Raw genomic sequence first — 55,180 nt, forward strand, 5'->3', positions numbered from 1 at the left:
ACCCACGCCCCCCGCCCGCCGGTTCCAGGATCATCCCTCGTCCGAGGGCTTCCTGGTCTCCTTCTTCGTCTCCTTGGCCTGCCTGCTCGTCTTGATGGCCTGTCGCTTCGACTTGCCCGACTTGGCGGCGGGTTTCTTCTTCGTGTCTGCCATGGGAATTCCCCCCTGTACGGACGAGGTGCCCAATTGGTACACCAAGCTCGTTAATACCCACCTAACGTCGAAAATCGACCGTCTAGCGGCGAAAAGCGACATACCGCCTATCTGGTGGGCCGGTCGCCGGCCGGCTCGGACCACCACACGCCCTCGCCGTGCGACAGGCCCGGCAGCCGCTGCTCGAACGCGTGCACCACGGCCGCCGGGATCGCACCCGTGACCAGCCAGGTGTCCTCGCGTCGCGCCGTCCCGTCGAGCTCGCCGCCGAGCGCCGCCAGCGCGCCCGTCACCGCGCTGAACGCCTCCAGCGGGATCTCGGCCTCGAAGCGATGGCACGGCTCGTACACCGTGGTGCCCGACCGGCGCAGCGCCCGCATGAGCACGAGCGGGGTGCGGCCGCGGAAGTCGGCCGCGACGGTGGTCGGCGCGTCGTAGCCGGTCCTGGTCAGCGTGACCATGACGTCGGTGACCGGCCAGCCGTGCGGGCCGGCGCGCAGCGTCAGGCGTACGCTCTCCTCGATCGCCCGGTGGAAGGCCTGCGGCAGCGACCCGAGATCGACCTCCAGCCGGTAGCCGACGCCCGAGCCCGGCGCGGCCGGCTCCACCCGCAGGCCGACGGTCGCCATGAACGGGTTCGCGCCGTGCCGCTGGATCTCCTCGACGGCCTCACCCGTGCCCGACGGGCGCTCGAAGTAGACGGGCCGGCTCGGCTCGAACACCGCCTCGACGCCGAACTCCCTGGCCAGGGTCTCGCCGATGACCTCCTTCTGCACCTCCCCGTACAGCAGGACCGACGTCTCGCCACCCGCCAGCGTGCGCGTGCTGATCAACGGGTCCTGCTCGGCGAGGGTCACCAGGGCGGCGTGCAGGCGGGGCTCGTGGCCGGGCACGCGCGGGCGCACGACCGTCTCCAGGCTGGGCGGGCTGAAGTGCCTCGTCCCGCCGGTGCGGGGTGGCTCACCGACGTGGTCGCCGACGCGGATCTCCGGCACGCCCCACACCTTGACGATGTCGCCCGCCCTCGCCTGGCGCTGCTCCGGAGCCCCGGCGACGGTCAGCGCGGTCAGGCGGCCCTCGTAGGCGTCGCCCCGCTGCCGGGCGCGGTGGAAGGTGAGGTGCTCGCGCGGCCGCAGCACCCCGGCGCGTACCCGCAGGTAGGCGGCCTTCTCGCCGGATGGGGCGCGCTCGATCGCGAACACGGTCGCCGTCCCTGGACGGTCGTCGTCGCCGTCCGGCCGGCGGACGGGCGGCAGCAGGCCGGCGATGGCGTCCAGGAGGTCGCCGACGCCCTGGCCCGTGATCGCCGATCCGTACACGACCGGATGCGCCACCCCGTCGGCGCACTGCCGGGCCAGCGCCGCGCGTAGCTGCGCCAGGTCGGGGGTTTTGCCGTCGACGAGCGACTCCAGCAGCCCGTCGTCCCGCTCGGCCAGGACCTCCGCCGCCTCCTCCACCCGCTCGGCCGGCAGGGCGTGCGTGGTGGCGGCCGTGCGGCCGATGTCGCGCACGGTGTTCAGCGCGACGCTGTACGGCGAGAGCCGCCGGCGGATGTCGGCGAGCACCTCCCGCTCCCTGGCGCCCATCCGGTCGATCTTGTTCACGAAGATCAACGTGGGCAGGCGCATCTTGCGCAGGGTCGTCATCAGGACCCGGGTGTGCGGCTGGACGCCCTCGACGGCCGACAGCATCAGCACGGCGCCGTCGAGCACGCCGAGCGCCCGCTCCACCTCGGCCACGAAGTCGGCGTGGCCGGGCGTGTCCACCAGGTTGACCCGCAGGTCACCGAGGCGAAAAGAGGCGACGGCGGTGCGGATCGTGATGCCGCGCCGGCGTTCGATCTCGCCGGTGTCGGTCTGCGTGCTGCCGTCGTCGACGCTGCCGAGCCGGGGGATGACGCCGGTCTCGAACAGCAGCCGCTCAGTGAGACTGGTCTTGCCCGCGTCTACATGCGCGAGGATGCCGATGTTGAGGATGTGCATGGGTGCTGGAGCCCTCGAGAACTCTCGTGCCAATGGGGCGCTGGGAGAATCCGGGGCGGCCTCGCATCACATGCTCCTGGTCGTCGGGCCTGCAGGTCCCGGCCATCGTGCCACCGGTGGGCTCGCGGATGCGAGCGATTTAAGCCCGGCGCGCGTGTCGGCCGTCGGCCCGCACGGGGGACCGCCCGACCGGCCCGGGTGCCGGCCGGGCGGACGGCGTCACAGCAGGCGGAGCTGCTCTGGGGCCGGCGCGGCCGCGGCGGGGCGGGGTGGGAGGCGGCGGGCCATGGCCGGGGTGGCGCGGCCGACGCCGAAGCGCTCGGCCAGCTCCTTGACCTGCGACGTGATCCGCTGCTGGTAGGCCTTCGGCGCGTAGGCGCCCCGCCCGTAGAGCTCCAGGTAACGCGGCACCAGACGGGGGTGCTCCCGCGACAGCCAGGTCAGCCACCACTCCCGCGCCCCCGGCCGCAGGTGCAGCACGATCGGGGCGATGTGGGTGGCGCCCGCGTCGGCGATCTCCTTCACCGTACGTTCGAGCTGGGCGGGGGAGTCGGTGAGGTAGGGCAGGATCGGCGCCATCAGAACCCCGCACGCGATGCCGTTGTCGTTGAGCGTGGCGCAGACCTCCAGCCGCCGGCGCGGGTTGGGCGTGCCGGGCTCCACCGCCCGCCACATCTCCGGATCGACGAACCCGGCCGACAGGTTGGCGCTCACCTCCGTCACGCCGGCCGCCTCGGTGAGCAGGTCGAGGTCGCGCAGGATCAGCGTGCCCTTCGTGAGGATCGAGAACGGGTTGGCGGCGTCGCGCAGCGCGGCCAGGATGCCGCGCATCAGCCGGTAGCGGCCCTCGGCACGCTGGTAACAGTCGACATTGGTGCCCATGGCGATGTGGTGGCCGCCCCAACGGGGCGAGGCGAGCTCCTTGCGGGCCAGCTCGACGGCGTTGACCTTGACGACGATCTTGGAGTCGAAGTCCGCTCCGGCATCCAAATCCAGATACTCGTGCGTTTTTCGGGCAAAACAGTAAATGCAGCTATGGCTGCATCCGCGGTACGGGTTGATCGTGTACTCGAACGGCACCCGGCTTGCCGCCGGGACGCGGTTGACGATGGACCTGGCGCGGATCTCGTAGAAGGTCATGCCCGTGAACTCGGGCGTGTCGAAGGTGCGGGTGGCCGCGCCGCGGGCGAAGAGCGGCGCGGCAGGATCGTCCTCGGCAGGCCCTGTCAGGCGCAGGTTGTCCCAGCGCATGACATGATTAGAACAAAGGTTCGAGCTTGATCGCAAATGGAAAAGAGGGTGCAATTACCTAGTCAGGCTGGGGCTAATGATCTTCATGGTTGGGCAGAAAGACGCCACAGAGCTTGCGTTCCGGAGGTGCACCCATGGCCTGGTCGCAGGACGAGGAGCGGATGCTGGCCCAGATCGAGCAGCACCTCGTCGAGGACGATCCGCGACTCGTCGCACGGCTGGAGTCGTTCAACGAGCGGGTCCGTCGCAGCGAGGCGAGGTCGACAGGGCAGTCCGAAGGCCGGCGACGGCCGCGCCGCTCGACGGTCATCATCCTGATCAGCTGGTTGCTCATCGCCACGCTGGTCGCCACTCTTCTGATCATGGTTCTCCGTCACGACGCCGCCGCGCTCGCCTTCGCGCTCTGAGCATCACCCCGTCGTCCACGCGCGCTGGACGACGTCGTAGCCGATCACGGTGATCCCTTCTCGCCGCAGCAGCTCGTGCGCCTGGGGTGAGGTGAGGAACGCGTAGTCGCTGCCGCGGACCCGCCATCCGTGCGGATCGACCGTGCGCGACTCCTCGCCGCCCAGGGCGGGATGCACGGCCCACTCGCTCAGGCCCGGCGGCAGGTCGCGCAGCAGCCGGGCGTACGCGGCCGCCTTGCCGTCCAGGTCCAGAGAGAAGCTGTCGACGAAATCGTGGTCGACGACCGGCAGGCCGCGGGCGCGCAGCAGCGCGCGGGCGGGGTCCAGCCAGGCCCGCACCGCCAGACCGTACTCGCCGGCCAGGGCCGCGGTCAGCTCGAACACGTCCTCGCGCCCGCCGTCGGCCAGGCAGTGCCAATCCAGATGGGAAGGCGCCAGGCCCGCGTCCAGCACGGCGTGGATCTGGGCGCGGAACTCGGCCTCGAGCTCCTCGATCCGGGCGCGGTCGAGCAGCTCGGGGATGCGGTCAGGGGTGAAGAACCCGCCCGTCTCGTCGAGCAGCGACGGCACCTTTCCTCGGTCGGTGAGCGGTCCCCACGAATGGCCGGGCAGGTCGCACACCAGGGTCAGGTGGATGCCGAACGGCAGCTCCGGCCGGTCGCGCAGCAGGGCCATGGCGTGACCCGCGGCCGGGCACGGCGTCATCAGGCTGCACGAGGCGGCGATCCCGTCCTCGATCGAGCGGACGGCGGCCTCGTTGACGTCCCGGTACATGCCGAAGTCGTCGTTGTTGACGATCAGCAGGCGTGCATCCGGCGGGAATCCCAGCAACGCGCTGGAGGATTGTGCAGGCATCTCCTCAGCGTGATCTCCGTGAAGGCCCTGCACAAACGATTTTCAGTGCAGCCCGCGTTTCCCCGGCGCCCAGAACGGCTTGACCTTGATCGACGTACGTGGCCAGTTGCGCTCGCGTACGAGAAAGTCCCTGATCATCTGGCACGTCCTGGCCTCGCCGGCGAGGTAGGCGGCGCCGGCGTTGCCCGGCAGGGCCAGGCCGGCGACCGCGGCGAGTAACGTGCCCGAGGAGGCGGCGGGCCCGCCCGCTCGATGCACCCGGCGCAGCTCGTGCGGTCCCGGCATGGGCGGATCGTGCTCGGCCGAGTCGCTCTCCAGCACGCCGTGCACCTGCGCTCGCGGTCCCAAGGCGCGGATCATCGGGCCGAACGCCGCGCTCGCCGTCTCGTCGCCGGCGAATAGGTGGAACGGCGCCTCGTCGCGGGTGAAGAAATCGCCGCGCGGCCACCAGAAGGTCACCGGATCGCCGGGCGCCACCTCGCGCGCCCAGCGCAGCCCGATGCCGTCCCCGCCGTACAGGTGCGCCCGCAGCTCCAGGCCCCGCCGGTCGGGATCCAGCTCCCAGATCGTGTACGTGCGCAGCGTGTCGGCGGGGCGCAGGATCCCCTGCACCGACAGCGGGTCGTTGAGCTGCACCCTGATGTGCTGGCCCGGCCGGTAGGGGAAGGCGATCGGCACGCCGGTCGCCAGGCGGATGCGGCGCATCGTGGGCGTGACGAGCTCGGCCTCGGTGACCGTCGCCGTCATGACGTACTTGGCGAAGGCGCCCGCGAGCGGATTGCGCGTCCTGCTCATCCCGAGATCTCCTTTATGCCAGTAGATTTACTTAGAGGCATTAAGGAAACATAGATGCCCTAGGATGTCAACGGACGGGTCGGGAAGGGAGAACGATGGTCGCGCAGGGCAGGCGTGCGAGAGTCCGGCAGGCGACGCTGGCGGAGATCCGCGCGACCGCGCGCAGGCTGCTGATCGAGCAGGGGTCGGCCGCCGTGACGATCAACGCTGTGGCCAGGGAGATGGGGATGAGCGGGCCGGCGCTCTACCACTACTTCGCCGGTCACGAGGAGCTGGTCGGGGCGGTCACCGTGGACTTCATCCGCGAGCTGACCGAGGCCATGGAGACGGCGCGGGAGGCGTGCCCGCCGGGGGATCATGGCCGGCGGCTGCTGGCGACCTGCCGGGCGATGCGGACGTGGGCGATCACGCACCGGGCGGAGTTCGGCTGGGTGTTCGCCAGCCCGATCACCGGCGAGCGGCGGCCGGACTCCCCGCGCGAGCTGGCCGGCCACGACTTCGGGCAGGTCTTCCTGGAGGAGGTCGCGGCGTTGTGGAAGAGCCGGCCGTTCCCCGTGCCCGCCGAGCTGGAACCGTCCATCAGGGAGCAGCTCCGGGCGTACACGGCCTCGCCCGGGCACGAGCTGCCCGTGGAGGCCGTGCACGTTGTCCTGTCGTGCTGGATCAGGCTGTACGGCCTGCTCTGCATGGAGGTGCTCAACCAGCTCGACTTCGCCTACACGGACCTGGAGCCGGTCTTCGAGGAGTGCCTGCGGGAGATCGCCCCCAGGCTCGGGCTGGACTACGAGGCCCCGGCGTCCTGAACGCGCACGACCGGCTCGTGGCGCACCGGGAAGTTGACCGAGGAGGCGATGAAGCAGGCCTTGTGGGCGTCGGCGTGCAGGCGGGTGGCGGTCTCGGCCATCTCCGGCGCGGCCACGGTGACCTCCGGGCGCAGGACGACCTCGGTGAAGTGGCCGCCGTCCGCGGTCTCGGCCATGGTGCCGACGGCGCGGTCGACGTACGCGGTGACCACGACGCCCGCCGCCGAGCACCGGTGCAGATACGACAACATGTGGCACTGCGACAGCGAGCCGACCAGCAACTGCTCCGGGTTCCAGCGCGCCGGGTCGCCGCGGAAGGCGGGGTCGGAGCTGCCCGGGAGGGTCGGCGGGCCGTCGGCCGACAGCTCGTGGTCGCGGCCGTAGTCGCGGTAGCCGCTGGTGCCGGTGCCCTTGTTGCCGGTCCAGGTCACGACCGTCGGGTACGTGTGCAGGCGTGTCATGCGTGATCTTCCTTGTCGCGTCGGGTGGTGGTGCGGGTGTCGAGGACGTGGGCGCGGGCGATGGCACCGGCGTCCTCGGGGCGCCCGCCGGCGATCGCGGTCACCAGCCGCTCGTGCTGAGCCGACACGTGCGCCGGCCGGGACGGCGGGACGAGCGAGTGCAGGGTGGACACCTGGATCTGGTCCCAGATCCGCTCCAGCGCCCGCAGGGCCATCGCGTTGCCCGCCAACTCCGCGATCGTGCGATGGAAGCGCCGGTTGAGCCGCACGGCGTCGGCGAGGCGCCCTTCGGCCGTGGCGGTCGCGGTCAGCGTCGCGACCTCGCGCAGCGCCCGCAGGTCCGCGGGGGCGATGCGGCCCTCGCGCTGGCGGGCGGCGGCCAGCTCGGCGGTGAGCGCCTCCAGCGCGGCCCGCACCTGGTAGGCCTCGTCCAGGTCGTCCGCTTCCAGCGCCACGACCACCACGCCGCGGCCGGCCGGGCGGACGAGGCCGTCGGCGGCCAGCATGCGCAGGGCCTCCCGCACCGGGGTGCGGCTCATCTCCAGGGTCGCCGCGGCCTCCATCTCGGTGAGCCGCGCGCCGGGCGGGTAGGAGCCGTCGAGGATGAGCTCCCGCAGGCGGCTGCATGCGACGTCGGTCTGCATGCGTGAAAGCTTTGCATACATTGCATGCAAAGTCGACTCGCTTGACCTCAAGCTTGGTTGAGTTCCTACGGTCGGGACCATGACGGAAAACGTGGTTATCCGAGCGGGACGCCGGGAGTGGGCCGGTCTTGCCGTGCTCATCCTGCCGACCCTGCTGCTGTCCATTGACGTGACCGTGCTGCATCTGGCCGTGCCGATGCTCAGCGCCGACCTGCGGCCCAGCGCGTCCCAGCTGTTGTGGATCAACGATGTGTACGGGTTCCTCATCGCGGGGTTCCTCATCACCATGGGCGCGATCGGTGACCGGATCGGGCGCAAGCGGTTGCTCTTGATCGGCGCGACCGCGTTCGCCGTGGCGTCGGCCCTGGCCGCGTACGCGCCGAGCGCCGGCCTGCTCATCGTCGCCCGCGGCCTGCTCGGCATCGCCGGCGCGACGCTCATGCCGTCCACGTTGTCGCTGATCCGCACCATGTTCCGCGACCCCGCCCAGCGGACGGTGGCCATCAGCCTCTGGATGACGGGCTTCACCGGCGGCATGGTGATCGGCCCGCTGGTGGGCGGAGCCTTGCTGGAGAGCTTCTGGTGGGGGTCGGTGTTCCTGCTGGGCGTGCCGGTGATGGCCGTGTTGCTGGCGGCGGGGCCCTGGCTGCTGCCGGAGTACCGGGACCCGGCCCCGGGGCGGCTGGACCTGGTCAGTGTGGCGCTCTCGCTGGCCGCCGTCATCTCGGCCATCTACGGGATCAAGGAGATCGCCGCGTACGGGCCCGGCGCGGGGCCCGCGGCGGCCGTTGTGGCCGGTGTCGTCCTGGGCGCGGTGTTCGTCCGGCGGCAGCGGCTGCTGGCGGACCCGCTGCTGGACCTGAAGTTGTTCGCCGAGCGCCGGTTCAGCGCCTCGCTGGGCGCTCTGATGCTGGTCATCCTGGTCGGGCCGGGGATCATGCTGCTGACGGCGCAGTACATGCAGCTGGTGGCCGGCCTGACGCCGTTGCAGGCGGGGCTGTGGTCGCTGCCGCAGGCCGCGTCGCTCGTTCTGGGATTCACGGCCGCGCCGGCGCTGGCCCGGCGGATCAGGCCCGCGTCGGTCATGGCCGGGGGTCTGGTGGTGTCCGCGGCCGGAATGGGCCTGCTGGCGGCCGCGAGCGGGACGTCGGGTCTGGCGTTCGTCGTGACCGCGCAGGTGCTGTTCTTCTTCGGCGCGGCGCCTCTCATGGTGCTGGGCACCGACATGGTCGTCGGCTCCGCCCCGCCCGAGCACGCGGGGGCGGCCTCCGCCCTGTCGGAGACGGTGCAGGAGTTCGGGGGTGCTCTGGGGCTGGCGGTGTTCGGCTCGATCGCGGCGGCCGTGTACCGGGCGCGGATGACCGTGCCCGAGGGGGTGCCGGCCGGGATCGGTGAGGAGGCCCGCGACACACTCGGGGCCGCGGCCGCGCGGCTGTCCGATCCGGCCGCCACCGCGCTGCTCGACTCCGCGCGGGCCGCCTTCACCGGCTCCCTGCAGGTCACGGCCGTCGTGGGGGCGATTCTCGTGGCCTTCACGGCGGCTCTGACAGCCGTCGTCATGCGCCCGCTGTCTGCCACGGCTCCGTCGGCCCAGCAGGAGCAGAAGGTGGACCAGACGGTCTGATCCGGACTCTTGCGTCCTCGTGCTCGCATACGTATATTCGTAGACGAGTATTCGTGAGCGGAAGTGATGAGTGATGGCGAAGCGGCGGCCGGTTGCGAACCTGCTGGCTCTGGCCGTGCTGACCGTGGTCGTCCAGCGCCCCATGCACCCGTACGAGATGGCCTCGGTCCTGCGAGCACGCGGCAAGGACCAGGACATGCCGATCAAATGGGGATCCCTCTACACCGTCGTCCGCAACCTGGAGAAACACGGCCTGCTGGAGGCGGTGGAGAGCACCCGGCAGGGCGCCCGCCCCGAGCGGACCGTCTACGGCATCACCGACGCCGGGCGGCAGGAGGCCGAGGACTGGACCCGCGAGCTGCTGTCCACCCCGCGGCCCGAGCCCTCGTCCTTCGAGGCCGGCCTGTCGGTGATGGGCGGTCTCGGCCCCGACGAGGTGGCGCCGCTGCTGCGGCAGCGGCTGGAGCTGCTGGAGCGGCGGATCGAGGCCGACCGGGCGGACCTGGAGCGGGAGCGGCGCGAGATGCCGAGGCTGTTCCTGCTCGAATCCGAGTACGCCCTGGCGATGCGGGAGGCGGAGGCCGGTTGGGTGCGTTCGCTGCTGGCCGAGCTGGAGGCAGGCACGTTTCCCGGCCAGGACGCCTGGCGCGCCTATCGCGAGAGCGGCCGGCTGCCCGCCGACGTGGAGCACCTCGCGGAAAGGGGCCGGCCGAGCGAATGAAAGACCCGGCGGCGGGTGCTGGCACACCGGCCGCCGGGTGGACCTCGTAGCGACAGACCCGCGGAGCGGACCCCGGCCACGAGATGGCACTGGCAACGATAGCCGGGCTCCCTCCACGGACCGAACCCAAGGGAGCCATCATGATCACTCTCGACACCGTGACGTCGTCGAAGGACGGCACCACGATCACCTACCACCGGCTGGGCACCGGCCCGGGGCTCGTGCTCCTGCACGGGGCCATGCAGACCGGCCACAGCAACATCGAGCTGGCCCAGGCCCTGTCGACCGACTTCACCTGCTACGTCCCCGACCGCCGGGGCAGGGGTCGCAGCGGCCCGGCGGGCCCGGACTACGGCCTCCAGCGGGAGGTCGAGGACCTCGACGCGCTGCTCACGAGCACCGGCGCGCACCACGTCGCCGGCGTCAGCTCGGGCGCGATCATCGCGCTGCGCACCGCGCTCGCCCGGCCTGACCTGCGCAAGGTCGTCGCCTTCGAGCCGCCGCTGGACATCGACGGCTCCAACCCGACCGGGTGGCTGGACCGCTTCGACCGGGAAATCGCCGCGGGCCGCATCCCGGCGGCGCTGGTCACCGGCATGTGCGCCACGCGGATGGGGCCACCGATCTTCAACGTCATGCCGCGGGCGTTACTGGAGCTGCTCACGGCCATGATGGTGAAAAATCAGGACAAAGCCGCCAACGGTGGGGAGCCGACGTTCCGTGACCTGGCGCCGACGCTGCACAACGACGCCCAGATCGTGGCGGAGACCTCCGGCGACCTCGAGGTCTACGGCGCGGTGAGTGCCGAGGTGCTGCTGCTCGGCGGCACGAAGAGCCCGGCGTACCTGAGGTCGGCGCTCACCGCGCTGCAGAGGGTGCTGCCGCGGGCCCGGCGCGTGGACCTGGCCGGGCTCGGCCACAGCGCCACCTCGAACGCCGCGATGCGGGGCAACCCGGAGCGGGTGGCGGAGGAGATCCGCCGTTTCCTCACAACCCCTTGAGGAACGCCGCCGCCACGGGGGCGGCCACCTTGCCGCCCCCGCCGCCGCCCTCCACGACCACCGCGAACGCCACATCCCCCTTGAACCCCACGAACCAGGCGTGGCTGTCGAGCTTCTCCCCGGTGCCGTATTCGGCCGTGCCGGTCTTGCCGTGCGTGCCGGCCGGCAGCCCCGCTGACTTGGCGGTGCCCTTGGTGACGACGGCCGCCATCATGGCGTGCAGCTGCTCCTTCACCCCGCCGGGCAGCTCCCGCTCGGTGGCCTTCTGCTTCAGCGAGGGCACCAGCGTCGGCGGCCGCCAGGTGCCGTCGGCGATGGCGGCGGCTACCGAGGCCATCGACAGTGGGCTGGCGGTGATCCTGGCCTGCCCGAACGCCTCCGCCGCCAGCTCGGCGTCCGACTCCGCCCTGGGGAAGCTCGCCTTGGTGGCCGGCACCCCGATGTTGAGCGGCTGGTTGAATCCCACGCCCTCGGCCACGTCGAGCAGCTTGTCCGCGCCCAGCTTCGACTGGGCCAGCGGCGCGAACGTGGTGTTGCACGAGTGGGCGAAGGAATCCAGGAACGACAGCGATCCGAACTCCTCCTTGTCCGAGTTGCGGATCTTCAGGCCGCCGATGGTGGCGTACATGGGGCACGTGACCGTGTCCTGCGGCGACACCCCGGCCGCGAGCAGCCCGATCGCGGTGACGGCCTTGAACGTCGAGCCCGGCGGATAGCGGCCGTCCAGCGCCCGGTTGAACCCGCCCTGGTTGTTGACCACGGCCAGGATCTCGCCGCTCGACGGCCTGATCGCCACCATCGACGTCGGCTTGTCCATGTCCTTGACCGCGCCCACCGCGGCCGCCTGCACGTGCGGGTCAAGCGTGGTCTGCAGCGGCTCGCCGTCTGCGCCCTCGATGGTCTTCAGCGTCTTGCCGCCGAGCTGGATGTCGGTCGCGGGCGTGCCGGCCAGCCGCTTCTGGAACGTCTCCTGCAGCCCGCCCCGGCCGACCGCCTGCCCCACCTTGTAGGCGGAGCCCAGCTTGGCCACATCCTTCTTGGTGGCCTTGTCCAGGTAGCCGACGAGCTGCTGCACCGACCCGCCCACCGTGCCGTCGTCGATGCGGCCGCCGTCGGCGTCGGTGATCTCGGCCCGCTGCGGCCAGCGCGTCTTGATGCCGAACGTCGCCCCGGCCGCCATCGACGGGTGCAGGGCCGCCGGATTCCAGTCGACCTTCCAGGTGCGGTCGGCCACGACCAGGTCGATGTGGCCGTCGTAGGACCAGTCGCCGATGTTCTTCAACGTCAGGGTCGCGGTGTAGGGGACGCGCGCCATGTCGTCGCCTTCGGTGACCTTGCCCAGCCGGATCGAGGTCCGCTCCACCGACAGCGCCGTGCGCTGCTGGTCATAGCCGCCCAGCTGCTGCGCCGTGGCCAGCTCCTTGCCCATGGCGGGCCAGTCGCCGGCCTGCCATGCGGCGGCGAAGCGCTGCGCGGTCTCCGCCGGGGTGCCCCGGGTGTGCAACACGTAGTAGGCGCCACCGGCCGCGGCGCCCACCGCGAGCACGGTGGCGCCGGACACGATCGCGATCGTACGGCCCCGCGCCACTGATCAGCCCCCTGATTGTCTAGCTCGACCCGTTGGATGCCTTGACGCTGGCAGCATAAACCGGGACGTACTCCTGCCCGGACAGCTTCTGGATCGCGGCCATGATCTCGTCGGTGACCCGGCGCCGGTCCTGGGCCTTGGCGTGGTCGCCGGTGAAACGCAGCGGCTCGCCGATGGTGATGCCGATCTTCGCCGGCCGTGGCACCGACGCGCCGACCGGCAGCACCTTCTCGGTGCCGCTGAGCGCCACCGGCAACACCGGCGCGCCCGTCTTGAGCGCCAGCCACGCCACCCCGACCTTGCCCCGGTAGAGCCGGCCGTCGGGGGAGCGGGTGCCCTCGGGGTGGATGCCGAACAGCTCGCCGCGCTCCAGCAGCGCGGCGGCCTCGTCGAGCATGGTCTGTGCGGCGTGGGCGCTCTCGCGGTCGATCGGCAGGCTGCCGCCGAGCTTCATGAAGAACCCGGAGACAGGGTTGCCGGAGAAGTATTCGTTCTTCGCGGTGAACGTCACGTGCCGCGGCAGCAGCGCGGGCAGCAGGAACGAATCCAGCATCGACAGGTGGTTGGCGGCCAGGATCGCGGGCCCGCTCCTCGGCACGTGCGCCGCACCGGAGATATGCGGCCGGCACATCGCGTGGGCGAGTGGTGCAGCGGCGAACTTGACCACTTGGTACAGCAACAGGCTCTCCTGGTTGATCGGGCGGTCGGCCACCCCACCATAAGGCAGGCGCCCCGCCGGTGAGCGGAGCGCCTGGCAAAGCCGTTAGGCCGATGTGGCGGTCGCCTCCTCGGCGAGATGCACAACACGGCTCCAGCCGAACGGTATTCCGTGAAGGCGGTAATTTGCGGCCCGGGGGACACTAACCACATCGGCCACTCGATGCTAACGGACATCCGGGGGGTGCTATTCCATCCGCCCCCAAGAATTCGGTCAGGTTCTGGTCCAGTGCGGCTGGGGCACGTCGAAGACCCGCTGCTCGCGGCCCCGCAGCGCCACCTCTGCGAACTGCCACAGGATTGCCCCCGTCGGCGCGTGGATCACGATCGACGGCCCCAGCGGCATCTGCAGCTGCTCGCCCTTCCAGCGCGGCACTCCGGGCGCCAGGAACCGCTCCAGCGGCACCGCGTGCACCGAGGCCACCTCCCGCGGGTCGGCCACCGGCTCCTGCCGGCCACCGAACGCCACCACCGGCGTGATCACGAAGCCCGAGTCGGTGACGAAGTCGTCGAGCAGCCCGGCCACGTCCACCCCGGTGACGCCGGTCTCCTCGGCCAGCTCCCGCAGCGCCGCCTCGACCGGCAGCTCACCGTCGTCCAGCCGGCCGCCGGGCAGTGCCCACTGCCCGGCGTTGCGCCCCCTCGGCGCGCGCTTGATCAGCACCGTGTAGGGGACGCTCTCGGCGTCCTCCAGCACGCACACGGTGACGGCGGCCCGGCGTATCCCTCCGGCCGGCGGCACCTCGCGGCGGTCGAAGGCGGCCAGCCGGGCGGTGATCTGCGCACGCAGCGCTTCCATGGGCGACGACAGCACGTTCTCAGGATCTCACGGTGTTCGAGCCGGCCTGGCCGGGGCTCCCGGCACGCTTCGGGGGTCACCGGCCGAGTGCCTCCTGGGCCGTGGCGCGCCGCGAGCGCAGGAACTCGCGCTCCGGCGTGGTCCCCACCAGGTCCAGCGCCCGGCCGTACTCCGTCACCGCCTCCTCCATGCGGCCCAGGCGGGTCAGCAGGTCGGCGCGGGTCGCAGGCAGGAGGTGGTGCCGGGGCAACGCGTCGTCCAGGCCGGCGAGCAGGTCGAGGCCGCGCTCGGGGCCGTACGCCTCTGCCACGGCAACGGCCCGGTTCAGCCGCACCACGGCCGAGCCCGTCAGCAGCTCCAGCAACTCGTACAGCTCGGCGATCTCGGTCCAGTCCGTGTCCTGCGGGCGGGCGGCCCCGGCGTGCTCGGCGGCGATGGCGGCCTGCAGCAGGTAAGGGCCGGGCGGGCCGGGGGTCAGGACGGCCAGGCCCTCGGCGATCTCGTCCTGCCGCCACCGCGAACGGTCCTGATCGGGCAGCCGGACGAGCCGGCCGTCGGCGTCCACGCGGGCGTCCCTGCGGGCGTGATGCAGCAGCATCAGCGCCAGCAGGGCGCGTACCTCGGTGTCGGCGGGCATCAGCTCGGCCAGCATCCGGGCCAGGGCGATGGCCTCGGCGGCCGGCTCGTCGCGGATCAGCCGCTCGCCCTCGGTCGCCGCGTATCCCTCCGTGAAGATCAGGTAGATGACCGCCAGCACCCCGTCGCGGCGCTCGGCCAGCTCCGCTTCCGACGGCACCCGGTACGGGATGCCCGCGTGGCTGATCTTCTTCTTGGCGCGGGTCAGCCTGGCCGCCATGGTCGTCTCGCTGACCAGGAACATGCGGGCGATCTGCCGTGTCGTGAGACCGCCGACGCAGCGCAGCGTCAGCGCCACCCTGGCCTCCATCGACAGCGCAGGATGGCAGCACGTGAAGATCAGCCGCAGCCGGTCGTCCGGCGGCGCCGGCCCCTCCTCGACGATCAGGAGCGGCAGCTTGCGCGCCGCCACCTCCGCCCGCCGCAACCGGTCCACCGCCCGCCGGCGCGCCGTCGTGAGCAGCCACGCCGGTGGATTGTCCGGCACCGGCGGCCACGCCGAGACCGCCGCGGTGAACGCGTCCTGCAACGCCTCCTCGGCCAGGTCCAGATCGCGCAGCTCGGCGGTGAGCAGGGCGAGCAGGCGCGCCCATTGCCGCCGGTACGCCTGCTCGACCGCGTTCATCCGGTGTATTCGGCCACCGGCCGCACCTCGACGATCCGCTCCGGGCACTGCTTGGCCAGCTCGATCGCCTCGTCGAGGTCACGGGCCTCGATCAGGTAGAAGCCGCCCACCTGTTCGGTCGTCTCGACGAACGGCCCATCCGTGCGCAGCACCTCGCCGGCCTTCTTACGCAGGCTGACCGCCCGGGCCGGCCCGGACAGCTCCTCCCCGTGGAGGTAGGCGCCACGCGACTTGAGCAGCTCGATGAAGGCGCCGTGGGCGGCGTACTGCTGCTCGGCCGGGCCCGACCCGTCGGTCTCGTCGCCGTACATGAGCAGGACATACCTCATGACGCCTCCTCAGGAACGGGGCGGATCTCGACGTCGGACGGCATCGCGGTGGCCAGCTCGATCGCCTCGTCCAGGTCCGCGGCCTCGACCACCATGTAGCCCGAGATCTGCTCGACGGTCTCGGCGTAAGGGCCGTCGGTGATCAGGATGCGGTCGCCGTCCTTCCTGATCGTGGTGGCGGTCGAGGAATGGGCCAGCTCGTTGCCGTACAACCCGGCGCCCCGCTCCCTCAGGAGCCGGTCGAACTCGCCCCACTTCTCGTAGATGCGCTTGCGCTCTTCCGGCCCGGCCTCGGCCCAGGGGCGTTCGTCTCCCGCGACGAACAGCACGTACTTCATGGTTTCCTCCTCTTGGGTCGCAACCATGACGCACGACCCGGGCCGGAATCGACACCGCCTCGGAAATTCTTCCGAAAATCAGGACACGATGCTCTCGAGGGCGAAGCTGAGGACGGTGCCGATGACCATGCCCACGCCGGCCGCCACGGCGGCCCACTTGCCCAGAGGCTCGCCCCTCGCATGGCCGACGACGCCCAGCACGATGCCGGCCAGGCCGAACAGGACCGGGGTGAACAGCACGGCCACCGCCGCGCAGACGAACCCGACGATCGACACGACCTGATCAATGGCCCGCTGACCGGAGGGCGGACGTGGCGGCCGCTGCGCGCCGGCGTGCCGATCGTCGCCTCCGGGCGAGTCCTGGGGCGAGGTCACGGACGGCTCCTCTCGGCGGGAACCACATCACACACCGGAGCGGGCCGCCATGTCGAGCCGCGTCCGCCCAGGTGTAGCGGCTGGATTGCCCGAGCCGCGAGACTTGCCGCGCTGATGCACGGCGGAGGAGACGCGACATGCTCACATGGACGGCGGCGGACGTCCCCGACCAGCACCGGCGCACGGGCACCAACCACCTGGGGCCGTTCGCGCTGACCGGCCTGCTGATCAACCACGTGCGGGAGCGGGTCATCACCGTGTTCAGCGGTCCGAACACCTCACCGGCGTCCCCTACGTCATCGAACCACTCTGACGTCAGCCCCGATACAGGGACAGGCGTCTGCCGGTGTTGCCGGGCGCGGCGACGTTCCGGGTCAGGCGAGGCGACGTTCCGGGTCAGGCGAGGGGGCGGGCGGTGGGGAGGCGGAGGCGGTCGACGGCGTCGCGGCGGGTGCGTTCGGGGCGGCGGTCGTAGCGGGCGGTGGTGGCCGGGGACGAATGGCCGACCAGGGCCTGGGCCGTGGCCAGGTCCACCCCCGCGTCCAGCAGCTCGCCGATGAACGTGCGGCGGAAGTCGTGCGCCGTACGCCGCGCCGCTCCCGCCGCCCCCAGCCGCCGCGCCAGGATGTCGGCGATGCCCTGCCCGGTCAGGCCCACCGGACGGCCGTCGCGCTCCCGCACGCGCCCTGCCTTGCTGATCGGGCTGAACAACGCCCCCGGCATGGCCCCGCGGACCGCCAGCCACCGCTCGACCAGCCCGATCGCGTCGGTCGTCAGATAGACCAGGCGCTCCTTGTCCCGTTTGCCGCGCACCCGCAGCGACCGCGCCCCCGGATCGTAGTCGGCCAGCGCGAGCCCGCCCAGCTCGGCCCGCCGGCAGCCGGTGGAGTACAGAACGGCGATCAGCGCCGCGTCCCGCACCCCGGCGGGCGAGGCGTCGCACGCGGACAGGGCCGCGCCGACCACCTCCGGCGGCACGTGGTGCCCGGTCGGCAGCCGGCTCTGCCGTACCGGAGCCAGGTCGGAGGCGCGGGCGAAGTCCTCCGCGCTGGTCTGCCCGAGCCGCCACGCCTCCTTCAGCACCCGGCGCAGCGCCACCAGGTGTTTGTTGACGTACGCCGCCGACCATCCCTGATCGGTGAGCATCGTACGGATGCGGACCGTGTGCTCGTAGCGCAGCAGATGCCACGGCTGCCCCGCGCCCGTGGCGGCGGCGTCGCCGGTGAGCAGGCGGGCCAGCCGGTCGAGGCAGCCGCGCATGGTGCGACGCGACTCCGGGCTGGTCAGCGAGTCGAGGTAGACGTGGTAGGGGTCGCTCGCCGGCTCGACCGGCGGCGCCGCCAGATCAGGGACGGCAGGCAAGCTCACCCCGACGATCTTAGAGCGTCGACGCCTTCGAGGAGCCGGTTCACGTCGGAGCGGTCGTTGTAGTGGACCAGCCCGGCGCGCACCGCGCCGCCCGAGTCGCGGATGCCGAGCGCGCCGGTCAGCTCCCAGGCGTAGTTGTGCCCGTTCCAGACGTTCACCCGCAGCCCCGCCAGGTGCTCGGCAACCTGGCGCGGAGTGTGCCCGGCCACGGTGAAGTATGCGGTGGCGGTGCGCCTGGCCGGCTTGCCGTACACCGTGACGTGCGGCATCGTCTCCAGCCCCGCCAGCAGCACCGCGAACAGCTCCAGCTCGTGCTCCTCCGCCGCCGTCATCGAGGTGAGCAGGCGCTCGCGGCGGGTGCCGGCGCCCGGGACCATGGCCGCCAGGTGGTCGACGGCCGCCGTCACGCCTTCCAGGTCGGCGAACGCCGCCGTACCCCGCTCGAACCGCTGCGGCACCGTGTCCGGAGACGAGGCCAGCTTGTCCGGCCGGAGCGTCTCCAGCAGCGCCGGGTCGGCCACCACCGCGCCGATGTGCGGGCCCGACCACTTGTAGGCGCTGGTGGCGTAGAAGTCGGCGCCCAGTGCCCGCATGTCCACCGGGCCGTGCGGGGTGGCGTGCACGCCGTCCACGTACATCAGCGCGCCCGCCCGATGCGCCAGCTCGGCGATGGCGGGCACGTCGGGGCGGGTGCCCAGGATGTTGCTGGCCGCCGTCACCGCCACGACCCGGGTACGTTCGCCGATCAGGCTCGCGTACTGCTCGACCGGGAGCTCCCCGGTCACCGGGTCCACCTCGGCCCAGCGGACGGTCGCGCCGGTCTGGGTCCAGGGGCGGACGTTCGCGTCGTGGTCGAGCCTGGAGACCACCACCTCGTCGCCGGGGCCGGCGATCGCCCTGGCCAGGTTGTAGGTCAGGGTGGTCATGTTCGGGCCGAGGATCACGCCGCCGGGGTCGCCGCCGACCAGGTCGGCCACGGCCGCGCGGCAGGCCGCCACGATGGCGTCGGAGCGGTGGCTGGCCGGGAAGGCGCCGCCCACGTTGCCGATCCCGCTGCGGTAGGCGTCGGAGATGGCCTCGATCACGGATCGGGGGGTTTGGGTGCCGGCCGCTCCGTCGAGGTAGGCGTAGCCGTCGGTCAGAGCGGGGTAAGAGGCGCGCACCGAATTAATGGGGAAAGGCATGATATGTAGATGCTCACCCTCCGCGACCTCAACCGTGCCACCTTGGCCCGGCAGCATCTCCTGGAACGTCACAAAGGGGATGTTACCGACATCGTGCAGCGGCTGGCCGGGCTGCAGGCCCAGGAGCCGCGTCCTCCCCACCTCGGGGTGTGGTCGAGGCTGGAGGGGTTCGAGCGCGATCACCTGCACACGGCGCTGCACGCCCGCACGGTGGTGCGGGCCACCATGTGGCGAGCCACGCTGCATCTGGTGACCGCCGCCGACTTCGCCGCGTTCCGGCCGCTGCTGGCGCCCATGCTGACCGCCGCCGCGCGCCGCTTCGACGAGATCGACTTCGACGCCGTCGTGGCCGCCGCCGACCGGCTGCTCGCCGCCGGTCCCATGACGTTCAATGAGCTGCGGCCGCGGCTGCAGGAGGAGTTTCCCGACGCCTACGACCGGGCTCTGGGGTACGCGGTCCGCATGCTGACGCCGCTGGTCATGGTGCCCACCGAGGACCGGTGGAGCTACCCGCGTGAGCCGGCCTTCGGGCTGCCCGGCATCGAACCGGACCCGGCCGGCCTGGAGACGCTGGTCGAGCGGTACCTGGCCGCGTTCGGACCCGCCGCCCCCGCCGACATGCAGACCTGGTCGGGGCTGGGCGGCCTCAGGCGGGTGATGTCCGGGATGGACCTGGAGAGGCTTGCCGGACCGGACGGCAAGGAGCTGTTCGACCTGCCCGGCGGGCCCAGGCCGGGCGGGGACGTGCCCGCGCCCGTGCGGTTCCTGCCCGACTTCGACACGCTCGTCCTCGGCTACGCCGACCGCACCCGGGTGGTCCCTGATGCGTACAAGGGCCTGGTCACCACCAAGAATCTGCGGGTCAGGGCCATCTACCTGGTCGACGGGTTCGCGGCCGGCACCTGGCAGATCAAGCGCTCGGGCAAGAAGGCCAGGCTGCTCGTCAGCCCGTTCACCCCGACGCCGCTGGAGCGGCTCGAGGAGGAAGGATTGCGGATGCTGGCCTTCGCCGAGCCCGAGGCGGGCACGCTGTCCCTTGAAGTGACGGGCGGAGTCTGATTGGTTCGGGGCGGAGGTGGCCCCATGCCGCAGCTTTCCGCCCTGGACGCGCAGTTCCTCCATTTCGAGACCGCGACGAACGTGGCCAACATCGCCGGCCTTGCCATCCTCGACGGCGACCTCAACCGTGCCGACCTGCAGGACCTGCTCGAACGGCGGCTCCCGTACGTGCCCGCCCTGCGGCGCAAGCTGGCCCCGGTGCCCTTCGGTCTCGACCACCCGTACTGGATGGAGGAGGACGATCTCGACCTCGACTACCACGTACGCGAGATCGGCCTGCCGCCGCCCGGCGACGATCGGCAGCTCGCCGACCAGGTCTCCCGCCTGCACGCCCGCCGCCTCGACCGGGGCCGCCCCCTGTGGGAGATCTACCTGATCCACGGCCTGTCCGGCGGTCGCATGGGCCTCTACACCAAGATCCACCATGCGGCCGTGGACGGGATCGGCGGCGCCGACGTGCTGGCCGCGCTGCTCGACGTCAGCCCCGAGCCCGCGCCGCCGCCCGCGGACGAGCCCGAGCGGGACGAGCCGCCGCCCGGGCGGGCGGAGATGATGGCGCGCGGGCTGGCCAGGCTGGCGCTCAACCCTGCCCAGGCGGTGCGGTTCGCGGCCCGGGCGGTGCCGCACCTGGACGAGATCCCCGTCGTGTCCCGGCTCCCGGGCAGCCATCTCGTCTCCGGGCTCGCCCGCAAGCTCGCCGGCGCGGGGCAGGCGCCGGAGCTGCCGATGTTGCCCGCCCCCAGGACCCCGTTCAGCGGCCCCGTGTCCCAGCACCGGCGCTTCGCGTTCGTGTCGCTGCCGCTCGATGAGATCAAGCAGGTGCGCAAGGCGTTCGGGGTCACGGTCAACGACGTGGTCATGGCCGTGTGCGCGGGCGCGCTGCGCAGGTGGCTGGCCGCGCACGGCAGCCTGCCGAGCCGTCCGCTGGTGGCGGGGGTGCCGTTCTCGCTGCGGGAAGCAGGCGTCGAGGGGCGCGGCAACCAGGTGGCGATCATGACGGCGCCGCTCGCCGTGCACGTCGCCGACCCCGTCGCCCGGCTGCACCAGGTGCGGCAGGCCATGCACCGGATCAAGGACAGGTTCTCGCTGGCGCCCGCGCGCTGGCTGCGCGAGTTCAGCGAGTCGATGCCGGCCGCGCTCATGGGGCTGGCGTCGAGGTCGGCGTTCGGGCTGGTGGGAGAGACCGCCCCGCCGATCAACGTCATCGTCTCGAACGTGCCGGGCCCTCAGTTCCCCCTGTACGTGTGCGGCGGGCGGCTGCTGACCCACTACCCGGTCTCCGTGATCACGGACGTGAGCGGCGGCGTCAACATCACCGCGTTCTCCTACGACGGCTCGCTCGACATCGGCGTCGTCACCGACCGGCGCATGGTCCCGGACGCTTGGGAGCTGACCCGGCACCTGCGCGACGCCCTCCAGGAACTCCGCGAGGCCGAGGCGGCCTTGCCGCACTGACCTCGAATCGCGGAAACGCGGAAACCACCTTGCCGCATTGGTTCCTAGGCTGGACTCATGATCCTGAATCGCCGGGTGCTCAACCGCACCACGCTCGACCGCCAGCTCCTGTTGCGCCGTGCCGACATGAAGCCCGTTCAGGCCATCGAACGGCTGGTCGCGGTGCAGGGGCAAGAGATCGACGCGCCGTACATCGGGCTGTGGACGCGCCTGGCCGCCTTCACCCAGGACGACCTGGCTGCGCTGCTGTACGGCAAGCAGGTGGTACGCGGATCGTTGCTGCGCGGGACCCAGCACCTGGCGCTGGCCGACGACTACGTGTGGATCCGGCCGCTGATGCAGGTGATCCTGTCCAGGGGCAGGCAAGCGGCCTTCGGACGGGTGACGCGCGGTGTGGACCTCGAGGAGCTGGCCCGGCTGGCGCGCGAGCACCTGGCCGGGCGTACGCTCACCCGTCCCCAGCTGCGCGACCTGCTGCGCGAGCGGTGGCCCGAGGCGGATCCGATGGCGCTGAGCTGGTCGGCGCAACTGCTGCTGCCGATCGTGCACACGCCGCCGAACGGGATCTGGGGGAAGGGCGGGGCCACGCCGTTCACGCTGGCCGAGGAGTGGCTGGGGCGGCCGCTGGACGGCACCGCACCGGTGGAGCGGCTGGTGGAGCGGTATCTGGCCGCGTACGGGCCGGCGAGCGTGATGGACGTGCAGATGTGGTCGGGGCTGACGCGGCTGCGGGCGGTCGTGGAGGGCATGCTCCACTTACGGAAATATCAGGACACCGAGGGTCGCGTCCTCTACGACCTGCCCGACGCGCCGCTCGCCGAGGAGGACGTGCCCGCCCCCGTACGGTTCCTGCCCTGGTTCGACAACCTCGTCGTCGCCTACGCCGACCGCGGCCGCCTGATGACCGCCGAGCAACGCAAGGCGGTGTGCGTGGGCGCGGTCATCTACCCCACCTTCCTCGTCGACGGAACTGTCGGTGGCATGTGGGACCTTAAGGACGGCGTGCTGACGGTCGAGCCCTTCCACCCGCTGTCCGACGGCGTGATGGAGGAGCTGGCCGCCGAAGCGGCGCGCCTGATGGCCTTCGCGGGTGTCGAGGATGGGAGCATCGCATGGCTAGCGCCCAGGAGCTCTACGACGACCTAGTCGCCGAGCACCTCGCCAGGCCCGACGTGAGCATGGGGCGCATGCTCCACGCGGACGGGCTCAAGGTCAGGGGGAAGGCGTATGCGTTCTTCTCCCGGGACCGGGTCGTGCTCAAGCTGCCGGCCGCGCGGGCCGGGGAGCTGGTGGGTGAAGGGACGGCCGAGGTCCTGCGGATGGGGTCACGGCAGATGCGGGAATGGGTCGCGTTACGCGAGCCTGACGAGGTGGTGTGGCGGCGGCTGATGGCGGAGGCGGCGACCTACGTCGAGAGCCTGGGCCGCTGACGGGGCACGGCGTTTCAGGGGCTCTTGCGCCGCCTGCTCCACCGGGCCTTCGGCCCCGCCCCCGGCGGCGTCATGGACCGACCCGGCCGCGTGGTGGTGCGCATGCCGGTGGTGCTGCAGCGTGTCGCGTGTGCCCGGCGTGGTGCCGCACCCTGTCGCGCGTGCTGGCGGTGCTGCGCATGCTGGCGGTGCCGCGTCTTGCGCGTGCCGGCGGTGTCGCGTCGTCTTGCGCGTGCCGGCGGTGTCGCGTCGTGTTGTGCGTGCCGATGGTGCCCCGTCATGTTGCGCGTGCCGACAGTGCCTTTGTCATGTTGCGCGTGCCGATGGTGCCATGTCGTGTTGCGCATGCTGGCGGTGCTGCGTCACGTTGCTCGTGCTGGCGATGGTGCCGTGTTGCTCGTGCTGGCGGTGCTGCGGCGTGTCGCGTGTGCCCGGCGCGGTGCCGCACCCTGTCGCGCGTGCTGGCGCGGTGCTGCGTCATGTCGTGGGTGCCCGTCGCCAGGACTCGGCGCATGCGGAGCACCATGGACCACGGTTCGCGTGGCTCTATGGCGCACGCGCCTGCGCGGTGCCGGGCGCTCAAACGGCGAGCTCAAACGGTGAGGGTCGGGCGCTCAGAACGGCGAGCTCACAACGGTGACGGCCGGGCGCTCAATACGGCGAGGGCCGGGTGTGGTGGCCTGAGTGCTCAGACGATGAGAGTCCTGAACGCGGCAGTGGGGGAGTGGCGGGTCAGCGGCGGGCATACTCGCCGATGGCCGGTTCGAGGAGGGTGAAGACATGCTGGGCGGTTTCCGCGAGGGCGGCGGCGATCGTGTCGTCGTCATCCCCGGCCAGGGTGCGGCTCTGCAGCTCACGGAAGAGCAGCCGATCCGCCGCCGCGAGCTGCGCGGCCGCGACCCGTGCGGCGAGCCGACGGCCCCTGTCGTCCATGGCGGCCGCGGCGGCCGCGGCGGCCGCGGCGGCCGCCGCGGCCGACGTGGCCAACGTGGCGGGGGTGGCCAGCGTGGCCGTGGTGGGGGTGGTGGCCGGGGTGGCCATGGCGGGCGGTTCGGTGGCGAGCTGGGCCGCGAGGGCTTCTTCGCGCTGGTCGTGGAGGTCGCGAAGGCGGGCGACCAGCGTCGGGCTGTCGGCGATCATCCGGGCGAAGTCCCGCCCCGTGAAGCCGATGACCGGATCGCGCCGCTCCAGCGCCCCCAGGTATGCCCGCCGCACCGCATCCAGCGCCGACTCTCCCGGTGCGCGCCCCGCCACGGCTTCGGCCAGCCCCGCCACGAAGGCCTCGTGGTGGTCGAGCGCCAGATCCTCCTTCCGGGGGAAGTAGTTCGTCACCGTCATCTTCGCCACCCTGGCCGCGGCGGCGATGTCGGCGATCGTCGTCCGGTCGAAGCCACGTACCAGGAACAGTTGGGTAGCGTGGTCAGAGATGGCCTGCCTGGTCTCTCGCTTCTTCTGTTCCCGCAAGCCCAAGGTGTCGATGCTCATAGCCACAGTCTTCCATAAATTTTTAGGTCCGACCTCATTTTAGGTTGACCAAGACGAAGGTTCAACCTAAAGTTAGGCGCGACCCAAACTTAGTGCGTCCATCCAACGCGAGCGAGGAGTGAGTTTTGTCCGAAGCAGCAGAGGTTCTCGAAGTGGACGACAACACTGCCGACGGTGGCGGGACCGTCGGCGCGGACTCGGTCAAGGCATACCTGAAGGAGATCGGGCGCGTCCCGTTGCTCACTGCGGAGCAGGAGATCGACCTGGCCAAGCGCATCGAGGCCGGCCTGTTCGCCAGGGAGCGGCTGGACACCGAGCCGGGGCTGCCCGCCGAGCTGCGTGCCGATCTGGAGTGGATCGCCGACGACGGCGAGCGCGCCAGGAGCCGCATGCTGGAGGCCAACCTGCGGCTGGTGGTCTCCATCGCCAAGCGTTATACCGGCCGCGGCATGCTCTTCCTGGACCTGATCCAGGAGGGCAATCTAGGCCTGATCCGGACGATCGAGAAGTTCGATTACCGGCTCGGCTTCAAGTTCTCCACGTACGCGACCTGGTGGATCAAGCAGGCCATCACCCGGGCCATGGCCGACCAGGCCCGTACGATCCGCATCCCCGTCCACATGGTGGAGCTGATCAACAAGGTGGCACGGGTGCAGCGCCGCCTGCAGAGCGACCTCGGCCGCGAGCCCACCCCGGAGGAGATCGCCGCCGAGACCGAGCTGGAGGTGGCACGGGTCGTCGAGGTCCAGGGATACGGCCGCGAGCCGGTCTCCCTGAGCACGCCGCTGGGGGAGGAGGGCGACAGCGAGTTCGGCGACCTCATCGAGGACACCGAGGCCGTCTCCCCGGCCGACGCGGTCTCGTTCACCCTGCTCCAGCAGCAGCTCAACTCCCTGCTCGACCAGCTCTCCGAGCGGGAGGCGGGCGTGATCAGCCTGCGGTACGGCCTGGCCGACGGCCAGCCGAGGACGCTGGACGAGATCGGCAAGGTCTATGGCGTCACCCGCGAACGCATCAGGCAGATCGAGGCCAAGACGATGTCCAAGCTTCGCCACCCGTCGCGTTCGCTGGCGCTGCGCGACTATCTCAGCTGATCTTCTCCGACGATCGGGTTGATGATCCGATTGAATGCCCCGGGTGCCGCACAAGTGATCAATTTGGGGGTGGCGGCACCTTTCTGGGGCGGCTGATCGGGGAATGTCCGCTGGTCGGGAGAAAGCCTGCGTAAATGAAAACCCAAGAGTGTCGCATGGGACCTTTGACCGGCACGGCGGCTGGCCTAGATTCCAAGGGTGAAACGCACCCGCTCCAGTGTCGTCCACCAGGCGGCCTACGCGTTCAAGAATCCCCACAAGATCGCCCCCCATCTGCGGCGGCTGGCGCGTGACACGTGGTTCCGGCTGCGTACCCGCGATCATGTCGGCTACTACCGGGCGGTCATGAAGTCCGACACCGCGCGCGACCCCGAGGGCGCGGTCGGCTCGCACACCCACAAACGCTGGCTGGCGCTCGGTCGCATGCAATTCGACTACCTCGTCGAACACGGGCTCAAGCCGGAATGCCGCATGCTGGAAATCGGCTGCGGCAACCTGCGCGCGGGGCATTTGTTCATCGACTACCTGCACGATGGAAACTACTACGGAATCGACATCTCGCCCGACATCCTCATGGCGGCGCAGGACACCATCGTCCGGCACGGCCTGCGCGACAAACTGCCGTATCTGACTCCGGTACGCGATCTGCGTTTCGCGTTCCTGCCCGACCGGCATTTCGACGTCGTGCACGCGCACAGTGTCTTCTCCCACTCGCCGCTGCACGTCATCGAGGAGTGCTTCGCGCACGTGGGCCGCGTCATGAAGCCGAACGCCTGGTTCGACTTCACCTTCGACCGGACCGTGGGCAAGGAGCACCAGGTCCTCCGAGAGGACTTCTACTACCGCACCGAGACGCTCGCGGCCCTGGCCGAGAAGCACGGATTCACGGCGACGTTCATGGAGGACTGGGAACGGTTGCCGCACAAGCAGTCCAAGATGCGCCTCACCAAGAAGACCGCCACGTGAAAACGGAGTGCGCACGGGCGGGGCGGGTTTCTAAGGTTGGGGCGTGAGAGACGTACGGTCACTGCCCAAAGCCCACCTGCACGTGCACCTCGAAAGCACCGTACGCCCGGAGACGGCGCGCGAGCTGGGCGGATCGCGCGAGCCCGAGAACGGCTTCCAGAGCTTCAGGGAGTTCGGCGACGCGCGGGCCCGGGTGCGGGAGCTGCTGCGCACGGCCGAGCACTTCAGGCGGATCGCGGTGGAGTTCTGCGAGGACGAGGCCGCGCAGGGCACCCGCTACGTGGAGGTGACCTTCACCGCAGCCTCCCACGGCGAGCGGCTGGGGGCGCCGGAGATGCCGCTGGAGGCGGTGCTCGACGGGCTGACCGAGGGCGGGGCCAGGCACGGGATCGAGTGGCGGGTGCTGCTCGACCACTCCAGGCGGCGGCCGGTCGAGCGGATGTGGCGCACACTCAAGCTGGCCACCCGCTACGACGCCGTGATCGGCCTGGGGCTGGCCGGCGACGAGGCCCACCCGCTCGCCCCGTTCGCGGCGGTGTGCGACGCCGCCAGGGACGCGGGGCTGCGCCTGACGCACCACGCGGGGGAGGCGGCCGGCGCGGCCAGCATCCGCGAGGCGCTCGACCTGGGGCACGCCGAGCGGCTCGGGCACGGGATCCGGGTGCTCGACGACGACACGCTGGTGGCGGAGGTGCGTGAGCGCGGGATCCCGCTGGAGGTCTGCCCCACCTCCAATGTCCTGCTCGGGTTCGTCCCCTCGCTCGCCGCCCACCCGCTGCCGCGGCTGCGGGCCGCCGGGCTGGCGGTCACCGTCAACACCGACGGGGAGACGTCGCTCGCCGACGAATACGCCCGCCTGCGCGACGTCTTCGGCTACGACGACCACGACCTGGCCGATCTGGCCCGGGCCTCGATCGAGGCGTCGTTCGCCCCCGAGCCGCTCAAGTCCCGCCTGCGTGCCGAGGTGGACGCCTGGCTCGAGCCGTCCCCGTGACCGACCGGCCTCCTCCCGGCGCCTGCCACGCCGCAGTCCCCGCCTGCCGAGGGGCGTTGCGACGGTAGGGGTCAGCTGCCCGCTCCCACCAAGGGCTGCCACGCAGAAGGTGACGCGCCCGCTGACGGTCGCAGTGCCGGGGTCGCTCATCCGTGCCCGCTCATCCGTGCCCGCCCATCCGTGCCCGCTGAGGCGTCGTCGCGCCGGAGGTTGTGCCTCGGCGCTCGCTGACGGGGCGTCGCGCTGGAGGTTGTGCGACCGCGCCTGCCGGGGCTGTGGCACCGGAGGCCATGTCGCCCGCTGAACGTTCCGGACCCGGCCGCGCGCCGTCGGGTCAGAGGCGCTTGGCCGCGCGCCAAGATCGGTCGTAGAGCGTGCCGTCGTCGAGCAGCGACGGCCCTCCCCGATCGCCCAAGGTCGGGCCGTCGACGACCTTGCGGCTGGACAGGAAGCGGTGCCCGCCGTCAGAGTCGATGCCCAGGTAGATGCCCACATGGTCGATGTCGGCGCCGTCGTCGGTGCTGGCATCCCAGAACAGCAGGTCACCCGGCTGCAGGCCGGCGTAGGAGCCGGGCTTGGCGGTGCCGCCGTCGGCCACGCTCACGCCGAGGGCGGAAGCGTGCATCTGCACGGCTCGTCGTGGCAGAGCGGTGCCTGCCGGGGTGCCGATCGCCACCGGGTAACCGCCGCGGTGGCCGTACACCATCCGGACGAATCCCGAACAGTCGAGCGCACCCTTCTGCTCCGGCTCGGCCCGATCCACCTTCTCGCCGTACGTCCAGTCCAGACCCAGGTAGTCGTTGAAGTCGGACCCCTCGTTGGGGCCGTCCTCGCCGACCGGGCCGTAGTGGGCATCGCCGGCGTATCGCTGCCCCTCCTTGGTCTGGTCGCGTGCCCCTGTGATGTACTGCGTGGCGATCTCGAGCAGATCGTCCTGCGTGCTGCCGATGGTGGCGGACAGCCAGGAGGACGCCCAATCGGCCGACGGCGTCCAGGGCTCGGGGAGCAGGCGTACCCATGCTCGGGTCGAGACGGTGGCGTCAGTGGTGTTTTCGGCGAACTTGCGTGGCGAGCCGTACAGAATCGCGGTACGGGCGCGGGGAGTGAGCACCGCGCCGGCCCGCCCGTCCTTGTAGTAGATCGTCTGTCCGTGCTTGCCGGCGGCGTAGCCGGTGAAGGAACTGGCCGAACACGAGGCGCCGCCCGCGAACACGGCGGTGAAGCCGCTCCAGCCGCTGCTCACCTGGCGGCGCGCCTGCCACACGGGTGCGCCTGCCCGCGGGTCGGCGTGCCGTTCCCACCAGAGCCTGCCGCTGGGGTCCACCGCGTAGAAGACGCCGGCGCCAGCGCCGGCCAGGGCGCGGTAGCCGCCCCAGCCTTCGCCGGTCACCAGCCCGGTGCCGGTGCTGAAGGACGGACCGCCGCGTCCAGGGTCGGCGTGGCGGTACCACCGCATGTGTCCTTTGGCGTTGACGCCGAAGAGCACGCCATCGCCTCCGGTCATCAGTCGCGTGATCGCGTTCCATCCGGATCGGATGACCTTGCCGCTACCCTCGGCCCAGGCGCTGCCGCCCCGCACCGGCGACAGGTGCCGGTGCCAGTGCAGGTTTCCCTGCCTGTCCAGGGCGTAGAGCACGCCCGAGCCGTCGGTGGTCACCTCGACATAGCCGCCCCAGCCTTGTGTGATCACCCTGCCGGAGCCGGGCGCCCACTGCTCGGCGCCGGTGGCCGCGCCGAGATGCCGATACCACCGCAGGTAACCGGATCGGTCGACCGCATAGATCACGCCGTCCCCGCCGGAGACGATCGAGACGAAGCGCCCCCACCCATGGCCGACCTTCCTGCCGCTACCCGGCGCCCACGATGCGCCGCCGCCGGCGCCGTCCCGATGGCCGTGCCACGTCAGGTCCCCGCCCTGATCGACCCCGTAGAGCGGAACCGTGGGCAGGCAGGTCAACGGGGATGCGGCTGACGCCTGTCGCGCCGGCAGCGCGACCAGCAACGCCGCACCCACCACGGCCGCAGCTGCCGCGGCCCCGACCCGTCTACGAACCCCCGTCATAGCTGGGATGACTCCGATGAACCTTCGATCCTTGATCAGACCGCTGCGAAGCGGCCCTGTCCTGTCCTTGCTGTGTGGCCCTCACCAGCGAGGATAGGTGGCGATGCGGGGTGCACGTCTGATTCGGCCGTCAGCCGCCAAGGAGGTGCAGCAGGATGCCGGCCGCCAGGACGGCGTAGGTGACCGCGGTGACGAAGGTCGTGGAGATCAGGGTGGGGACCACCGGTTGCCGAGATGGTAGGCGATCAGACCCGGTACGAGGAAGACGAGTGTCTCGTGACTGAGCAGCAGCGGGAACCGCCTGAGCAGGAAGGCGAACAGCGTCACCTGCAGGAAGATGCCGAGCATGAGGGCGCCGGCGAACAGCCGTTTGCCGTAAAGGATGACGAACCGTTGGACCACCACGGTGCCCGCCCAGGTGAGCGCCACGACGCAGGCGATCATGATCATGCGGCGCCAGTCCTCGATGAGCGTGATCGCCAGCCCGGCAGGGCTGATCATTCCGCCCGGAGAGAGGTTGGTGGTCAGGTAGCAGATCAGGGCGAACAGCAGCCCGATCGCGAACCCCAGGGCCGCCGTCTCGGGGGTGAGCACGGAGGTGGCGGCGGGGCTCATCGGGCCGCTCCGGCCGGGGCGGCGGCGGTGAGCAAGTGCGCGAGCAGCCTTTCCCCCTGACCGTGGATGTTGCCGATGGCGACCACGGAGGCGTCGCTGTCGATGCGGGAGCAGATCTGGCTCCAGATCTGTTCGGGTTCGCGGTGAGGGCCGCCGAGGTCGACCAGTTCTCCGTTCCAGCCCGCGGGGAGTGCGGCGCGGGCGGATCGGGTGGGATGGCCGATGAGGAACAGCCTGGAGGTGCCGAGCTCCGGGACGATCTCCGCCATCTGGGCGTTGCGTTCGATGCGGTCCGGCCGGCAGTTGATGAGGGTGAGAATCGGCGGCCCGATGTGGCCGTGGTCGAGGAGCTGATGGAAGTTCATGACCGTGGAGCGGGGGTCGTTGGCGGCGAAGATGTTGGCGAAGCGCAGGGTCGCGCCCCGCACGTCGTACTCCTCGACCGTCAGCACGCCGGGGTCGAGTTGCACGGTGTACATGCCGTGCAGGGCGTCCCGGCGGGAGACGCCGACCTGGGCGGCCACCGTGAGCGCGATGGCGACGTTCTCAGGGAAGGTGAAGTGCCGGAACCCGGCCATCTCCTCCTCGCTCACCTCGCCGGCGTCGGTGATCAGGAGCCGGCAGTCGCGGCGCCCGGCCTCCTGCTCGAGCACCGTTCGGCGGTCACGTTCGGCGGTGACGCAGATGCCGCCGCGGGGCATCGTGCGCGACAGCGACCGCGCGACATCGTCCAGGGTGGGGCCCATCTCCGCCAGGTGGTCCTCCCGGACATTGCTCAGCACACCGATGGTGGAGCGGATGAGCTTGTCCTGGTAGGTCTCCTGCAACGGCGGCTTCACCGCCATGCACTCGATGACCAGCGCGTCCGGGTGCTCCGCGACAGCGCGGCGCACGATGCCGATCTGCTCGGCGATGTTGGCGATGCCGAACTTGCGATGCACCGGCTCCTCGGTGGCGTCCGTGTGGATGAAGCGTGCGGCGCTGCCGGTTGTCTTGGCGATCACGCGCAGCCTGCCGCCGCGCAGGGCTCCGGCGATCAGCCGGGTGATGGAGCTTTTGCCGCGGATGCCGTTGACCAGGACCCGCACCGGGATGCGGTCCAGGTTGGCGTCGTGCCGGCGTTGTTCTGCCACACCGAGCACGAGGAGTACCAGCAGGGACAGGCTGAAGATCACATACAGATAGAGCATCTACACGTCCCCCGCCCCGAGTTGGGCGCGCTTGATCGTGTGCCCGATCAGCTCGAGTTCGTTGTGCCTGCGTTATGGACTATTTCGGTGCAGAATCCTGCGCGGGGACGGCGCCCCGCGAGGATGTTTCTCGCGGGGCGCCGGAATGTGCCGGCGGGGTGAGTCACCAGCGGCTACTTGCCTTCGTCACATCTCTTCGCAGTACTGCAGCCTCCATTTGCCGTACTTGTAGCAGAACTTGCACCAGTTGCCGTACTTCTCCTTCCAGCGGCACTTGACCGCGGCGGGTGCCGGCACGGCGCGCTGTTCGGCGGTCGTGCAGAGTGTGTCGGCGGCGCTGGCGGCTTGTGTGGTGATCGGGCCGCTGATCACGAGTGTGGACGCGGCCACGGCGGTGGCTACGAGGAGTCGCTTCAGCATGAGATCGCTCCCGATTGGAGGGGAGGAGCCCAGGACCGGCCTGGGACTCGCCGAAGCGTCGTGCACGGCTCCCGGGATTCACCATGACGGCGCCACGGTTTCCCGGGATGGTCCATGACGGCGCTATGGACAATTCCCACCGTAGCGACGGCCGCCCGCTTGTTCTCCCCAGCGGCGGCAAAGGCCTTTTCTCCACAAAAAGCCATGTATCGCATTACGGATCGGCGACTATTCGACATGTCGGAAGTTCCGGCATTTCGAATCGGGGCCGCTACGTGGTGTACGCGCAGCGACACGGATGCGCGTAACAGCGCTGTAACCTGCGGCGATCCGGCCTTCCCCGGTCTGGTCACCGCAGCGTCAGGATTTCGGAATGGCTCGAGAAAAGGGCGCGAGGTGACGGGCGGCGCCCGGAGAAGCCCGCCGTGGGGCGGGGCCACAGGGCGGCCAGAGACCCGTCCCGGTGGACGCCTGGTCAAGGACGCGCCATCAGGAGGATCCCTTGCTGCCACCGGTTCCCCGCCGCGCGGCAATGCGGCTTTCCGTCTTCCCCCTCCGGTCGATGGTCGCGACCGGGCGGGGTCGTTACGGCGTGGCGCGCCGGATCACCGCCGCTCCCAGGGGTTCCAGCGCCACCTCCCCGGACACGGGCCGCCCGGTGAGCAGGTCCGTCCCCTCCCCTCCCACGGGGACGGACGCGCCCAGCTCGCCGCTGTGGTTGAGCAGGAACACGTACTCGTAGGCGTCGTCGCCCCGCACGGAGCACTCCACATGGGCGGGGACGCCCTCGAAGCGCCGGCGCACACCCGCCTCCTCCACCGTCTGCGCCACCAGCGCGTCGAAGGCGGCCTGCTCCAGCAGCGTCGCGACGTAGACGACCCGGCCGGCGCCGTACCGGTTCTCGACCACGGCGGCCCGGCCCTCCAGCAGCCCGCCGGCGTAGGTCGCCAGGGCCGTCCCGGTCTCCAAGTGCAGGTCCTCACGCCACCAGGTGGAGGCCGCGCGCCGCCCGTCGGCGAAGTCGACCGCGAACTCCTCGTGTGGCCGCGCCGGCCAGTACTCGTCGATCTTGGCGCCGATGAGCTCGCGGAACGCGCCGGGGTAGCCGTTCGGCCGCACCCGGTTGTCGCCGTCGACCACGCCGGAGAAGAACGACATGAGCACCGTCCCGCCGTTGCGGGCGAACTCGGTGATGCGCCGCACGCCCTCCTCGTCGATCAGGTACGCGTTCGGCACCACCAGCACCTTGTACGAGTCCAGATCCGACCCGGCCGACACCACGTCCACCGGGTAGTGCCGCTCCCACAGCGGCGTGTAGTGCCGCATCACCGTGTCGGTGTAGCTGAAGTCGTTGCGCGGCAGGCCGAAGACCTCCTCCAGCCCCCACCAGCCGTCCCAGTCGAACAGGATCGCGATCTCCGAGCGCGAGGTCGTGCCCGCCACCGGCGCCAGCAGCTTCAGCTCCCGCCCGAGGTCGGTGATCTCCCTGAACGTGCGCGAGCCGGGCCCGGAGTGCGGCACCATCGCCGAGTGGAAACGCTCCTGGCCGCCGCGGCTGGCCCGCCACTGGAAGAACATGACCGAGTCGGCGCCGCGCGCCATCGCCGCCAGCGAGCCGAGCCGCATCCGCCCCGGCTCCTTGACCACGTTGAGCGTCCACTGGCTGACGGCGCTGCTCGACTGCTCCATCAGCATCCACGGCTGCCCGCCCTTGAGCGAGCGGAACAGGTCGTAGTTGAAGGCCGCCGACACGTGTGAGTCGGGCTCGGCCGGGTTCGGGTAGATGTCGAGCGCGGCGGCGTCCTCTTCCGGCGCCCACTTCCAGTAGTCGGCGTGGCGGAAGAACCGCATGAAGTTCGTCATGACCGGGAGGTCGTCGCGGAAGGAGCGCACGATGTCCCGCTCGGCGAGGTAGCACTCCAGCAGCGCGTCGGAGGTGAAGCGCTTGAAGTCGAGGCGGCGGGTGGGATTCATCCAGGTGCGGGGGATGTGCGGCACGTCGATCTGGTCCCAGTCGGTGTAGATCTGGCCCCAGAACCGGGTGGTCCACGCCTCGTTCAGCGCGTCGAGGTCGCCGTACTTGCGCTGCAGCCAGCGGCGGAAGTTGACCGCCGCGGCCCCGTTGTACGCTGTCGGCCCGTATTCGTTGCTGATGTGCCACATCGCCAGCGCCGGATGGAACGAATACCGCTCGGCGAGCTTGGTCGTGATGGTCGCCGCGTATTCCCGGTAGATCGGCGACGACGGGTCGTAGTGCAGCCGGTTCCCGAAACCGAACGGCTGCCCGTCCTCCCTGATCGGGAACACCTCGGGATGCAGGTGGGTGAGCCAGACCGGCGGCGCCGCGGTGGGGGTGGCCAAGTTGACGCTGATGCCGTTGTCGTGGAGGAGGTCCATGACCTCGTCCATCCACCCGAACTCGTACTTGCCCGGCTCGGGCTCCAGCGACGCCCACGCGAACACCCCGAGCGAAACGGTGTTGACGCCGGCCTCGCGCATGAGCCGGACGTCCTCCCGCCAGACGGCGGGCTCCCACTGCTCGGGGTTGTAGTCGCCGCCGAAGGCCAAACCTTTGACACGGTTCCTGAACGCGTCCATGCGAGTCATCTCAACACTCCTGTCGATAGTTCGGGGCTCGCTCAGCGCCGGTCGAGGGAGACGGTGGTCAGCCGCCGTTCGGCGCCGGTGATCTCGCGTACGGGGCCTGTCAGTGTCACGGTCCGCTCCGCCACGACGTCCGCGACCTAACACGTGCAGGCATACACCGTTCCTAGGGACTGAGCATGTGGTGCAGGTGCTCAGTCGAACGCTCCGAACGGTGTTGAGCGTTCTGGTCGCCCGCCTTCTCACCGCGTCCGGGCGGCGCGGATCGTGTCCGTGGTCCGGGGATGCGGGGGCGGGGTCCCTCACGCCTACGGGCGCCCGGGCCTGGGCGGTCCGATGCCCCTGCTCATCGCTCCGGTGAGCAGGGGGCGGTGCCGTCCGTCGCCGGATCGGGTGCCCGAGGGCGCGTCTGCCGATCGCCACGGCGGCCGCGTCGCGGCGGGTGGTCGTGCGGGTCTTGGTAGTGAGAGGGGCCTGCCAGTGTTGGGCGCCCCATTTGGAGGTGTAGGCGGGGTTGGTGGCGATGACGGCGATGCTGGTGGCGTCGGCCATCGCGGTGAGCCGGGTGCGGAGCTTGCTGGTTGGCACTTTCATGCACATTCAAGGGCCAGCTGCCCCTTACCCTCGGTGTTCCTTCGTTTCACCCTGGGCGCCCCACCGCTTCGCGTCGGAAAGTTTCTGACTAGCTTTCCGAAAGATTACCGTGACATTGCCGAACCGTTACGGTAGGCTGCGGTCCTCAATCCTGTCAACAGTCCCCATTGATTCAATAAGAAGGCCGATTAGCCCAGTTCAGAGAGCTAATGGCTTTCACGTGATTTTCCGAAAATTGTCACTCGCCGGTGTCATCCGGATGGCGGCACCGCTACAGCGGGAGGTTCTGTGCCCCGAGCGACGCTCGCCGACGTCGCGGCGGCCGCAGGAGTGTCGGTGCCGACGGTTTCCAAGGTCCTGAGCGGCAAGAAGCACGTCTCGGCCGCCACCAGGGACAAGGTCCTCGAAGCCGTCCGGGCCTTCGGCTACGAGACGCCGCGCCCGCCGAGCACGCCCCGGGTCGGCATGGTCGACCTGCTCATCGACGGGCTCGGCTCGCCGTGGGCGCAGGTCCTCATCAAGGGCGCGGAGCGGGCGGCGGCGCGATGGGGATTCTCGCTCGTGGTGACCTCGTCCGCGCGGCCCGACTTCGACCTGCGGCGCTGGATCGGGATCCTGCGCAAGCGCGGCACCGACGGCATCGTGCTCGTGCTCTCCCGGCACCAGAAGGACGAGATCGCGGCCGTCGGAGAGCTGCTGCACGTCCCCCTCGTGCTGCTGGATCCCGTCGGGCAGCGCGACCCGCGCATGTCCACGGTCGGGGCCACGAACTGGTCCGGCGGCGTCATGGCGACCACCCACCTGCTCGAGCTGGGGCACACCCGGGTGGGGTTCATCGGCGGGCCGCTCGACGTGCAGTGCACGCTCGACCGGTACGAGGGCTACCTGGCCGCGCATCGCACGTTCGGCATCGAGCCCGTCCCCGCGCTGACCCGCTACGGCGACTTCCTCGTCTCCGGCGGCAAGCTGTTCGGCGCCGAACTGCTCGACCGCGATGACCCGCCCACCGCGATCTTCGCCGGATCCGACCTGCAGGCCGCGGGCGTCTACCAGGCGGCCGCCGAGCGCGGCGTCCGCATCCCCGGCGACCTGTCCGTCGTCGGGTTCGACGACTCGCCCCTGTGCGAGATGTTGTCGCCCCCGCTCACCACCGTGCGCCAGCCGCTCGACGACATGGCCAACGAGGCCGTACGGCTCATCTCCGAGGAGCTGACCCACCCGGGCGGGCCCGCGGGCACCCGCATCGAGCTGGCCACCACGCTCATCGTCCGCGCCAGCAGCGAGCACCGGTCCTCACCACCCTGATTCTGTCGGTCCTGCCTGGTTTGCTGATCGGCGCGGATGCACAAGATCGGCTTTTGAGAGGTGGGCAATGGACGCGGAGGAACGTTTCTGGGACATGGTGGAGGCGGCCTGGGCGCCCCTCGGCGCGGATGTCGGCCAGGCGCGACAGGCGCTCACGGACAGGAGTCCCGGTTCCGGCGCGGACGCCGTGCTCGCCGTCATCGACGAGGCGCTGGAGGACTTCCTCGCCAACCTCGCGGCGAGCAGCCGGGATTTGTCGGCCGAGGAGCTGACGGGCCTCGATCGGGTGGTCGAGCGGAAGCTCTACGACATCGACCGCGCGGACATCCAAGCGGTGACCGACGGCTCCGACGACGGCTTCCTGTACGCACGCGGCTTCATCGTCGCCATGGGCCGTGACTTCTACGCCGGCGTGCTCCGGGATCCGCGGCTGGCCGTGCTGGACGCCTGGTGCGAGGAGATGTGTTACTTCTTCGCCCACCTCCACGACGAGCGCTACGGGAACTACCCGGACACCGGCTCGGGAATCTCCCGCGAGTCTTGCTCGAACACCACCGGCTGGCCCTTCTGACCACGCACGGATCATGCCGTGCCCGCGCCCGTGCACGTGAGCGGGAACGGGTGGGTACGACGTGGAGGGCGCCTAGCGAACGGAAACGTCCTCAAAGCCGAGCTATGCGTGGTGAAACGAGCCCTCGAGACCAGGTCAGGAGACGACATAGTGGAGACCGAAGGCGGGTCGGTGACGGACGGCGCCGGCGGGCGGGCGCGGCCGCTGCGCGGTCTGCGAGTCGTCGAGCTGTCCAGCTACGTGGCGACGCCGCTGTGCGGGATGACGCTGGCTCAGCTGGGCGCGGACGTGATCAGGGTGGAGCCGGTCGGCGGCGCGGTCGACCGTACCCGGTGGCCGCTGGCCGCGAGCGGCACGAGCCTCTACTGGTCGGGGCTCAACAAGGGCAAGCGTGCCATCGAGGTGGACCTGTCACGCGAGGAGGGCCGCAGGCTCGTCGCCGACCTGGTGGTCCGCGCCGGGATCGTGGTCAGCAACGCGGACCGGTTCCGCGAGTTGTCGTACGAGGCGTTGCGGGCGCGCCGCCCCGACGTGATCCACGTGCTGCTCACCGGCCGCCGCGACGGCGGGGCCGCCGTGGACTACACCGTCCAGGCGGGCACCGGATTTCCCCTCCTGACCGGCCCGCCGGACACCGCGCAGCCGGTCAACAGCGTGGTGCCGGCCTGGGACCTCGCCGCCGGGCTCTACCTGGCGGCCGGGCTGCTGGCCGCCGAACGGCACCGCCTGCTGACGGGCGAAGGACAGCAGGTGCGTCTCGCGCTCGAGGACGTCGCCCTGGCGACCGCGGGCAATCTCGGCTACCTCGCCGAAGCCCAGCTGAGCACCTCACCCAGGGAACGCGACGGTAACCACGTCTATGGCACCTTCGGGCGGGATTTCGCCACCGCCGACGGCGGGCGGCTGATGATCGTCGCCCTCACGCCGCGGCACTGGCGGGACCTCCTCGCCGCGACCGGCCTCACCGACGTGGTCGCCGCGCTGGCCGCCGCGCTCGGGGCCGACTTCACCGAGGAGTCGCAGCGCCACCGGCACCGCAAGGTGCTCGGCGAGCTGCTCGCCGGCTGGTTCGAGGCTCACACCCTGGCCGAGGCGGAGGCGGCGTTGCGTGACACCCGGGTGTTGTGGTCGGCGTACCGGAGCCTCGCGGAGCTCGCCGGCCTGCTGCCGGAGAACCCGCTGATGGCGCTGCTCCACCAGCCGGGCGTCGGCGATCACTGGGCGCCGGGAGGTCCCGTGATGATGGACGGGCGGCAGCCGCCTCCTGCGGCCGCGCCGCTGGTGGGGCAGCACACCGAGGAGGTGCTGCGCGGCGAGCTCGGCTTGTCCGCGCAGGACCTCGCCAAGCTGAGGGAGGACGGCATCATTCGCAGCGCGGGAAGCGGAGAACGACCATGAGCGCACTGAATCAGGACGAGCGGGACATCGTGGCCCTGACCGGTGCTTTCGTCGACGAACGGGCCCGGCCGCGGGTGCGGGACTACGAGGCGGGGACAGGGCCACGATGGCGCTCACCGAGCCGGGCGGCGCAGCGACCTGCAGGCCATGCGCACCGCCATGCAGGTGGCGCTGGACGCGATGCGGGTGCACGGTGGGTACGCAACTGATCGCGCGCAACCCCATCACGTGAGCGAGACAAACCGATGAGCTGGGCTCCGCACACCGTCACCACCGTCGAAACGGTCGAACCGCATCCCGTGGCGGCCCTGTCGGCGCTGTTCGACGACGGCATGCCCGTGATCGGTCCGGGAGACGCCCTGCCGCCGTTGTGGCACTGGGGCGCGCTGGCCCGCTGGCCCGTCTCGTCCGTGCTCGGCGTGGACGGTCATCCTGCGCGCGGGTCGTTCCTGCCTCCGGTGGAGCTGCCGCGGCGCGTGTTCGCCGGCGGCGAGGTCGTCTTCCACGCCCCGCTCACGGTCGGCGCCACGGTCCGGCGCGAGTCGCGGGTGGAGTCGGTCACCGAGAAGTCCGGGCGCTCGGGCAGGCTGGTCGTGGTGGTGGTCGCCACCACGCTGTACGACGAGCGCGACCGGCTCGCGCTCGAAGAACGCCAGGACCTCATCTACCGCGACGCGGTGCCCGTCCCCTTCGCGGCGGACATCGAGATCCCGGCCGCCCTGGTTCCGGCCGGCGCGCCCTTGACCCGGGCGGGGGAGTGGGCGTGGGATCTCGCCACCGACCCGACCCTGCTGATGCGCTTCAGCGCCGCCACGGCAAACCCGCACCGCATCCACTACGACTGGCCGTACGCCACCCGCGTTGAGGGGTATCCGGGCCTGGTGGTGCATGGGCCGCTGATGACGCTGGCCCTCGCCGAGGTGCTGCGGCTGGAGAAACATGACGGGCCGATCCTGCGCATGCGGCATCGGAACCGCAAACCCCTGTTCTGCGGCCAGGCCGCCCGACTGCGCCGGGTCGGTGCCGCCCCGCTCACGCTGGGCCTGTTCGGAGATGATTCCGGCGAGCCCTGCTCCACGTTGACGATCGAAGGGGCCCGCCATGCGTGAACCGGCCGCCCGCGCCCGGGCCATCGTCGAGACGTTGCAGGCCATCGTCGGCAAGGCCGCCGCGCACGTGCAGCCGGTCGACGAGCACCAGGCCGTCGCCTACGACGTGGCGTCCGTGTCGTCGTCCGCCGCGGCCGCCGCGGCCCTGCTCGGACATCAGGCCCACGCCCGCAGCCGTAGCGAGGACGACCTGGCGTTGCTCTACGCCGCCGACGTCGCCGCCGAGCTGGCCGGTCGCATCACCGGACGGGAAGGCCTATGGGGTGTGGACCGGACCGCGCTGGACGGGATCGCCGCACACGTCGCCGCGGGACGGGACCCGGCACTCCTGGAACGGGTGGCCGAGCGGGTCATGGTCACCGGCGAGGCGGGACCGCGACACCTGTCCGACGAGCTGCAGCTCGTCCGCACCGCCTTCCGCGACTTCGCCGCCGACCAGATCGCCCCGGCGGCCGGCCGCATACACCGCGACGACGAGGACATCCCCGACGCCATCATCGACGGCCTCGCCGACATGGGCTGCTTCGGGCTGTCGATCCCCGCCGCGTACGGCGGCTACGCCGAAGGCGGCGCTGACGAGCTGCTGAGCATGGTCGTGGTGACCGAAGAGCTCTCCCGCGCCTCGCTGGGGGCCGCGGGCTCGCTCATCACCCGCCCTGAGATCATCGGTGCCGCGATCACCCGGGGCGGCACAGAGGATCAGAAACGCCGCTGGCTACCCGCGATCGCGTCGGGGGAGCGGCTGTGCGCCGTCGCGGTGACCGAGCCCGACTGCGGGTCGGACGTCGCCGCCATCACCACCAGTGCGACCAGGGACGGCGAGGAGTGGGTGCTGAACGGCGTCAAGACCTGGTGCACCTTCGCCGGCCGCGCCCACTACCTCCTCGTCCTCGCCCGCACCGACCCGGACCGCACCGCCACCCACCGCGGGCTGTCGCTGTTCGTCGTGGAGAAACCGTCCTTCACCGGCCACACCTGGCGCCTCACCCAGGAGGTCGGCGGGAGCGTCGAAGGGCGCGCCATCCGTACCCTCGGCTATCGCGGCATGCACTCCTTCGAGGTCGGGTTCGACGGCTGGCGCGTGCCCGCCGCCGGCCTGATCGGGCTGGACGACGGTCTCGGGCGCGGCTTCTACCTGCAGATGCGGGCGTTCGCCAACGCGCGCCTGCAGACCGCCGCCCGCGCCGTCGGCGTCATGCAATCGGCGCTCGAACTGGCCGTGGACTACGCCCGGCAGCGGCCGGTCTTCGGCCGGTCGCTCGCGGGCTACCAGCTGACCCGGGCCAAGATCGCCAGAATGGCGGCGCTGATCGCCGCGTGCCGCGCGTTCACGTTCGCGGCGGCGCGTGCGGTCGCGGCCGGCGACGGCGACCTCGAGGCCGCGCAGGTGAAGCAGGTCGCCTGCCGGGCGGCCGAGTGGGTCACCCGCGAAGCCCAGCAGCTGCACGGCGGCTACGGGTACGCCGAGGAGTACGCCGTCTCACGGCTGTTCGTGGACGCCCGCGTGCTGTCGATCTTCGAAGGCGCCGACGAGGTCCTCGCGCTCCGGGTCATCGCCCGCCGCCTGGCACAACCCTGACCTCATCAGATGTGCCCGAGTCCGGCACCGTGTCCGATGTGCCCGAGTCCGGCACCGTGTCCGTTACGCGCCCAGCACTCTGTCGAGTGCTTCCAGGAGGGCGGCACGCACTCGGGCGGGGTCGTCGAGGTCGAAGCCGACCACGAGCCCGTCCCTGAGCAGCAGGAGAATGTCGGCGGTCCGCTCCGCGTCGGGGTGGCCGTCGGCGGCGAGCAGGTCCCGGTAGAGGTCGCGGACCCAACGGCGGTACTCGGCGATGGCCTGCCGCACGGGGTGACCGGGATCGGGATATTCGGCCGCCGTGTTGACGAAGGGACAGCCGCGGTAGGTGGGACCGGCCCCGAACTCGCACATGAAGGCGAAAATGCCCATCAGCTTCTCGCGCGGAGAATCAGCCTGCATGGTGGCGGCCGCGGCGCGCTGTCGCGCGCTCTGCTCGGTCACGTACGCGCGGACAAGGTCGTCCTTGCTCGGGAAGTGCTTGTAGAAGGTCGCCTTGGCGACGTCCGCCTCCGCGATGATCCGGTCGATCCCGACCGTGTGCACGCCCTCCCGGTAGAACAGGCGCGCTGCGGTGTCGAGCACGCGGGTGCGCGCCGCGCTCGGGCGACGGCCTTCCAACGTTTCTGCGCTCACATGTTGACGATACCAGACAGATCTGTCTACTCTCATGGCATGCGGCAGACAGACAGGTCTGTTCATTAAGAAAGGGCATCGTCATGAGCATGTACACCGCCATCGCCACCTCCGCCGGGCGCGACGGCCGCGCGGTCTCCTCGGACGGACGGCTGGACGTCAAACTGGCCCTGCAGAAGGAGCTGGGCGGCGACGGTGAGGGCACGAACCCGGAGCAGCTCTTCGCCGCCGGGTACGCGGCCTGCTTCGCTTCGGCGATGCGGCTGGTGGGCGCTCAGCAGAAGATCGACGTCTCGGACGCGTCGGTCACGGCCGAGATCGGCCTGTCGCCGAACGGCCAGGGCGGCTTCCAGCTCGAGGCCACGCTCCGGGTCGAGCTGCCCGACTCGATCGCCCCGGAGACGGCCCGTGAGCTCGTCGAGGCCACCCACCAGGTGTGCCCCTACTCCAACGCCACCCGCGGCAACATCCCGGTCAACCTGGTCGTGGAGTAAGGAAGACCACGTGCCGCTGGGTGACGCCGATGACGGCTCACTCAGCGGCCCTGGCTCGAAACTCGATCGGGACCGCTCATCATCGGCGCATCGTCTGGAGATGCGGAGGAGACATGGGCGGTCGCTTGTTCACATCCGAGTCCGTCACGGAGGGCCACCCCGACAAGATCGCCGACCAGATCAGCGACGCGATACTCGACGAGCTGCTGAGTGGCGACGCCACCAGCCGGGTCGCGGTCGAGACGCTGATCGCCACCGGCCAGGTGCACGTCGCGGGCGAGGTCACGACCAAGACCTACGCCGACATCCCGGCCATCGTCAGGAGGACGCTGCTGGAGATCGGGTACGACTCGTCGGCCAAGGGATTCGACGGCGCCTCCTGCGGGGTGTCGGTGTCCATCGGCGCGCAGTCGCCCGACATCGCCCAGGGCGTCGACGACGCCTACGAGCACCGGGTGGGCGGCGACGGCGACGAGCTCGACCGGCAGGGCGCCGGAGACCAGGGGCTGATGTTCGGCTACGCCTGCCGGGACACGCCCGAGCTGATGCCACTGCCGATAGCACTGGCCCATCGGCTCGCCCGGCGGCTGTCCGAGGTGCGCAAGAGCGGCGTCGTGCCGTACCTGCGGCCGGACGGCAAGACGCAGGTGACCGTCGAGTACGACGGCGACCGCCCGGTGCGGCTGGACACCATCGTCGTCTCCAGCCAGCACGCCGCCGGCGTCGACCTGGACGGCCTGCTCGTCCCCGACATCGCCGAGCACGTCGTGGCGCCGCTGCTGGCCGAGGTCGGCATCGAAACCGAGGGTTATCGCCTGCTGGTCAACCCGACCGGGCGGTTCGAGATCGGCGGCCCGATGGGCGACGCGGGGCTGACCGGCCGCAAGATCATCGTCGATACGTACGGCGGGATGGCCCGGCACGGCGGCGGCGCCTTCTCCGGCAAGGACCCGTCCAAGGTGGACCGCTCGGCCGCGTACGCGATGCGGTGGGTGGCCAAGAACGTCGTGGCGGCGGGACTGGCCGACCGGTGCGAGGTGCAGGTGGCGTACGCGATCGGCAAGGCGCACCCCGTCGGACTGTTCGTCGAGACCTTCGGCACCGAGAAGACCGAGGTCGCGAAGATCCAGGACGCCGTGGCCAAGGTGTTCGACCTCCGCCCCGCGGCGATCATCCGCGACCTGGATCTGCTGCGCCCGATCTACGCGCAGACCTCGGCCTACGGGCACTTCGGGCGCGAGGGCCTGTCCTGGGAGAGCACCGACCGCGCCGACGCTCTCGGCAGGGCCGTGTGAAGGAGCTGGCGTCCATGAGCATCATCGTTACCGGTTCGATCGCGATGGATCATCTGATGACCTTCCCCGGCCGGATCACCGAGCAGCTCGTCAAGGACAAGCTCGACACGGTGTCGCTGTCCTTCCTCGTCGACCGTCTCACCGTGCGCAGGGGTGGCGTCGGCGCCAACATCGCCTACGGCCTGGGCCAGCTCAACCTGTTCCCCGCCCTGGTCGGCGCCGCGGGCCCCGACTTCGGCGACTACGGCAGATGGCTGCTCCAGCACGGGGTGGACGTCGAGTCGGTCAGGATCTCCGACAGCCATCACACGGCCCGCTTCTCCTGCACGACCGACCTCGACGGGAACCAGATCGCCTCGTTCTACCCCGGGGCGATGCGGGAGGCAGGGGAGATCGAGCTGGCCCCGGTCGTACGGCGCGTGGGCGGGTGCGAGCTGGTGATCGTCAGCCCGAACGAGCCGGCCGCCATGGCCCGCCACTCCGAGGAGTGCCGGGCCCGCGGATACCCGTTCGCCGCCGACCCTTCACAACAACTCGCTCTGCTCGCCGCGGACGAGATCGTCTCGTTGCTGGATGGCGCACATTACCTGCTTACCAACGAGTACGAGCGGTCGCTGCTCCTGGGCAAGTGCGGCTGGTCGGAGAGGGACGTGCTGGAGCGGGTCGAGGTCTGGGTGACCACCCTGGCCGCCGACGGCGCACGCGTCGACCGGCGTGGCATGGAGCCGATCTTCGTGCCTGCGGTTCCAGTGAAGGAGCCGGTCGATCCGACCGGCGCGGGCGACGCGTTCCGCGCCGGGTTCTTCGCCGGGGTCGCCTGGGGATTCCCGCTGGAGCGCGCGGCCCAGGCCGGCTGCCTCATGGCCGCACTGGCGATCGAGTCGGTGGGCGGCCAGGGGTATGAGTTCCATCTCGAGACCGCGGTGGAGCGGGTGGCGGACACCTACGGGGGCGCGGCGGCCACCGAGCTCCAGCGGGTCGCGGAGGCGCAGGCCGAGGTCGCGCTGGGCAAGGTCCCCATGATGGCGCTGGTGTCGCCATGACGCACCTGACCATCCAGCGGAGCTCCTCGGTCCGGGAGCTGCTCGCGGCGGGCACTCCCTCCATCTCCTTCGAGTTCTTCCCGCCCAAGACCCCTCAGGGCGAACAGGCGCTCTGGCGGACGATCCGCGAGCTGGAGGCGGTCCGCCCGACGTTCGTGTCGGTCACGTACGGCGCCGGCGGATCGACCCGCGACCGCACCGTGGAGATCACCGAACGGCTCGCCGGCGACACGACGCTGCTGCCCGTGGCGCACCTGGTCGCGGTCGACCACTCGGTGGCCGAACTGCGTCACCTCGTCGGCCGGTTCGCGGCGGCGGGCGTGCGGAACCTCCTGGCGCTCCGCGGCGATCCGCCGGGGGGCGATCCCCTGGGGCAGTGGACCAAGCACCCCCAAGGGGTCGCCTACGCAGCCGACCTCGTCAGGCTGATCAAGGTCGCCGGGGACTTCTGCGTCGGCGTGGCCGCCTTCCCCTACCGCCATCCCCGCTCACCTGATGTCGAGAGTGACACCCGGCACTTCGTCGAGAAATGCCGCGCGGGCGCCGACTACGCCATTACCCAGATGTTCTTCCGGGTCGAGGACTATTTGAGGTTGAGAGACCGCGTCGCCGCCCGCGGCTGCGAAACCCCGATCATTCCCGGCATCATGCCGGTGACCCGGATGAGCACGATTGAAAGATCGGAGCAGCTCTCGGGTGCGCCATTCCCGCCCGAACTGGCCGCCGCGTTCGACCGGGTCGCCCACGACCCTGACGCCGTGCGCCGGCTCGGCATCGATCACACGGTGGACATGTGCGTCAGGCTCCTGGACGAGGGCGTGCCGGGAATGCACTTCATGACCTTCAACACGTCGGCGGCGACGCTGGAGGTATGCCGGCGACTGGGAATATGACAAGAGCTGTAAATCACCCTGACATTCTGTATCAGGCCTCGATCAAGCCTCGATCCGGCCTTGAGTGATCAGCGCCAGGATGCATCCACCCGTCGTCCGGAGGGGCCGCCGATGATGCCTGCTGTTTCCGCTGGAAGAGCGCGGGCGCGTAGGCCGGTGGCGTGTTTCCGGGAGTGCCGGGGGACAGGCGGGGGCGGCAGGCAGGCAGGGAGTCGGAGCGAGGGAGGTTGAGAGTGGATGAGGCGAGGTGGGTCAGTGCTCACGCCTTCTACCACGATGATCTCGACCAGCTGCTGGTGCACGCCGTGGCGCCGCTGGCCGCGGAGCTGACCGAGCGTGGGCTGGCGACGGACTTCTTCTTCCTGCGCTGCTGGGATGGGGGAAATCACCTCAGGCTCCGGATACTGCCCGAGCCGGCGGTCGAGCGGGGCGACGTCGAGACGCTGATCAGCGAACGACTCGGTGAATTCTTCGCCGCGCGGCCGTCCACGACCGCGGCCAGGCAGAAGGACTACGAGCGGATGGCGGCCCTGCTCGCGCGCCAGGAGCGGGTGTCGTCCTACTCTCGCAACCTTTATCCCGACAACTCGCTGCTGCTCGTGCCGTACCGGCGAGAGCACGGGCGCCACAGGGACGGTCCGGCGGTCCGGGCGGTGGAGCGCCACTTCGTCGAGTCCAGCAGGCTTGCGTTGGCCATGCTGGTGGGCGGCCTCACGCCGGGCGAGCGGGCCACGGCCGCGTACGCGATGACGTGCATCGCCTGGTTCACCTCCGTCCCCGAGCCGCAGCGGCTGGCCGAGCTGGTCAGGGCCTCCGGCAGGAGCGCCGAGCAAGTGGGCCTCCTCGACAAGGGCCGCGCACTCGAGTCCCAGCGGGAGCAGGCGATCACGCTGGCGAGGCGGATCCGGACGGCCGGAAACTCCGGGGCCCTCGCGACCTGGGCGCGGTCTGTCACCACGCTGCGTGAGACGCTGACGTCGCGGGGCGGGCGGCGCGATGCGGGCGGGAGCGCGTTCGCCGTCATGGACAGGTGCGCTCGCCTCCTCTGCAACCGGCTCGGTGTGCCCCTGGTCGAGGAGGAGTCCCTGCGCCACCTGGCGACCGAGGCCGTCGGGGCCCTGGCCAACGACGGGGCCACGGCATGACACGTGACTCGACGCCACAACCAGGGACTTTCCGACAAAGGTTGACACGGACCGGTTTGATGGACATGGTTTGACTCACGTGGCCATAAGTATCCAGACGGTAATCTGAAATTGGCTCATGTAAGACGGGGGCAGCACAGTTGTTGCACAGTCACTGGGTTGAGCCGCTGCGGATGGTTAAGTACGGGGTCAAACTATCCATTGGGGCGAATCGTGGGACGACTCGGGCCTAGCGGCGAGGTTCGATGGTTAGTGGCGGATTTGCTGGAGTCTTCCGTGGTGGAGGTCCGCACCGCATACGAGCAGGAGCTCAATAACGCGAATAGTTTACTTTTGCGTAACCCGGAGTCCGCCGAGCAGGTGCTGGCGAGTTGTACCAGCATCGTCGCCGACGTGGTTGAAGGGCTGCGCGACTCCGCGCCCACGACGAGGGGCGAGGACATCAGCAGGGAGATCGCCGTCACGCGGGCGCGGCACGGCGTGCACCCGACCGAGTCGCTGCGCGCGGCCGAGATCCTCTTCGAGGTGGTGCTGCGCTGGGTCGACCAGCGCCTCGGACCCGAGCGTGAGGACGCGAGGCAGGCCCTGGTCGAGCTCTCGCTGCTGTTGAGCAAGAGCATCGCGCTGCGCATCCGGGAGGCGTCGAGCTGGTATGCGAGCTTCCTGCTGCAGGAGATCCATCGCGTGCAGTCCGACGAGCGCGCCAGGCTGGCCCGCGAGCTCCATGACAGGGTGAGCTACGGGGTGACGGTCGGCCACCGGAACCTGGAGAGCCTCCAGCGCCGCGGCCGGAATCTCGATCCGGAGCACGTCCGGCGTTGCGTCTCCATGGTCCAACTCGCCTTGGAGGAGGCCATCGAGGCGATCCGAAAGCTCATCGGCGACCTGCGCGTGTCGGAGTCGGTGCCCAGCCTGGAGAAGGCGCTGCACTCCTTCCTGTTCGAGGCCGAGCCCGTGAGCGCGGTCGCGTCCGTGGTCGTCAACGGCGACGAGAGCTGGGTGGACCACCAGGTGCGGGACGAGGTGTTCCTGATCGTCAGGGAGGCACTGCGCAATGCCCTGGACCACAGCGGGGCCGGGCGGGTCCTGGTGCAGATCGACATCGCGCCGCACGAGCTCAGGGCCACGGTCGCCGACGACGGCACGGGCTTCGCCGCCACCGGCGCCAGTGATGGCGCCGGGCTGTCGATCATGGCGGAGCGGGCGGCCCTTCTCGGCGGGAACACGCTGGTCTCCAGCCGCATTGGCAAGGGCACGCGCGTGGAACTGACGGTTCCCCTGCTGAGGGACGGGAATGCCGGCACCTACTGATCAGATCACGGTCGTCATCGTCGATGACCACACGCTCTTCCGGGTCGGATTACGAGAGATCTTCCAGGACCAGGACGACATCGTGGTCGTGGGGGAGGCGGGTGACGGCGCCACCGCCGTCAAGCTGATCGCCGAGCTGCGGCCCGCCATCCTGCTGCTCGACGTGTCCCTGCCCGGGGAGGACGTCACCACCACGATGCGGGCCGTGAAGGCGGCCTCGCCCGGCACCCGGGTCGTCATCGTGAGCATGCAGGACGAGCCCAGGCTCATTCAGGAGCTGATCGCGCTCGGGGCGCGGGCCTACCTGCTGAAGAGCGCGAGCTGGCACGAGCTGATGGCGGCGGTCAGGATGGCGCACACCAGCTCCACCCGGGTTCTGCTGTCGATCTCCGAGGGGAGCGTGGCCGGAATGCGCGGCTCGGCCCGCGACGACCGGCCGCCGATCGGCGTGCTGTCCGCGCGGGAGATCGAGGTGCTCAGGCTCGCCTCGGCGGCCATGAGCAATGCGCAAATCGCCAGCAGGCTGCATCTCACCGAGGCGACGGTCAAACGCCACCTGCACAGCATCTTCACCAAGCTCGGCGCGGTGTCCAGGATCGACGCGGTGAGCAAGGCCATCTCGGCCTCGCTCATCCCGAGCTGGACCGACGAATGACCGGTAGCGCCTCCCCCGGGGGCGCTACCGCTCGGGTCGGTCAGCCGGCGAACTGCAGCTCGGGACCGGTGTCCAGACCGGTGGTCAGGATGGCCTGGTGCAGGTCCTGCAGCTCCCGGGAGGGGTCGATGCCGAGGTCCTGGTTGAGGATCGACCGCACGTTGCGATAGGCGTGCAGGGCCTCGCTGCGCCGTCCGCTCCGGCAGAGCGCCGAGATGAGCTGGGCATGGAACCATTCGTTGTGCGGATAGGTCGCGGCCAGCGCCTTGAGCTCGCCGACGAGCTCGCGATGCCGGCCGAGCAGGACGTCTGCCTGGATGCGCAGCTCCACAGCGCGCAGCCGCTCCTCTTCCCGGTGGACACCGTAGGCGCGCAGCAGCGATCCCTGGGAGACGTTGGCCAGGGGCGGCCCCGTCCACAGGTCGAGCGCCCTGCCGAGCTGGCGGGAGGCCTCAAGGTAGCGGCCCTCGGCCAGCGCCTTCCGCCCCTCGGCGAGCATGCGCTGGAAGGCGTATGCGTCCAGTTGATCGCCGTCGACCTGCAGGACGTAGCCGAAGGGCTTGGTCACCAGCAGCTCCCCCGCGGGGGTGGCCAGCCTCTCCCGCTCAAGGACCTTCCTGAGTTGGTAGATGTAGGTCTGAGCGGTGCTCTGTGCGGTCTTCGGCGGGTCCTCACCCCACAGCTCCTCGATCAAGGACTCGAACCCGACTATGCGATTGGCTCGGGAGAGTAACAAGGCGAGTACCTGGCAGACTTTGGGTGTTCTCGGAGTGAATTCTCGTTCCCCGTTCATCGCCGTCAGCGCGCCCAGAATCGTGAACCGAATCATTGGCACCTCATTCGTAGCGGAATGCCTGCACCTTAGATAGCGCGCCACGCCGGCGACAAGGCGGCCACATCGAAAGTACGGCAGGCAGCGCCGGTGGTATTACATCTTCCGTCCGGAGAATGTAGTCCTTCCGGGCGGCGACGCCGCGTCGTCGGCTAACCTTGGCACTACACCTCTTTTCCGTTCACGGCCGCCGCGCATACGGTCCGGAGCATGGGGGACAACACACCGAACCGAAGCGCAGCCCTTCGCCGAATCCCAGCCACCGCGATTTCCGATCTCGGCTTATGCCTGTCCGAGGCCCGCCCGATCGTCCAGATCATCTTCCTGTTCCGGTTCCTCACGGGAGCCGCGCTCGGCTACGCCGCGGGTGAGACCGACCTCGCCGCCGTCGGCTTCGGCGCGTTCACCTGGGAGTGCGCGGTCGTGTTCGTCTATCTCCTCAACGGGGCGACCGACGTGCTGGAGGACCGCATCAACGGCTCCCGCCGCCCCATCGCCTCCGGCGTCCTGCCCAGGCACGTCGCGCTCCGATACGTGCGGCTGACCGGCGTGGGGGCGCTGGCCGGGGGCATCGTCATGGGCTGGGAGTTCCTCGTGGCCGTCGTGATCTTCATGCTGCTCGGCTACCTGTACTCCGCGCCGCCGTTCCAGCTCAAGAACAACCCCGGCGCGACGATCGCCGTGGCCGCGCTCGGCGGGCTGGTGACCTACCTGGCCGGATCCGCCAGCGCCGCGTCTGCCAGCGCCGCGTCTGCCAGCGCCGCGTCCGGCGGCGGCCTGCCGGCGCTCGTCTGCGCGGGCGCGATGTCGCTGTGGATGGGCCTGGTCGGTGCCATCGCCAAGGACTTCGGCGACATCGACGGCGATCGTGCGGCGGGCCGCCGCACGATCGCCGTGCTGCTGGGCGACACCGCGGCGCGGCGGCTGGTCGGCCTGATCGCGCCGGCGCTCGGCGTGGCGTTCGTCCTCGCCGCCCTGCACGTGGCGCCGGTGCTCATCATGTCCGCCGTCGTGACCCTGCTGGGAGCGATCGTGGTGGCATGGTTCGCGCTGACCCCGGCCAGGGGTGACAGGAACGCCCTGCGCAGGCCGTACCGCGCCTTCATGACCACCCAGTACGGCTCGCATGCCGGGGTGGCGCTGGCCCTGACCGTGTGAGTGAGCACCGCCTCGGCCGGGCGTGGACGCGCCTCCACTCCGATCTGGATCGGTCCTGGAAGCCCGGCTCCTTCAATGTCGGCAACGGTCTCACGAAGCAGAGGTCAGATATGTCCGTCACACCGATCAGAGACACTCACGAGATCCGGTGGGGTAAGTGCCCAGGATGCGGCCGCCTGCTGTACCTCAAGCGGCTGGCCGGCAATCTCCATGTCTGCCAGGAATGCTCGCACCACTGGCGGCTGACCGCCAGGCAACGCATCGGGATGCTGGCCGACGAGGGCAGCTTCACCGAGTTCGACCACGAGATCGCCACACCGGACGACCCGCTCGGCTTCGCCGACCGCCGGCCGTACGCCGAACGGCTGGAGGAGGCGAGGAGGGCGACCGGCGAACGCGAGGCGCTGGTCAGCGGCACCGCGCAGATCGGCGGTCACCCCGTGGTCCTGGCCGTCATGGAGTTCTCCTTCATGGGCGGCAGCATGGGCGGCGCGGTCGGCGAGCTGGTGACCCGGGCGGCCGAGCACGCCGAGCGGACCCGGCACCCGCTGATCGTGGTGTGCGCCTCTGGCGGGGCGCGCATGCAGGAAGGCGCGGTGTCGCTGCTGCAGATGGCCAAGACCAGCCAGGCCTTCGCCCGCCTGGCGGAGGCCGGGGTGTTCTCGGTCTGCGTGCTCACCGATCCCACCTTCGGCGGTGTGTCGGCCTCGTTCGCCATGCTGGGCAGCGTCGTGGTGGCCGAGTCGGGGGCGCTGGTCGGGTTCGCCGGGCCCCGGGTGATCCAGCAGACCATCCGTCAGGAGCTGCCCCCCGGGTTCCAGAGCAGCGACTTCCTGCTCGAGCACGGGCTCGTCGACCGCGTCGTGCCGCGGGCCGACCTGCGCCCGCTGCTGATCAGGCTGCTGTCGCTGCACGCGCCGGCGGGCAGCGCGGACAAGCTCGCCGGGCCTGCCATCGTGCGCCGGCTGCCGGCCCCGGACGTCGATCCGTGGACGGTGGTGCAGCTGGCCAGGAACGCCGGGCGGCCGACCATGCTGGACTACCTGGAGGACGCGTTCGACGAGTTCGTCGAGCTGCACGGGGACCGCTGGTTCGCGGACGACCCGGCGATCGTCGGCGGGATCGCCAGGATCGGCGGACGCTCGGTCGTGGTCATCGGGCACCAGAAGGGCCACGACACCAAGGAACTGGTGCACCGCAACTTCGGCATGCCGCACCCGGAGGGCTACCGCAAGGCGCTGCGGCTGTTCGACCACGCCGAGCGCTTCGGGCTGCCCGTGGTCACGCTGGTCGACACGCCCGGCGCGTACCCGGGAGTGGAGGCCGAGGAGCGGGGCCAGTCCACCGCGATCGCGCAGATGATCATGCGAGCCAGCCTGCTCGACGTCCCCATCGTCGCGGTGGTGACCGGCGAGGGCGGCAGCGGCGGCGCGCTGGCGCTGGCCACCTGCGACCGGCTGCTGATGCTGGAGAACAGCTTCTACTCGGTCATCAGCCCCGAGGGCTGCGCGGCCATCCTGTGGCGCACCGCGGACTCCGCCATCGCGGCCGCGACAGCGCTGAAGATCACCGCCACCGACCTGCTGGAGCTCGGCATCGCCGACGGCGTGGTGCCCGAGCCACCCGGCGGTGCGCACACCGACCCGGCCGCGGCGGCGGCCAACCTGCGCCGGGCCGTACTGGAGCAGCTGGAAGAGCTCGCCGAGCTCGACGAGGCGACCCTGATCGCCACCCGATACCAGCGGATCCGGCGGGTCGGCAGTACCGAACACCTGCCTGAGGAGGCCTGGAGCGCATGAACGAGGAAGTCACCGGTGTCGAGGACCTGCGGGCGCTCTGGGCCGACGCCGCCGAGCTGGTCCGCAGCCAGCCGGGCAAGGTGCGCCGGATCGCGATCAGGGTCGTCGACCAGGTCGTCGAGATCGAGTGGCCGCAGGACGGCGAGCAGGCCGACGCCGGGCCGCGCCCGCCCAAGCCCGTCGTCGCCGCGACCGCGGAGCCGGTGGGGCAGGAGGAGGCCGCGGACAGTGCTCCCACGGGGCACGTGGTGACCGCGCCGCTGGTGGGGACCTTCTACCGGGCCCCGCAGCCGGGCGCCGCCCCGTTCGTCTCCGTCGGGGACGTCGTAGGCGTCGGCGAGACACTCGCGATCGTCGAGGCCATGAAGCTGATGAACAAGATCGACGCCGACGTGGCGGGCCGGATCGCCGAGATCTACCCGGCCGACGGCGAGCCGGTCCAGTACGACCAGCCGCTCGTGCGCATCGTGCCCGACGGCGACGCGGACTGACGGGGGCCGGTGTGTTCAGCAAACTCCTCATCGCCAACCGGGGCGAGATCGCCCTCCGCGTCGCCCGTGCCTGCCGCGAGCTGGGCATCGCCGTCGTCGCCGTGCACTCCACCGCGGACCGGGACTCGCCCGTGGTGCGCATGGCGGACCAGGCCGTGCACATCGGCCCGCCGCAGCCCAGCGCGAGCTACCTCAACATCGCCAACATCATCGAGGCCGCCCGCACCACCGGTGCCGACGCCATCCACCCCGGGTACGGCTTCCTGTCCGAGGATCCCGACTTCGCCGAGATCTGCGCACAGGAGGACCTGGTCTTCGTCGGTCCCCGCCCGGAGGTGATGCAGCAGCTCGGGAACAAGGCCACGGCGCGGGCACTGATGGCCGAGGCGGGCCTGCCCATGCTGCCGGGCACGATCGAGCCCGTCAGATCCGTCAAGGAGGGTGAGGCGATCGCCGCCGAGATCAGCTACCCGGTCATCATCAAGGCCGCCGCGGGCGGCGGCGGGCGCGGGATGACGGTGGTCCACGATCCCAGGGAGTTCGCCGAGGCGTTCACCACGACTCAGGCGACCGCCCACGCGGTGTTCCGCGACCCGACCGTCTACGTGGAGCGTTACCTCACCGGAGCGCGGCACGTCGAGGTGCAGATCATGTGCGACCTCGACGGCGAGGGCGTGCACCTGGGCGAGCGCGACTGCTCGATCCAGCGCAGGCATCAGAAGCTGATCGAGGAGGCGCCCTGCACCCGGCTGGACGCGCGGGGGCGCGCGGAGATCGGGGAGCTGGCCCTGCGGGGCGCGCTGTCGGTCGGTTACAGCGGCGCGGGCACCATGGAGTTCCTCCTGGACGACCAGGGGCGCTTCTTCTTCATGGAGATGAACACCCGGATCCAGGTCGAGCACCCGGTCACCGAGATGGTCACCGGCGTGGACCTGATCAAGGAGCAGATCAGGGTGGCCGCCGGGCTGCCGCTGTCGGTCAAACAGGAGGACGTCGTCCTCCACGGCGCGGCCATCGAGTGCCGCGTCAACGCCGAGGACCCGCGGCGCGGCTTCGCGCCCGCGCCCGGCCTGCTGGAGGTCTTCGAGCCGCCGGCGGGCCCGTGGACCAGGGTGGACTCGGGCTACACCGCCGGCATGCAGGTCAGCCCGTACTACGACTCGATGCTCGCCAAGCTCGTCGTGTGGGCCTCCACCAGGGACGAGGCGCTCGACCGCATGGACCGGGCGCTCGGGGAGTTCCGCATCGAGGGCCGCGGGGTCAGCACGACCCTCGGCTTCCACCGCGCGGTCATCGGTCACCCGATGTTCCGCGCCGGCACGCACGACCTGAAATTCCTGGAGCAATTCAACGCCGAGAACGGCGAATTCGATGGCCTATAACGACTCTGGATCGAGCCTTCGCCGGCCGCTCATAACGTCTACGCCATGAGGGAATTCACGTTAGCCGAATTCATCGAGCTCATGGAGACCCACGCGGGTGAGCCGGATGAAGGCCGACTGGACGACACCGTCATCGACGTTCTCTTCGAACAGCTCGGCTACGACTCCGTGGCCCTGCTCGAGGTTCTCAGCCAAATCAAGCATCAATACGGCATCGACCTCGCCGAAGAAATCCTGGGCGACGTGAAAACGCCCAGGCAGGCCCTGGACAAAATCAACGAGCTCATCAACGCCTAGGGAGGCACCCGGTGGCCACGCTCACCAACGACAAGGACCTCGTCCACAACGACCCCACCAGACTCCACGCCCAGCAGCTGCTGCTGCTGGCCTGCGGCGGCCGGCTCTCGCGCGTGGTCCATGTCCTCGCCGAGCTCGGGGTGGCGGACATCCTCGCCGACGGCCCGCTGCCGGTCGACGTCATCGCCAAGAAGGCGGGCGCGCACACCGACGCGCTGTACCGGATCCTGCGCAATGCCGCGTCCGTGGGCATCTTCGAGGAGGGCCCGGCCAAGGTCTTCCAGCTCACGCCGCTGGCCGACGGCCTGCGCTCGGACAATGGCGATGGTGTGCTGCCGCTCGTCAAGTACAACAACCTGGACCTGACGGCGCGGCCGTTCGACGAGATCATGCACAGCGTCCGCACCGGCGAGCCGGCCGTGGAGCGGGCGCTGGGCATGCCGTTCAACGTGTACCTCGAGAAGAACCCCGAGGTGGGGCTCTTCTTCGACGAGTTCATGTCCTTCTGGAGCCGTCAGTTCATCGAGGAGGAGCTGGAGCAGTACCACTTCGAGCGCTTCGCCAGCCTGGCCGACCTCGGCGGCGGCGACGGCTTCTTCCTCGCGCAGGTGCTGCGCCGCAACCCGCAGATGACGGCCTACTTGTTCGACTACCCGGACGTGGTGCGCAAGGCCGGGCAGGTGCTCGCCGACCACGGCGTCTCCGCCCGGGTCACCGTCGAGGGCGGCGACCTCAACCAGGCCGAGATCCCGGCCGGCCACGACGCGTACCTGCTCAAGGCCGTCCTGCACTGGATGTCGGACGAGAAGGCCGAGAACCTGCTGCGCAGGATCAGGGCGCAGATCGGCGAGACCGGCGCGCGGCTGCTGGTGTTCGACTCGGTGCTCGCGCCGGACAACAAGTGGGACCACGGCAAGTTCCTCGACGTGGACATGCTGGTGCTGTTCGGCGGGCGCGAGCGCAGCCTGGACGACTGGCGGACCCTGTTCGAGCGCTCGGGCTTCAAGCTGGTCCAGGAGCCGTCCGTTTACCACTGGACGCTCCTCGAGTGCGAGGCCGTGTGACCGCCATGACGACCGCGACCATCGATACGAACGCCCTGCGGCAGATCCTCACGGCCAACCTCGGCCTCGACGAGGACGTGCTGGACGACTCCTGGGACA

54 protein-coding genes and 1 pseudogene (1 of these 55 cut by a window edge) are annotated in these 55,180 nt (G+C 70.5%); 31 read left to right on the forward strand and 24 right to left on the reverse strand.

The window, feature by feature from the left end; translation table 11 throughout:
- Nucleotides 1-30: 30 nt before the first annotated feature.
- From ACTWQA_RS39795 to ACTWQA_RS39805, 3 genes are all read right to left on the reverse strand, one after another.
- Nucleotides 31-153, reverse strand: a complete 123-nt coding sequence (locus ACTWQA_RS39795) for a hypothetical protein (RefSeq protein WP_281287126.1) — start codon at nucleotides 151-153, stop codon at nucleotides 31-33.
- Between the two features lie 107 nt (nucleotides 154-260).
- Nucleotides 261-2,135: a GTP-binding protein gene (locus tag ACTWQA_RS39800; protein WP_443164096.1), complete on the reverse strand. Its 1,875-nt coding sequence runs from the start codon at nucleotides 2,133-2,135 to the stop codon at nucleotides 261-263.
- A gap of 219 nt (nucleotides 2,136-2,354) precedes the next feature.
- On the reverse strand, nucleotides 2,355-3,386 hold the full coding sequence (locus ACTWQA_RS39805; protein WP_443164097.1) for an Rv2578c family radical SAM protein: 1,032 nt from the start codon (nucleotides 3,384-3,386) through the stop codon (nucleotides 2,355-2,357).
- A 134-nt stretch (nucleotides 3,387-3,520) separates the two neighbouring features.
- On the opposite strand from ACTWQA_RS39805, the gene ACTWQA_RS39810 reads away from it, so the two are divergent.
- Nucleotides 3,521-3,793: a DUF3040 domain-containing protein gene (locus ACTWQA_RS39810; RefSeq protein WP_305917238.1), complete on the forward strand. Its 273-nt coding sequence runs from the start codon at nucleotides 3,521-3,523 to the stop codon at nucleotides 3,791-3,793.
- 3 nt (nucleotides 3,794-3,796) lie between these two features.
- Here the strand turns inward: ACTWQA_RS39810 and ACTWQA_RS39815 are convergent, their stop codons facing one another.
- Nucleotides 3,797-4,648, reverse strand: a complete 852-nt coding sequence (locus tag ACTWQA_RS39815; protein ID WP_443164098.1) for a polysaccharide deacetylase family protein — start codon at nucleotides 4,646-4,648, stop codon at nucleotides 3,797-3,799.
- A 42-nt stretch (nucleotides 4,649-4,690) separates the two neighbouring features.
- Nucleotides 4,691-5,443 (reverse strand): siderophore-interacting protein, encoded by a 753-nt coding sequence (locus tag ACTWQA_RS39820; RefSeq protein ID WP_443164099.1) that lies wholly within the window; start codon nucleotides 5,441-5,443, stop codon nucleotides 4,691-4,693.
- A 95-nt stretch (nucleotides 5,444-5,538) separates the two neighbouring features.
- Between ACTWQA_RS39820 and ACTWQA_RS39825 the strand changes: the two genes are divergently transcribed.
- Nucleotides 5,539-6,246 carry a TetR/AcrR family transcriptional regulator gene (locus ACTWQA_RS39825; protein WP_443164100.1) on the forward strand — a complete coding sequence of 236 codons (708 nt, stop codon included), beginning with the start codon at nucleotides 5,539-5,541 and terminating at the stop codon, nucleotides 6,244-6,246.
- On the opposite strand, the gene ACTWQA_RS39830 is transcribed toward ACTWQA_RS39825, so the two are convergent.
- Nucleotides 6,225-6,707, reverse strand: a complete 483-nt coding sequence (locus ACTWQA_RS39830; protein WP_443164101.1) for an OsmC family protein — start codon at nucleotides 6,705-6,707, stop codon at nucleotides 6,225-6,227. The two genes, ACTWQA_RS39825 and ACTWQA_RS39830, sit on opposite strands and share 22 nt — an antisense overlap.
- Nucleotides 6,704-7,351, reverse strand: coding sequence for a GntR family transcriptional regulator (locus tag ACTWQA_RS39835; RefSeq protein WP_443164102.1), 648 nt, complete (start codon nucleotides 7,349-7,351; stop codon nucleotides 6,704-6,706). The genes ACTWQA_RS39830 and ACTWQA_RS39835 overlap by 4 nt, the downstream gene beginning before the upstream one ends.
- 79 nt (nucleotides 7,352-7,430) lie before the next feature.
- Here ACTWQA_RS39835 and ACTWQA_RS39840 point away from each other — a divergent pair, with 79 nt between their 5' ends.
- The 3 genes from ACTWQA_RS39840 to ACTWQA_RS39850 all read left to right on the forward strand — a co-directional run bounded on the left by ACTWQA_RS39840 (nucleotide 7,431) and on the right by ACTWQA_RS39850 (nucleotide 10,697).
- The gene (locus ACTWQA_RS39840) at nucleotides 7,431-8,975 is read left to right on the forward strand and encodes an MFS transporter (RefSeq protein ID WP_443164103.1); all 1,545 of its coding nucleotides are present in this window, start codon (nucleotides 7,431-7,433) and stop codon (nucleotides 8,973-8,975) included.
- A gap of 73 nt (nucleotides 8,976-9,048) precedes the next feature.
- Nucleotides 9,049-9,696, forward strand: a complete 648-nt coding sequence (locus ACTWQA_RS39845) for a PadR family transcriptional regulator (RefSeq protein WP_443164104.1) — start codon at nucleotides 9,049-9,051, stop codon at nucleotides 9,694-9,696.
- Nucleotides 9,697-9,836: 140 nt separating this feature from the next.
- Nucleotides 9,837-10,697 (forward strand): alpha/beta fold hydrolase, encoded by an 861-nt coding sequence (locus tag ACTWQA_RS39850; RefSeq protein ID WP_443164105.1) that lies wholly within the window; start codon nucleotides 9,837-9,839, stop codon nucleotides 10,695-10,697.
- Here the strand turns inward: ACTWQA_RS39850 and ACTWQA_RS39855 are convergent.
- The 9 genes from ACTWQA_RS39855 to ACTWQA_RS39895 form a co-directional block, all read right to left on the reverse strand.
- Complete coding sequence (locus ACTWQA_RS39855) at nucleotides 10,684-12,258, reverse strand: penicillin-binding transpeptidase domain-containing protein (protein WP_443164106.1); 1,575 nt, start codon at nucleotides 12,256-12,258, stop codon at nucleotides 10,684-10,686. The genes ACTWQA_RS39850 and ACTWQA_RS39855 overlap by 14 nt on opposite strands.
- A gap of 46 nt (nucleotides 12,259-12,304) precedes the next feature.
- Nucleotides 12,305-12,997 (reverse strand): lysophospholipid acyltransferase family protein, encoded by a 693-nt coding sequence (locus ACTWQA_RS39860; protein WP_305917227.1) that lies wholly within the window; start codon nucleotides 12,995-12,997, stop codon nucleotides 12,305-12,307.
- Nucleotides 12,998-13,216: 219 nt separating this feature from the next.
- Nucleotides 13,217-13,816, reverse strand: coding sequence for an NUDIX hydrolase (locus tag ACTWQA_RS39865; RefSeq protein WP_443164107.1), 600 nt, complete (start codon nucleotides 13,814-13,816; stop codon nucleotides 13,217-13,219).
- A gap of 61 nt (nucleotides 13,817-13,877) precedes the next feature.
- A complete protein-coding gene (locus tag ACTWQA_RS39870) occupies nucleotides 13,878-15,062 on the reverse strand; it encodes an RNA polymerase sigma factor (RefSeq protein ID WP_443164108.1) in 1,185 nt (394 codons plus the stop codon).
- Nucleotides 15,059-15,391, reverse strand: a complete 333-nt coding sequence (locus ACTWQA_RS39875) for a YciI family protein (RefSeq protein ID WP_443164109.1) — start codon at nucleotides 15,389-15,391, stop codon at nucleotides 15,059-15,061. The genes ACTWQA_RS39870 and ACTWQA_RS39875 overlap by 4 nt, the downstream gene beginning before the upstream one ends.
- On the reverse strand, nucleotides 15,388-15,729 hold the full coding sequence (locus ACTWQA_RS39880) for a YciI family protein (RefSeq protein WP_443164110.1): 342 nt from the start codon (nucleotides 15,727-15,729) through the stop codon (nucleotides 15,388-15,390). Before ACTWQA_RS39880 ends, ACTWQA_RS39875 begins: the two co-directional genes overlap by 4 nt.
- A 78-nt stretch (nucleotides 15,730-15,807) precedes the next feature.
- Entirely contained in the window at nucleotides 15,808-16,104 is a 297-nt protein-coding gene (locus ACTWQA_RS39885) for a hypothetical protein (protein WP_443164111.1), read from the reverse strand.
- Between the two features lie 396 nt (nucleotides 16,105-16,500).
- Nucleotides 16,501-17,472 (reverse strand): tyrosine-type recombinase/integrase, encoded by a 972-nt coding sequence (locus tag ACTWQA_RS39890; RefSeq protein WP_443164112.1) that lies wholly within the window; start codon nucleotides 17,470-17,472, stop codon nucleotides 16,501-16,503.
- Nucleotides 17,469-18,713: a cysteine desulfurase-like protein gene (locus tag ACTWQA_RS39895; RefSeq protein ID WP_443164169.1), complete on the reverse strand. Its 1,245-nt coding sequence runs from the start codon at nucleotides 18,711-18,713 to the stop codon at nucleotides 17,469-17,471. Before ACTWQA_RS39895 ends, ACTWQA_RS39890 begins: the two co-directional genes overlap by 4 nt.
- Here ACTWQA_RS39895 and ACTWQA_RS39900 point away from each other — a divergent pair.
- From ACTWQA_RS39900 to ACTWQA_RS39915, 4 genes are read left to right on the forward strand one after another with little or no spacing between them, the layout of a single operon-like run.
- Nucleotides 18,666-19,715: a winged helix DNA-binding domain-containing protein gene (locus ACTWQA_RS39900; protein ID WP_443164113.1), complete on the forward strand. Its 1,050-nt coding sequence runs from the start codon at nucleotides 18,666-18,668 to the stop codon at nucleotides 19,713-19,715. The two genes, ACTWQA_RS39895 and ACTWQA_RS39900, sit on opposite strands and share 48 nt — an antisense overlap.
- A gap of 24 nt (nucleotides 19,716-19,739) precedes the next feature.
- Complete coding sequence (locus tag ACTWQA_RS39905; protein WP_443164114.1) at nucleotides 19,740-21,170, forward strand: WS/DGAT/MGAT family O-acyltransferase; 1,431 nt, start codon at nucleotides 19,740-19,742, stop codon at nucleotides 21,168-21,170.
- A gap of 57 nt (nucleotides 21,171-21,227) precedes the next feature.
- Nucleotides 21,228-22,316, forward strand: coding sequence for a winged helix DNA-binding domain-containing protein (locus ACTWQA_RS39910; protein ID WP_443164115.1), 1,089 nt, complete (start codon nucleotides 21,228-21,230; stop codon nucleotides 22,314-22,316).
- A complete protein-coding gene (locus ACTWQA_RS39915; RefSeq protein WP_443164116.1) occupies nucleotides 22,283-22,600 on the forward strand; it encodes a hypothetical protein in 318 nt (105 codons plus the stop codon). Before ACTWQA_RS39910 ends, ACTWQA_RS39915 begins: the two co-directional genes overlap by 34 nt.
- A 732-nt stretch (nucleotides 22,601-23,332) precedes the next feature.
- On the opposite strand, the gene ACTWQA_RS39920 is transcribed toward ACTWQA_RS39915, so the two are convergent.
- Nucleotides 23,333-24,085, reverse strand: a complete 753-nt coding sequence (locus tag ACTWQA_RS39920; protein WP_443164117.1) for a TetR/AcrR family transcriptional regulator — start codon at nucleotides 24,083-24,085, stop codon at nucleotides 23,333-23,335.
- A 143-nt stretch (nucleotides 24,086-24,228) separates the two neighbouring features.
- Here ACTWQA_RS39920 and ACTWQA_RS39925 point away from each other — a divergent pair.
- The 3 genes and pseudogenes from ACTWQA_RS39925 to add form a co-directional block, all read left to right on the forward strand.
- Nucleotides 24,229-25,179: pseudogene (locus tag ACTWQA_RS39925) on the forward strand (RNA polymerase sigma factor); the annotation flags it as partial.
- A gap of 198 nt (nucleotides 25,180-25,377) precedes the next feature.
- Nucleotides 25,378-26,145: a class I SAM-dependent methyltransferase gene (locus ACTWQA_RS39930; protein ID WP_443164118.1), complete on the forward strand. Its 768-nt coding sequence runs from the start codon at nucleotides 25,378-25,380 to the stop codon at nucleotides 26,143-26,145.
- 43 nt (nucleotides 26,146-26,188) lie between these two features.
- Nucleotides 26,189-27,139 (forward strand): adenosine deaminase, encoded by a 951-nt coding sequence (gene add, locus ACTWQA_RS39935; protein ID WP_305917207.1) that lies wholly within the window; start codon nucleotides 26,189-26,191, stop codon nucleotides 27,137-27,139.
- Between the two features lie 334 nt (nucleotides 27,140-27,473).
- Here the strand turns inward: add and ACTWQA_RS39940 are convergent, their stop codons facing one another.
- The 5 genes from ACTWQA_RS39940 to ACTWQA_RS39960 form a co-directional block, all read right to left on the reverse strand.
- Nucleotides 27,474-29,201, reverse strand: a complete 1,728-nt coding sequence (locus ACTWQA_RS39940) for a tachylectin-related carbohydrate-binding protein (protein ID WP_443164119.1) — start codon at nucleotides 29,199-29,201, stop codon at nucleotides 27,474-27,476.
- Between the two features lie 207 nt (nucleotides 29,202-29,408).
- The gene (locus ACTWQA_RS39945; protein WP_443164120.1) at nucleotides 29,409-29,816 is read right to left on the reverse strand and encodes a poly-gamma-glutamate biosynthesis protein PgsC/CapC; all 408 of its coding nucleotides are present in this window, start codon (nucleotides 29,814-29,816) and stop codon (nucleotides 29,409-29,411) included.
- Nucleotides 29,813-31,006, reverse strand: coding sequence for a poly-gamma-glutamate synthase PgsB (gene pgsB / locus ACTWQA_RS39950; RefSeq protein WP_443164121.1), 1,194 nt, complete (start codon nucleotides 31,004-31,006; stop codon nucleotides 29,813-29,815). Before pgsB ends, ACTWQA_RS39945 begins: the two co-directional genes overlap by 4 nt.
- 186 nt (nucleotides 31,007-31,192) lie before the next feature.
- Complete coding sequence (locus ACTWQA_RS39955; RefSeq protein WP_443164122.1) at nucleotides 31,193-31,426, reverse strand: hypothetical protein; 234 nt, start codon at nucleotides 31,424-31,426, stop codon at nucleotides 31,193-31,195.
- 585 nt (nucleotides 31,427-32,011) lie between these two features.
- Nucleotides 32,012-34,033: a beta-galactosidase gene (locus tag ACTWQA_RS39960; RefSeq protein WP_443164123.1), complete on the reverse strand. Its 2,022-nt coding sequence runs from the start codon at nucleotides 34,031-34,033 to the stop codon at nucleotides 32,012-32,014.
- Nucleotides 34,034-34,912: 879 nt separating this feature from the next.
- On the opposite strand from ACTWQA_RS39960, the gene ACTWQA_RS39965 reads away from it, so the two are divergent.
- From ACTWQA_RS39965 to ACTWQA_RS39985, 5 genes are all read left to right on the forward strand, one after another.
- The gene (locus tag ACTWQA_RS39965) at nucleotides 34,913-35,929 is read left to right on the forward strand and encodes a LacI family DNA-binding transcriptional regulator (RefSeq protein ID WP_443164124.1); all 1,017 of its coding nucleotides are present in this window, start codon (nucleotides 34,913-34,915) and stop codon (nucleotides 35,927-35,929) included.
- A 67-nt stretch (nucleotides 35,930-35,996) separates the two neighbouring features.
- Nucleotides 35,997-36,500, forward strand: a complete 504-nt coding sequence (locus tag ACTWQA_RS39970; protein ID WP_443164125.1) for a DUF4240 domain-containing protein — start codon at nucleotides 35,997-35,999, stop codon at nucleotides 36,498-36,500.
- Between the two features lie 150 nt (nucleotides 36,501-36,650).
- Nucleotides 36,651-37,898, forward strand: a complete 1,248-nt coding sequence (locus ACTWQA_RS39975; RefSeq protein WP_443164126.1) for a CoA transferase — start codon at nucleotides 36,651-36,653, stop codon at nucleotides 37,896-37,898.
- 245 nt (nucleotides 37,899-38,143) lie between these two features.
- Nucleotides 38,144-39,007: an FAS1-like dehydratase domain-containing protein gene (locus ACTWQA_RS39980; RefSeq protein WP_443164127.1), complete on the forward strand. Its 864-nt coding sequence runs from the start codon at nucleotides 38,144-38,146 to the stop codon at nucleotides 39,005-39,007.
- Entirely contained in the window at nucleotides 39,000-40,586 is a 1,587-nt protein-coding gene (locus ACTWQA_RS39985; protein WP_443164128.1) for an acyl-CoA dehydrogenase family protein, read from the forward strand. The genes ACTWQA_RS39980 and ACTWQA_RS39985 overlap by 8 nt, the downstream gene beginning before the upstream one ends.
- A gap of 63 nt (nucleotides 40,587-40,649) precedes the next feature.
- Here the strand turns inward: ACTWQA_RS39985 and ACTWQA_RS39990 are convergent, their stop codons facing one another.
- A complete protein-coding gene (locus ACTWQA_RS39990; RefSeq protein WP_305917194.1) occupies nucleotides 40,650-41,222 on the reverse strand; it encodes a TetR/AcrR family transcriptional regulator in 573 nt (190 codons plus the stop codon).
- A gap of 83 nt (nucleotides 41,223-41,305) precedes the next feature.
- Here ACTWQA_RS39990 and ACTWQA_RS39995 point away from each other — a divergent pair, with 83 nt between their 5' ends.
- The 7 genes from ACTWQA_RS39995 to ACTWQA_RS40025 all read left to right on the forward strand — a co-directional run bounded on the left by ACTWQA_RS39995 (nucleotide 41,306) and on the right by ACTWQA_RS40025 (nucleotide 48,058).
- The gene (locus tag ACTWQA_RS39995; RefSeq protein WP_443164129.1) at nucleotides 41,306-41,716 is read left to right on the forward strand and encodes an organic hydroperoxide resistance protein; all 411 of its coding nucleotides are present in this window, start codon (nucleotides 41,306-41,308) and stop codon (nucleotides 41,714-41,716) included.
- Nucleotides 41,717-41,829: 113 nt separating this feature from the next.
- Nucleotides 41,830-43,011, forward strand: coding sequence for a methionine adenosyltransferase (metK, locus tag ACTWQA_RS40000; protein ID WP_443164130.1), 1,182 nt, complete (start codon nucleotides 41,830-41,832; stop codon nucleotides 43,009-43,011).
- Nucleotides 43,012-43,025: 14 nt separating this feature from the next.
- On the forward strand, nucleotides 43,026-44,054 hold the full coding sequence (locus ACTWQA_RS40005; protein WP_443164131.1) for a carbohydrate kinase family protein: 1,029 nt from the start codon (nucleotides 43,026-43,028) through the stop codon (nucleotides 44,052-44,054).
- Nucleotides 44,051-44,947: a methylenetetrahydrofolate reductase [NAD(P)H] gene (gene metF, locus ACTWQA_RS40010; protein WP_443164132.1), complete on the forward strand. Its 897-nt coding sequence runs from the start codon at nucleotides 44,051-44,053 to the stop codon at nucleotides 44,945-44,947. Before ACTWQA_RS40005 ends, metF begins: the two co-directional genes overlap by 4 nt.
- A 233-nt stretch (nucleotides 44,948-45,180) precedes the next feature.
- On the forward strand, nucleotides 45,181-46,092 hold the full coding sequence (locus ACTWQA_RS40015; protein WP_443164133.1) for a lantibiotic dehydratase C-terminal domain-containing protein: 912 nt from the start codon (nucleotides 45,181-45,183) through the stop codon (nucleotides 46,090-46,092).
- A 276-nt stretch (nucleotides 46,093-46,368) separates the two neighbouring features.
- On the forward strand, nucleotides 46,369-47,403 hold the full coding sequence (locus ACTWQA_RS40020; RefSeq protein ID WP_443164134.1) for a sensor histidine kinase: 1,035 nt from the start codon (nucleotides 46,369-46,371) through the stop codon (nucleotides 47,401-47,403).
- The gene (locus ACTWQA_RS40025) at nucleotides 47,387-48,058 is read left to right on the forward strand and encodes a response regulator (protein WP_443164135.1); all 672 of its coding nucleotides are present in this window, start codon (nucleotides 47,387-47,389) and stop codon (nucleotides 48,056-48,058) included. Before ACTWQA_RS40020 ends, ACTWQA_RS40025 begins: the two co-directional genes overlap by 17 nt.
- Nucleotides 48,059-48,098: 40 nt before the next feature.
- Here ACTWQA_RS40025 and ACTWQA_RS40030 read toward each other — a convergent pair whose 3' ends face one another.
- On the reverse strand, nucleotides 48,099-48,887 hold the full coding sequence (locus tag ACTWQA_RS40030; RefSeq protein ID WP_443164136.1) for an AfsR/SARP family transcriptional regulator: 789 nt from the start codon (nucleotides 48,885-48,887) through the stop codon (nucleotides 48,099-48,101).
- A 213-nt stretch (nucleotides 48,888-49,100) separates the two neighbouring features.
- On the opposite strand from ACTWQA_RS40030, the gene ACTWQA_RS40035 reads away from it, so the two are divergent.
- The 7 genes from ACTWQA_RS40035 to ACTWQA_RS40065 all read left to right on the forward strand — a co-directional run.
- Nucleotides 49,101-50,048: a UbiA family prenyltransferase gene (locus ACTWQA_RS40035; RefSeq protein WP_443164137.1), complete on the forward strand. Its 948-nt coding sequence runs from the start codon at nucleotides 49,101-49,103 to the stop codon at nucleotides 50,046-50,048.
- Nucleotides 50,049-50,158: 110 nt separating this feature from the next.
- Complete coding sequence (locus ACTWQA_RS40040; protein WP_443164138.1) at nucleotides 50,159-51,847, forward strand: acetyl-CoA carboxylase carboxyltransferase subunit alpha; 1,689 nt, start codon at nucleotides 50,159-50,161, stop codon at nucleotides 51,845-51,847.
- On the forward strand, nucleotides 51,844-52,338 hold the full coding sequence (locus ACTWQA_RS40045) for an acetyl-CoA carboxylase biotin carboxyl carrier protein (RefSeq protein ID WP_305917184.1): 495 nt from the start codon (nucleotides 51,844-51,846) through the stop codon (nucleotides 52,336-52,338). Before ACTWQA_RS40040 ends, ACTWQA_RS40045 begins: the two co-directional genes overlap by 4 nt.
- Before the next feature lie 11 nt (nucleotides 52,339-52,349).
- Nucleotides 52,350-53,720: an acetyl-CoA carboxylase biotin carboxylase subunit gene (gene accC / locus ACTWQA_RS40050; RefSeq protein ID WP_443164139.1), complete on the forward strand. Its 1,371-nt coding sequence runs from the start codon at nucleotides 52,350-52,352 to the stop codon at nucleotides 53,718-53,720.
- A 45-nt stretch (nucleotides 53,721-53,765) separates the two neighbouring features.
- The gene (locus ACTWQA_RS40055) at nucleotides 53,766-54,017 is read left to right on the forward strand and encodes an acyl carrier protein (RefSeq protein WP_305917182.1); all 252 of its coding nucleotides are present in this window, start codon (nucleotides 53,766-53,768) and stop codon (nucleotides 54,015-54,017) included.
- An 11-nt stretch (nucleotides 54,018-54,028) separates the two neighbouring features.
- The gene (locus ACTWQA_RS40060; protein ID WP_443164140.1) at nucleotides 54,029-55,081 is read left to right on the forward strand and encodes a methyltransferase; all 1,053 of its coding nucleotides are present in this window, start codon (nucleotides 54,029-54,031) and stop codon (nucleotides 55,079-55,081) included.
- 5 nt (nucleotides 55,082-55,086) lie between these two features.
- Nucleotides 55,087-55,180 carry the 5' portion of an acyl carrier protein gene (locus tag ACTWQA_RS40065; RefSeq protein ID WP_305917180.1) on the forward strand. Its footprint extends 146 nt past the window's final position, so the window shows 94 of its 240 coding nt (coding positions 1-94); it begins with the start codon at nucleotides 55,087-55,089; the stop codon falls past the right edge of the window.

This window comes from Nonomuraea sp. 10N515B (genome assembly GCF_052245915.1).
GTDB lineage: Bacteria > Actinomycetota > Actinomycetes > Streptosporangiales > Streptosporangiaceae > Nonomuraea.

Bases quoted from the DNA above. Each gene is read 5' to 3' on its own strand.
- ACTWQA_RS39800 (WP_443164096.1), bottom strand. From the start codon at position 2,135: ATGCACATCCTCAACATCGGCATCCTCGCGCATGTAGACGCGGGCAAG.
- ACTWQA_RS39910 (WP_443164115.1), top strand. From the start codon at position 21,228: ATGATCCTGAATCGCCGGGTGCTCAACCGCACCACGCTCGACCGCCAG.
- ACTWQA_RS39820 (WP_443164099.1), bottom strand. From the start codon at position 5,443: ATGAGCAGGACGCGCAATCCGCTCGCGGGCGCCTTCGCCAAGTACGTC.
- ACTWQA_RS39825 (WP_443164100.1), top strand. From the start codon at position 5,539: ATGGTCGCGCAGGGCAGGCGTGCGAGAGTCCGGCAGGCGACGCTGGCG.
- ACTWQA_RS39995 (WP_443164129.1), top strand. From the start codon at position 41,306: ATGAGCATGTACACCGCCATCGCCACCTCCGCCGGGCGCGACGGCCGC.
- ACTWQA_RS39895 (WP_443164169.1), bottom strand. From the start codon at position 18,713: ATGCTGCCGGGCCAAGGTGGCACGGTTGAGGTCGCGGAGGGTGAGCAT.
- ACTWQA_RS39915 (WP_443164116.1), top strand. From the start codon at position 22,283: ATGGCTAGCGCCCAGGAGCTCTACGACGACCTAGTCGCCGAGCACCTC.
- ACTWQA_RS39900 (WP_443164113.1), top strand. From the start codon at position 18,666: ATGCTCACCCTCCGCGACCTCAACCGTGCCACCTTGGCCCGGCAGCAT.
- ACTWQA_RS40035 (WP_443164137.1), top strand. From the start codon at position 49,101: ATGGGGGACAACACACCGAACCGAAGCGCAGCCCTTCGCCGAATCCCA.
- ACTWQA_RS39850 (WP_443164105.1), top strand. From the start codon at position 9,837: ATGATCACTCTCGACACCGTGACGTCGTCGAAGGACGGCACCACGATC.
- ACTWQA_RS40040 (WP_443164138.1), top strand. From the start codon at position 50,159: ATGTCCGTCACACCGATCAGAGACACTCACGAGATCCGGTGGGGTAAG.
- ACTWQA_RS40005 (WP_443164131.1), top strand. From the start codon at position 43,026: ATGAGCATCATCGTTACCGGTTCGATCGCGATGGATCATCTGATGACC.
- ACTWQA_RS39795 (WP_281287126.1), bottom strand. From the start codon at position 153: ATGGCAGACACGAAGAAGAAACCCGCCGCCAAGTCGGGCAAGTCGAAG.
- metK (WP_443164130.1), top strand. From the start codon at position 41,830: ATGGGCGGTCGCTTGTTCACATCCGAGTCCGTCACGGAGGGCCACCCC.
- ACTWQA_RS39970 (WP_443164125.1), top strand. From the start codon at position 35,997: ATGGACGCGGAGGAACGTTTCTGGGACATGGTGGAGGCGGCCTGGGCG.
- ACTWQA_RS40055 (WP_305917182.1), top strand. From the start codon at position 53,766: ATGAGGGAATTCACGTTAGCCGAATTCATCGAGCTCATGGAGACCCAC.
- ACTWQA_RS39945 (WP_443164120.1), bottom strand. From the start codon at position 29,816: ATGAGCCCCGCCGCCACCTCCGTGCTCACCCCCGAGACGGCGGCCCTG.
- ACTWQA_RS39830 (WP_443164101.1), bottom strand. From the start codon at position 6,707: ATGACACGCCTGCACACGTACCCGACGGTCGTGACCTGGACCGGCAAC.
- ACTWQA_RS39870 (WP_443164108.1), bottom strand. From the start codon at position 15,062: ATGAACGCGGTCGAGCAGGCGTACCGGCGGCAATGGGCGCGCCTGCTC.
- ACTWQA_RS40045 (WP_305917184.1), top strand. From the start codon at position 51,844: ATGAACGAGGAAGTCACCGGTGTCGAGGACCTGCGGGCGCTCTGGGCC.
- ACTWQA_RS39980 (WP_443164127.1), top strand. From the start codon at position 38,144: ATGAGCTGGGCTCCGCACACCGTCACCACCGTCGAAACGGTCGAACCG.
- ACTWQA_RS39835 (WP_443164102.1), bottom strand. From the start codon at position 7,351: ATGCAGACCGACGTCGCATGCAGCCGCCTGCGGGAGCTCATCCTCGAC.
- ACTWQA_RS40025 (WP_443164135.1), top strand. From the start codon at position 47,387: ATGCCGGCACCTACTGATCAGATCACGGTCGTCATCGTCGATGACCAC.
- ACTWQA_RS39985 (WP_443164128.1), top strand. From the start codon at position 39,000: ATGCGTGAACCGGCCGCCCGCGCCCGGGCCATCGTCGAGACGTTGCAG.
- ACTWQA_RS39940 (WP_443164119.1), bottom strand. From the start codon at position 29,201: ATGACGGGGGTTCGTAGACGGGTCGGGGCCGCGGCAGCTGCGGCCGTG.
- pgsB (WP_443164121.1), bottom strand. From the start codon at position 31,006: ATGCTCTATCTGTATGTGATCTTCAGCCTGTCCCTGCTGGTACTCCTC.
- ACTWQA_RS39840 (WP_443164103.1), top strand. From the start codon at position 7,431: ATGACGGAAAACGTGGTTATCCGAGCGGGACGCCGGGAGTGGGCCGGT.
- ACTWQA_RS39955 (WP_443164122.1), bottom strand. From the start codon at position 31,426: ATGCTGAAGCGACTCCTCGTAGCCACCGCCGTGGCCGCGTCCACACTC.
- ACTWQA_RS39875 (WP_443164109.1), bottom strand. From the start codon at position 15,391: ATGAGGTATGTCCTGCTCATGTACGGCGACGAGACCGACGGGTCGGGC.
- ACTWQA_RS39920 (WP_443164117.1), bottom strand. From the start codon at position 24,085: ATGAGCATCGACACCTTGGGCTTGCGGGAACAGAAGAAGCGAGAGACC.
- ACTWQA_RS39845 (WP_443164104.1), top strand. From the start codon at position 9,049: ATGGCGAAGCGGCGGCCGGTTGCGAACCTGCTGGCTCTGGCCGTGCTG.
- metF (WP_443164132.1), top strand. From the start codon at position 44,051: ATGACGCACCTGACCATCCAGCGGAGCTCCTCGGTCCGGGAGCTGCTC.
- ACTWQA_RS39905 (WP_443164114.1), top strand. From the start codon at position 19,740: ATGCCGCAGCTTTCCGCCCTGGACGCGCAGTTCCTCCATTTCGAGACC.
- ACTWQA_RS39810 (WP_305917238.1), top strand. From the start codon at position 3,521: ATGGCCTGGTCGCAGGACGAGGAGCGGATGCTGGCCCAGATCGAGCAG.
- ACTWQA_RS40030 (WP_443164136.1), bottom strand. From the start codon at position 48,887: ATGATTCGGTTCACGATTCTGGGCGCGCTGACGGCGATGAACGGGGAA.
- ACTWQA_RS39880 (WP_443164110.1), bottom strand. From the start codon at position 15,729: ATGAAGTACGTGCTGTTCGTCGCGGGAGACGAACGCCCCTGGGCCGAG.
- ACTWQA_RS39815 (WP_443164098.1), bottom strand. From the start codon at position 4,648: ATGCCTGCACAATCCTCCAGCGCGTTGCTGGGATTCCCGCCGGATGCA.
- ACTWQA_RS39960 (WP_443164123.1), bottom strand. From the start codon at position 34,033: ATGACTCGCATGGACGCGTTCAGGAACCGTGTCAAAGGTTTGGCCTTC.
- ACTWQA_RS39805 (WP_443164097.1), bottom strand. From the start codon at position 3,386: ATGCGCTGGGACAACCTGCGCCTGACAGGGCCTGCCGAGGACGATCCT.